The sequence below is a fragment of the Fredinandcohnia onubensis genome (assembly GCF_002734285.1).
Classification (GTDB): Bacteria; Bacillota; Bacilli; order Bacillales; family Bacillaceae_L; genus Ferdinandcohnia; species Ferdinandcohnia onubensis_A.
The window spans coordinates 284,653-332,985 of record NZ_NSEA01000011.1; the positions used below are offsets into that span (position 1 = coordinate 284,653).

A 48,333-nucleotide genomic window follows, 5' to 3' on the forward strand; every position below is an offset into this window, starting at 1 on the left:
ATAATGTGTAAGGTTTCTTTTTCATCTTTTTTCTCAAAATCTACGAACGCTCCACTTAGGTTTTCTATTACATTAGTGATTTTATAGCCTTTTTGAAGGAAATAATCCACTTTGTCTCTCTCTTGCAAAAATACTTGATACTCTGACATGTACTGACACTCCTTTGTTTAATGTTTCAGGTACTATGCAGTCGTTTCTCGGTCGATATCAGCCTCATAAATATTGGCGTCTTCCTCGACAGTGCCTCCAGGTAGAGCCCAATTTAATAACACTCCCAAAATAGCTGAAAGTGCCATACCATGTATTTCAAAGTTTGCTGAAAACTTCATAATGGCTCCACCGATCCCCACAACTAAAATAACGGATGAAATAATGAGGTTACGCTTATCACCCAAATCTACTTTACTATCAACAAGCATCCGTAATCCAGATGCAGCGATAATCCCAAATAAAAGGAGAGATATGCCACCCATTACAGCTGTGGGAATTGAGCTGATGAGAGCTGTAATTTTACCGATGAACCCAAATAGTATCGCAAACACAGCTGCCCCGCCGATAACAAAGACACTAAATACTCTCGTGATGGCCAATACTCCAATATTTTCTCCGTACGTCGTATTCGGAGGACCGCCCATTAATGCTGCTAGCATCGTGGCAAGCCCGTCTCCCATTATCGAACGATGTAAACCTGGCCTTTGAATAAGGTCTTTTTGAACGACTTTACTTAATACCATTTGGTGTCCAATATGTTCAGATAATGTGACAATTGAAACAGGTACCATGAGTGCAATAATACTTAGAGTTACAGTGGGAGAATAATGAACAAATGGAAAAAGAAAATCAGGTACTTCGAAAATTTTTGCAGTCTTAACACCAGATAAATCCACTAAGCCAACAATGGCAGCATAAATATAACCTCCAACTATTCCAATTAAAACGGGAATTAAATTTAAAAAGCCTTTAAGGAAAATGGAGCTTAAAATAACAATCGCTAAGGTCACTAATGCAACTGTAAAATGAAGGAGACTATATTCACCATTTGAGTTATTCATTGCCATACCAACTGCTGTCGGTGCAAGACTAAGTCCAATTACGATAATAACTGGACCAACAACTACTGGTGGAAGTAATTTAACTAGCCATTTATGGCCTGTAGCTTTAATAACTAAAGCAACAATCCCATAGACTAGACCGGCTAGAAAACTTCCAATCATTGCCGCACCAGGACCATCTGCTGCTGTTGCCGCAATTATCGGGGCAATAAATGCAAATGACGAACCAACATATGCTGGAACTTGACCTTTGGTTATAATCAGAAAAGTGAGCGTCCCAATTCCACTTGAAATAAGGGCTACACCTGGACTCAAGCCAACAAGATACGGAACTAAGATGGTTGCACCAAACATAGCAAACAAATGCTGGATGCTTAAAATCAAAAACTTACCTGGTGGCGGTGTCTCGTTTATCCCCAAAACAACCTTCGAATCTTCACTGCTCATACCAAATCCCCCTTTTCATTTGTTTTTGTCAAAGCTTAAATTTTAAATATTCTGAATTATCTTGGCGTATATTCACCTCATTTCCTCATCTCAAATGAAGGAAGGAGTTATACTCCCCCCTCTTTAACCCATAAATTAAATTGTAGCTGTTTTATCTTTTACAACTTCGTAATTTTCTCCGTACTTTGCACGCTTAATAAATTGACCTGCTCCTAATTTTCCAACAAACTTCTTATCACGGACAACAAATTCTCCTCTAGAAAGAACGGATACTGGTTCTCCGGTAAATTTCATTCCCTCAAATGCGCTGTAATCAACTGCCATATGGTGAGTCTCGGCCGAAATCGTCCGCTCAATATTCGGATCAAAAATGACAATATCAGCATCTGCACCGACTGCTATCGTGCCTTTCTTTGGATACAACCCAAACAGTTTTGCCACTCTAGTAGATGTTAGATCTACAAATTGATTAAGTGAAATTCGTCCCTTTTTTACACCTTCTGAGAATAAAACAGTTAATCGGTCCTCAATCATTGGACCTCCATTAGGAATTTTAGAGAAGTCACCTAAACCAAGCTCTTTTTGTCCTTTAAAATCAAATGAACATTGATCTGATCCAAACGTTTGAAGTTGTCCTGTTTTCAATGCAGTCCACAACACCTCTTGGTTCCACTTTTCTCGTAGTGGAGGAGACCAAACGTACTTAGCTCCTTCAAAATCTGGCTTTTCTAAATAGGTTTGATCAAGGACTAAATATTGAGGGCATGTTTCTCCCCATACATCAAATCCTTTTTCTCTTGCTGCTGTGATTGCTTTTACAGCATCTGCACAAGTAACATGAACAACATAAAGTTGAGAATTTGCAAGTCCTGCAAAGGTTGCAGCTCTTTCTGTAGCCTCCCCTTCGATTTCCTGTGGTCTTGTTAATGCATGATAGATTGGATCTGTTTTTCCTTCACTTAATGCCTTTTTCACAAGATAGTCAATGACATCACCATTTTCAGCATGAACCATGACCAGTGCTCCTAAATCTTTTGCCACAACTAATGTTTTAAATAAAGTTTCATCATCTGCCTGAAGCACATTTTTGTATGCCATAAATACTTTAAAGGATGTGATTCCTTCATTTTCGATCACGGATGGAAGCTCATTTAAGACAGCATCCGATACCTCTCCGATAGAGAGATGAAAGCCGTAATCAATAACTGCTTTCCCTTTTGACTTCTGATGCCATGTTTGAATTGCATCTTTCAGAGGTTCTCCTTTATTCGATAAGCAAAAATCTATAACCGTCGTTGTTCCTCCAAAGGCAGCTGCAATTGTTCCGGTTTCAAAATCATCTTTAGAGACTGTTCCTCCGAACGGCATTTCTAGATGAGTATGCGGATCAATTCCGCCTGGAAAAACATAGCATCCATTTGCATCAACTACTTCTGCACCTTCAGTCGGAAGATTTTTCCCAATTTGACTTATGACACCGTTCTCCACAAGAATTTCTGCTTGATAAGTATCTGTTGCTGTTACAATTGTTCCATTCTTGATCACTTTTTTCATCCAAAGTCCCCCTCAAAGAACGAAATCCCTTTTATTTTACAGAGTCAATTTTACAACTAACTGCACCAAGTGCCGCCTGACGCTCATTCCATGTCATTGGAGGTAATCCACTTGGGACTTCAACCATATCAATCGCTCCATCAACAGGACATACAATCGAGCACAAATTACAACCGACACAGTCTTCCTCTCTTACTTTTAAAATGTTGTAGCCATTTCCGTCCTTAAGCATGTCGATACATTGATGTGATGTATCTTCACATGCAATATGACATTTATTACAGTTGATACAAACATCATTATTGATCCTCGCTACAATTTTATAGTTAAGGTCAAGGTCACCCCAGTCAGAATATCTAGGCACTGTTTTTCCAACGATATCCATAACTGAAGCAATCCCTTTTTCATCCAGATAATTATCTAACCCTTCAATCATGTCCTCAACAATCCTAAAGCCGTGATGCATAGCAGCGGTACACACCTGAACCCCTGATGCTCCCATCAACATATATTCAACTGCATCCTGCCATGTTGAAATTCCACCGATTCCTGATATTGGAATGTTGATATGTGGGCTTCTTGCACATTCAGCAACCATATTAAGAGCAATCGGCTTTACAGCTGGACCACAATATCCACCATGCGCACCTTTACCCCCGACATGTGGAATCGTATTCCACGTGTCTAAATCAACTCCTGCTAAACTATTAATTGTATTAATCATACTAATGGCATCGGCTCCCCCTCTAGTAGCAGCCTCTGCGGTAGCTGTGATATCTGTAATATTTGGAGTAAGTTTCACAATAACCGGTGTTTGTGCAACTTCTTTTACCCAATAGGTTTGTTGTTCTACCAGTGAAGGTACCTGACCGGATGCAGAACCCATCCCTCTTTCTGCCATACCATGTGGACATCCAAAATTGAGTTCTAGTCCATCTACACCTACATCTTCCACTCTCTTTACGATTTCATGCCACTTTTCTTGTTTTGGTTCAACCATTAGTGAGGCAATGATTGTATGATTGGGAAAGAGCTTTTTTGTTTCTTTAATTTCTTTTAGATTCACCTCTAATGGACGGTCTGAAATTAATTCAATATTGTTAAACCCTGCTACTCGTTGCCCATTAAAACTAACAGCTCCAAACCTGGAAGTGACATTTAAAATGGGGTCACCTAATGTTTTCCATACTGCTCCACCCCAGCCTGCATCAAATGCCCGTTGCACTTGGTATCCGGAATTTGTTGGAGGAGCAGAAGCCAACCAAAATGGATTAGGCGATTCTATACCTGCTAAATTTATTCGTAAATCTGCCATAGATATGCCTCCTTTTGACCTTTTCGTTTTTTACACGATTTCGGAAACTGCACCAAACATGACCTTGTGAATCGCATATGCCGCATCCTTACCTTGCTGTGCGGCTGAAACAACCATTGCTTCTCCTTGACCCTTTCCAAAAATCACATCGCCACATGCAAAAACCTTATTATTGGATGTTTGGAGGGTTTCTTGATTAATTTTCACAACTCCACCATCATGCTCAAGACCAAATTGTTCAATAAGCTCTATATATCTTGTTTGACCAATGGCTTTAATGACCGCATCAACCTCTAAGATGAACTCAGAGCCCTCAATTGGTACAGGACGTCTCCGCCCATCTTTATCCGGCTCACCCAGCTCCATTTTGATGCATTCGATTGCTTTAACACGTCCTTGTTCGTCACCAATAATTTTTTTAGGCGCTGTTAGCCATCTAAATTCAACACCATCCTGTTTGGCAAATTCATATTCAAAATCATAGGCAGTCATTTCTTCAATCGTTCGTCTATAGAGGATTTTTACATTTTCCGCTCCCAATCGGACTGAACATGTGGCTCCATCAATTGCTGTATTTCCTGCACCAATCACTACAACCTTCTTACCTAAGAAGCGGTCTGAAATTGGCTTTGTTTTTGTTTCTTTTACAAAATCGATTGCGTCATAAACTCCATCCAATTCCTCACCATCAATACCAAGAGAAGGCACCTTTGACATACCAATTGCTAGAATGACAGCATCAAAGTTATTAAGAATTTCATCTACAGAAATATCCTTTCCAACTCTAGTATTGGTTCGGATTTTTACATCTAAGCTTTCTACCTGCTTAACCTCCCAGAATGATATATTCTGTGGAAGTCTAAATGAGACAATTCCGTAAGTGTTTAAGCCTCCAGCTTTTTCCGCTGCCTCAAAAATAGTAACATCATAGCCGAGTAAACCAAGTTCTCTTGCTGCCGAAAGTCCAGCAGGCCCACCCCCAACAATCGCAACTGATTTTCCATTTTTCTTACCTGGTTCGAAAAGTACTTGTTCATTTCGTATGGCCCAGTCTGTTGCATATCTTTGTAAATTACCAATCATGATAGGTTTTGTGGAATGATTTAAAACACAGGCACCCTCACAAAGTTCCTCTGTTGGGCAAACCCGAGCACAGCTAGCTCCGATAGGATTGGATTTCATAATGGTTTTTGCTGATCCTTTTACGTTTCCAGAAGCAATTTTTTTGATAAAGGTAGGGATGTCAATACCGGTAGGGCAGGCAGTAATGCAAGGGGCGTCATAGCAATAAAGGCAACGATTCGATTCTTCAATAGCTTCGCGGTTAGTTAATCCAGGGTTCACTTCATTGAAATTCATTTTTAAATCCTGATATGAAATTCTAGTGTTTGAAAGACTCATAGATTTACCTCCTTTATATAGTGGAAGTTGCAATATCATAAGGCCACAACATTGCAACTATATAAACCTACAAATAGAAAGCGTTTTCAATTAATATTAGTATTAACTACTCTTTTTTATGACTAAGCAGGAGCAGTTGTCCGAAAAATATGAACTTTATGTCTATTTTACTTATTAACTAGTACGATTGCATTATACAGAGTGTTAAAAGATAAAAGCTGTTTTCTACTCATAATGTAAAAGACCAAAAAAAAAGAGCGAGAGATTTAAGCCACAATGAATAGTAGCTTTTTAACCTCCGCTCTGTTTAATCTCTTATACATGAATCTCTTTGATAATCTTCGCTGGATTCCCTCCAACAACAACATTATCAGGGATATCTTTCGTGACAACCGCCCCGGAAGCGATGACAACATTATGACCGATCTTCACTCCAGGATTGATGATGGCTCTTCCACCAATCCAGACATTGTCCCCAATCGTTACAGGCTTACCGAACTCTCCAGCGGTGACTCTTTCAACTGGATGTAACGGGTGAGTTGCAGTATAAATGTGAACACCTGGTGCGATGAAGCAACTATCACCGATCTGAATTTCACATACATCTAAAAACACACAATCAAAATTCGCATAAAAGTTTTCGCCAACATGGATGTTGTACCCATAATCACAGCGAAATGTAGGCTCAACATAAAGATTCTTCCCAGTGCTACCAAAAAGCTCCTTTAGGAGTCTCTCACGTACTTCATCGTCCGTTTCAATCGTTTGATTGTATAGTCTTGTTAGTCGTCTAGCATTAATTCTTTCTTTTACTAACTCAGGGTCTGCGGCATTATACAGCTCACCATCTACCATTTTTTGTTTTTCTGTCTTCATTACAATGTACACCTACTTAAAATCTGAATCCTTGTAGATCAATTTATTTACTTTTAAATTATAATCATTTATAAATTCATTCTGAAACGATTCCCACTCACCTAGGGAATCATAATATTTAGCCATCGTATTCTTCTTGCCTACCTTTTTTCCTCTTACCATAAATTCCTTCGGAGCATAGTAATGAACATCTCCATTTTTTTTCAGCTTGATTGGAATGATAACGGAAAAATCAATACCCATTTTTTTATCACGTACAACCATCTTCTTGGTAACATTGTTATCTGTCCTGTCAATCACTTGTGTCAAACAGTAGGCACGCTCATTTTCGAATGAAATTTTGTTAACTCCGTTACGTTTTACGGTAGTCATTTATCCGTCCTCCTAAGGTAAGTACTTCCTTAATCATAACACATTCATCATATAAAGTTAATTTTTGGAAATGTAGACGAATGTGGCAAAAATAAAAAGGAAGAAATCGATTTGATTTCTTCCCTTGAATAAATTATCCGTTAGATATTAGTTTTGTCCGTTTCCGTTTTTACCTTGGCTGTTACCATTGCCTTGACCTTTACCGTTGTTCTCTTTGTTTTGGCCATTGTTTTTGTTTGCATGATTATTTTGCTTTTGTTCTTTTGCTTGTTGTTGTTTTTCAGTCTTTTTAACTTGTGCTTGTTGTTTCTTCTCTTGTGCCTTTTCTAGAGCTTGATCACGCTTTTCGTTTACTTTTACTTGTTTCTTTTCTACTACAGGAGCAGCAACCACTGGTTGTACTTCTGTTTCAGTTGTTTCTTCCACTACTGGCTCAACCGCTACATCTTCAACTACTACTTCTTCCCCAACAACTGGTTCTTTGGCTTCTTCTGCATGCTTAGCTGCAAACTTTTCTGCCTTTTTCTCAAGTTTTGCAAGCTTCTTGTCTAATTTTGCAAATGATTTTTGAATATTTTTCATTAACGCTTTTTGAGCAGTTGGATTTTTCACATTTGCTAGTGCTGCAGCTAATGCGTCAATGTTATTTGCAAGCTTCACTTCAACTTCTGTTCCTTCTGAATCAACAGCAGCGTCCTCTTCTACAACTGCATCTTCTTTAACAACTTCCTCATCTGTTGCTGCTTCTTCAACAGCATCTTCTTCTGTTGCTTCTGTTTCTTCGTTAGCAACCTCTTCAGAATCTGTTAGAGTTTCAGTTGCAGCTTCTTGAGTTTCAATTGCTTTTTGAAGCAACTCTTCAGCTTCTTCTGTTTTACCTTCAGCTATTAAAGCATTTGCTTCTGCGATACGCTCTGCCGCAAAATCAGCTAAAAGTTTTGCTTCTTTATAATCATCAACAGTTACTGCAAGACGTACTTTTTCAATCATTTGTTTTACAAAATAAAAGAAATCTCCAGGTACTAAAGAAGGTGCTTCTTCCGCTTGAACTTCCTCTTCAGTTGCCTCATCTTCAGCAATTACTTCATTCTCTTCTGATTCAACTTCTTCAGTATTTTCTTCCTCTGTTACTTCTTCACCTTCGCTTACTTCCTCAGTAGCCTCTTCATCTGTCTTTTCTTCGCCTTCGACTACTTCCTCAGTAGCTTCTTCACCAACGTTTTCTTCTACAACTTCTTCTACAGATGTCCCGTAGTTTACAGGAATTTGTTCAACTGTTTCTTCCGTAACAACTGTATCTTGCTCAGTGCCTTCCTCGTTTGCAAAAGCGGCTGGTGTTGCTAATGATAAAATAAGTGCTGATGCTACTGTTCCGCTTACAATAGACTTTTTGAAATTGCGTTTCGACATTTATGAGTTCCCCCTATTTATAAAATACGATAAAAGCATTCGACGAAAGCTGACAGATATATGTCCGTTTATTACTAAAAAAAGAATATATGATTCATAAGTCTAATGAAATGCTAAAAAATTGCCAAAAGACCTAGTGCGATTGGCACTAGGTCTTAGTTACTTGTTAGGACTTTGTTGGTGACTTCAACATTTTTTCTGTAATAAACTCTTCAATCAATTGGGTGGCTTCTTTTACATTTTTCACATGCAGTACTTTGCTTCTGTCCTCTGCAATTTGTTCTGCTGTGTAGTGATACCTTGGATCATAATAATATTCTAATAGTAATTTCACGGCTGAGTGATAGTCTCCCGATTCAAGATCTTTTTCAATTTGGGCTGCAATTGGGGTATGGATTCTCTTTTTAATTCGTTGGAAGGCAGCCATACAATCGTTTGGAAACTCCCACGGACGGTAATCTTCTAAAATGTTTAACACGCGCTCTTCCATCGGCAAGTCTACAAAAATATGGTATCCTTCTTCCTTCAATGTTAGTACAAATTCCGGTACCGTTGCTCGGCCAACACGCTTACTTTCAGCCTCCAATAAGACATAAGGAGAATCTTTTATCTGAAGCACACGTTCCACCAACAGTAAGTCAAATACCTTTTGATTATGTGGCTTTTTCCCAATCATCCCAAAAACCGATCCACGATGATTTGCCATTCCTTCTAAATCAAGAACCGGATATCCTTTATTCTCAAGCTCGTTTAGAATTTTTGTTTTCCCGGAGCCTGTGTATCCATTAATGACCAAGGCCATTGGTTTAAAATCAGTCGCAAGCTCTTCTAATTTCTCAACAACCCATTCTCGATACCCACGGATTCCTCCAATTAGTCGTTTTGCATTAATTCCCATTAAATCAATCAGGGTTGCTGATGTCTTACTACGCATCCCTCCGCGCCAACAATAAACAACCTTTTCATCCTCAGGGAGTTTCGAAAACTCTTTTATAAAATTGGGAAGTTTGGCAGAAACAATTTCAAGTCCTTTTTCCTTTGCCGCATCTGGACTAATTTGTTTATAAACGGTTCCAATTTCTGCACGTTCTTCATCCGTAAAGATGGGGATATTTACACTACCAGGTATATTAGATTCAGCAAATTCAGAAGGGGAACGCACATCAACAATGGCGATCGGTGTCTCCTTCTGTAATTCCCGTAATTCGTCCACAGATATATCTTGAAACATCTATTTTCTTCCCTTCCAAAGTGTCTATCTACACTATTTCCACATTCTCTCTCTCCTATTATAAATCAGAAAAACTACTTTAGCTTAAAAGATGCAATTACATTAATTTTTTGAAATGATAGAATGAATATAATGATTGATGTCGGAGGAGTCTTTATGCTTATACCATCCCTTGCAAAAAAAATTATAAAAGAAGTACGTAGATTAATTGATGAGGATATTATTATCGTAGATGTTTCGGGAACGATTATTGCAAGTACTGATCCAAGTCGAATCGGAAGTTTTCACGAAGGTGCCCTCCATTCAAGTAGGGATCAAAAGAAAATGATCATCACAAACGATATGGAAAATCACTTAAAAGGGGTAAAGGCAGGCATCAATTTACCGGTTTTTTACCAGCACAAAGTTGTTGGGGTTATTGGTATTACTGGAAACCCTGAAAAAGTATCTGCTTACGGAGAACTTTTGAAAAAAATGACGGAGCTTTTAATTCAAGAGAGCTACTATGCTGAGCAAATGGAATTAGAGTCTCGTGCACTTGAAACCTTTGTTTTTGATTGGCTTCAAACGAAGGAAGAATCTGAAGAATTTTTGAAGCGTGCCGAGCATCTAAGTATCGATACTGAAATTAAACGTCAAGTTGTCATCGGTTCTATTAAAAGTAACACAGAAATTCCTCTTCGAAATATATGTAATCGGCTACAGCAAAGCTCATTTTTAAATGAAAAAGAAATTCTAGTCAGATGGGGCAATGAACGATTCCTTCTCCTGTTAAATGAACGCACAAAAGAACAAATACATAAAATACTCCGAAGCATAAAAAGGAAATTAGAAGCTATCTTCTCTGTGCAAGTATCGTTCGGGGTGGGAAGTGAGGATTTTTTTATCAAGAAATCATTTGATGAAGCCAATCGCGCCCTTCAGGTAGCTAAACGGACTAACTCCATCCAATTTGATGATGACTTAAAATTGGAGATGCTCGTTCATGAAACCAGTGGCAAGGTGCAAACGGAATTCGTTACGCGTACAATCTTTAAACTTCTGAATGACCCTGATTTATTGAAAACCTTACTTGAATTTATTAAACAAAATCAATCCGTCAAAGAAACGGCGGATTCGCTTCATATTCATGTTAATACATTATCCTACCGTTTTAACAAAATCGAAGAAGTTACCGGTCTACACCCTCGAAACTTCGCGGATTTAGTGGCACTTTACCTAGGCATTTTATTTTTGGATGATTCTATAAAATTTACCTGATAAATTCAAAAAGATTTGTAGCTTTCTACATAGCGGAACTATCCGCTTTTTTTTATGCTTATAGATAAGAAGATATTTTGGAGGCGTTCTCATGATTGATTCAAATGTTAAGCAGCAATTTTTAAAAATTGTCGGGCCTGAAAATTATGATGATTCAAAAACTGGTCGACTTGTGTATTCGTATGATGCGACACCACAATTCCAGTCGATGCCTGATGCAGTGATTTCTCCTCGAAACAAAGAGGAAATATCCGAAATCGTCAAGGTATGTAATGAATACAAGATTCCGATTGTCCCTCGCGGCTCCGGGACAAATCTCTGTGCAGGTACTTGCCCAACTGAGGGTGGAGTTGTCCTTCTTTTTAAACATTTAAATAAGATTCTAGAAATTGATGAAGAGAATTTAACGATAACAGTCCAACCTGGGGTAATCACTCAGGAGGTGACAACTGCTGTAGAGGCAAAAGGTTTATTTTATCCACCAGATCCTGGTTCGATGAAAATATCGACTATTGGAGGCAATATTAACGAGAATTCCGGTGGTTTACGTGGCCTTAAATATGGGGTAACACGAGATTACGTCATGGGGCTTGAGGCTGTCTTGGCGAATGGTGAAATCATTAAAACGGGAGGAAAGCTAGCGAAGGATGTTGCTGGATATGACCTCACTCGCCTATTTGTTGGCTCAGAAGGCACACTTGGCATCATTACCGAAGCCACACTTAAGCTCATTCCAATGCCTGAAACGAAAGAGACCATTCTTGCCCTTTATCAGGATTTGGAGTCAGCTGCTAAATCGGTTTCAAAGATTATCGCAAGTAAAATCATCCCAATTACGTTAGAATTTCTTGACCAACCTACTCTTGAAGCGGTCGAAGCCTTTGCAAAAATCGGACTACCAACTGATGCAAAAGCAGTTCTTCTTATTGAACAGGATGGTCCTGCTGAAATTGTAAAACGCGATATTGCTAGAATCAAAGAGATTTGCAAGGAAGAACATGCGGTTTCTGTGAAATCTGCGGAATCTGAGGAAGAAGCTGAAGCCTTACGAACAGCTAGACGTGCTGCACTTTCTGCTCTTGCACGCTTAAAACCGACGACCATTTTGGAGGATGCAACTGTACCCCGCTCTGAAATTGCAAACATGGTAAATGCAATTGGAGAAATCGCAAAAAAATACGACTTGAATATTTGTACCTTTGGACACGCCGGAGATGGAAATCTCCACCCTACTTGTTTAACAGATGTCAGAGACCGTGAAGAAATTGAGCGCGTTGAGAAGGCGTTTGAAGAAATTTTTGAAAAGGCGATTGAGCTTGGCGGTACGATTACCGGTGAACACGGGGTTGGCGTAATGAAAGCACCTTATCTTGAAATGAAGCTAGGTGCGGCGGGGATTGCCGCGATGCAAGCAATTAAAACGGGGCTTGATCCTAACAACATTATGAATCCAGGTAAGATGTTTGCAAAGGATTCTAGGAAACGCGTGGTGGTTTCAAAATGACAACGATAAACGAACAACAAAAAATCCAAAAAGAATTCCAATCCCGGATGGATCAAAATGAATTATTAAACTGTATGCGTTGTGGGTTTTGCCTTCCTACCTGCCCTACCTATATCGAGTCCGGTTATCAAGAATCTCACTCACCAAGGGGAAGAATTGCTTTAATGAAAGCAGTGGTGGACGGGCTTATTGAACCTGATGAGGACTTCGAAAAATCACTAAATATGTGCTTAGGCTGTCGAGCTTGTGAACCAGTTTGTCCTTCAGGCGTTAATTATGGGCACCTTTTAGAAGAAGCAAGAGATATCGTACATCAAAATAAAAAGCATTCGCTACCTGTGAAAGCTATAAGAAATACGGTTTTTGAGGGTCTCTTCCCCCATCAAAATCGGATGCGAACTTTAACCGGTTTACTTGGTGTCTACCAGCGCTCTGGCATGCAAAAGGCAGTTCAAAAAAGTGGTCTTTTGAAGTTTTTACCTGATAGCTTTGCTACTATGGAACGCGTACTTCCAGACGTGCCATCCTTAAAGGAACTAAAAAATCGACCATACCATCTTGAACCTATCGGTGTACGAAAGAAAAAGGTTTCCTTTTTCACAGGCTGTTTAATGGATACGATGTTTATGAAAACAAATGATGCCACCATGAAGCTCCTTCAATTGGCAGGTTGTGAGATTGTCATCCCAAAAACACAGGCTTGTTGTGGGGCTTTACATGGGCATAGTGGCGAAAAAAACAAAGCGAAGGAACTAGCAAAACAAAATATAGCGGCCTTTGAAGAGATTGAAGCTGATTATATCATCACGAATGCGGGTGGCTGCGGTGCCTTTTTAATTGATTATGATCACCTTCTAAAAGATGAACCCCAGTGGGCAGAACGAGCGAAATCATTTTCGAGAAAGCTTAAGGATATCTCATCCGTATTGGTAGAATTAGAGTTTCATAAAAAAGAGCTTTCCCTTGATGCACAAATTATCACCTACCAAGATTCATGCCATTTGCGAAATGTAATGAAGACGGCGTCTGAACCTAGAGAGCTACTTCAATCTATTAATGGCGCAACTTATCTGGAAATGAAAAATGCGGACAGCTGCTGCGGCTCTGCTGGCATCTATAATATTGTAGAGTCTGAAATGTCGATGAAAATATTAGATTCAAAAATGAAAAACGTTAAAGATACACAAGCAAAAACAATTGTCACAGCGAATCCCGGTTGTTTGCTGCAGATGAAACTTGGCATCGAACGGGAAGGCTTGTCGGATCAAATGCGAGCCGTTCATATTGTTGATTTATTACTTGAAGCCATTGAGAAATAGGTTAAAAATAAACAAGAATCGTCTTGGTATCAGAGACGATTCTTTGGTTTACATATATATCTAATTACTTTGTTTTATTTGGGTCCGGAACAGCATTTCTGATACAGTAACAAATTCATATCCTTCTTCTTCTAGTTCTGTGAGTATTTGGTCTAATGCTTGAACGGTTTGCGTTCGATTTCCACCTGAATCATGAAAAAGAATAATGTTTCCTGGTTTCACACCTGAAATAACCCTTTTCGTGATTCTGTTAACCCCTGGATTTTTCCAATCCTTCGTGTCTTGATGCCAAGACCATAAAACAACATGATATCCATTTTCTGCTACAGTGTTAATAATAACCTCATTGTAACTCCCACCAACTGGGCGAAAAAGAGTTGGGCTAAATCCGGTTATTTCTTTAAGAGTGTCGGTGGTTATTTCAATTTCATTTTCAAGTTTTTGGGAATCACGTACAATATTTGAATGATTAAAGGTATGGTTTGCAATTTCATGCCCCTCCAATACTTCTCGACGAATGATTTCAGGGTGTTTAATTGCATGTTTTCCAACAACAAAAAAAGTGGCTTTTGCTTTATGCTTTGCTAAAACGTCTAAAATTTGTGGTGTGTAAACTGGACTTGGTCCATCGTCAAATGTGACGGCTACCATCTTCTCATCTGTCTTCACTTCCCAGGTGGCCTTACCCGTTTTTTCAAAGTCAAAGCGTTCTGTTGCCTGTGCAGGGATATGATTTAAAAATAGGAAAAGAACAACCATTACTATACATCTTCCCAAAAAAGTGCCCCCTTCTATCATAAAGCTTTATTGGGTAGTTTATGGATTTTTTTTGATAATTATTAGGCTAGCCAATGGAATTTAATTACGGAATAAAAAAAGACGAGATTGTCTCCTCGCCCTTTGTCATGCATGATTAATTTATTTTAGTAAATACTTTTCTATATAATATTTTGTTACGGACAAATACTCGCGGCCGTATGCTTTTACCAAAGTAATTCTTGGAGTTTTTGCCGGTAGTCCGTTGACCTTCAAATTAGCGTCTTTGGCAATTTGGACTGAACGGTAAAGATGATAATCATTTGTCACTACAATCCCTAGCTTCGCATCCTTAGGTATAAATTCTTTTGAGAATTTAATATTTTCATAAGTACTCGTTGAGCGGTCTTCTAGATAGATTCTTGATTCAGATATCCCTTTTTCCACAAGCACTCTTCTCATCGCTTCCGCTTCTGTAATATCCTCACCCGGCCCCATGCCACCTGAGGCAATTAAAATCGTGTTCTCATTTTCCTTCGCATATTCGGCCGCCGCTTCAATTCGGTATTGTAACGCAAGGGACGGAATTTCTCCATTCACCTTGGCTCCAAGAATGATCAAATAATCGGCATTTTTGGGAGGCGCTGTATCCACATACTGAGATATTTTATAATGAATGCTTCCGAAATAAACAACCCCAATAATGAGTAAAATTCCTAATAAAAGTAACATCATTTTCCTCTTTTTCAAATTAGTAACAACCCCTTCAAGGTTATTCTATTATTATATCAAAAGGAGAATGAAGGACTCTAGTAGTAGAAGTAATTTCTAAAGAGATAAGAAATGTAATAATTAACCACTTGTGTATCGTTTTCGAGTTAAAAGGTGATAAAAGCATACGTAAAAATGATTTGCGTATGCTTTTATGTTGAATCCAGTATAAAACCATTCATAAAATCCAAATAAAGGTAAAAATCCTTAAAAAAATGATGGTAATTGTAAAAATCATCCTTTTGCGTATCGTTTTTATGAAAATAAACAATTAAAGCATACGTAAAAAAGATTTGCGTATGCATTTCTAGGGATTTGCATAATAAAACCATTCGTAAAATCCAAAAAAAGGAAGAAATCATTCAAAAAGTGATAAGAATTGTAAAATCCATCCATTTGTGTATCGTTTTTAAGAAAAAATTCAATAAAAGCATACGTAAGTAAGATTTGCGTATGCTTTATATGAATTCTTGTATATAACCATTCGTAAAACCCTACACTGGGTGTTCCTCAGCTTCATTTTAGTTAAGCCAATTTTGATTTTCCAGATCTTCGTAAAAGGGCAGAAAACTGTCCATTTCGATATCAGCCCTTGCTAAAACATCCTGTGAATTCATCTTTGAGACAAATCCAAGTTCTCGGGTTGCGTTAACCGTTGACCAAGGTTTGTCCTTGTTATCTGACACCCCATAATATGTCCCAAACTTCACCGTTGATTGAATCGCTAAATCAAATAATTGGATGACATCCTCGTGGCTTAGTAATGTTTTATTTATCCGTGGATTTGTTTGTAAATCCTTCACTTCATCAAGTCTGACACTGCCAATTCGCAAATTAATGACAGAAAGATTGTTTTCCTCCTCATAGGCCAAAATATGTCCGATATTTTCAGATGCCAATTTAAGTGTGCCATACAAATTCCTTGAGTAGGGATAATCATCAACAGTAATTTCACGGCCAAATGCCGAAACCCCATCTTTCTCATAAAAATCTGTTACATGATTGCTGCTTGCATAGACCACCTTACCTATACCAAGGTCAATTGCAGCTCTTAAAATATAAAAGGATGCAAGGAAATGAATTTCGGTCTTTTTGCGAAATTGAGTAACATCTTTAAAATCGTTTTTTGTTTTAACATTCAACAGGTTAACGAGTGCATCACAGTCAGCTGGAATTTTACGAATCAGTTCTTCAAAATTTGTCGCATCTACTTCGACGTGATTTGGTAGATCGTCTACCTTTTTATCTAGAATAGTGATGTCGTACTTGTCACTAAGCCCTGCTTCAAGAATCGAACCGATCAAGCCATTCCCACCGATGATGGCAATCTTCTTTTTCATTGTATTGCTCCCCTTTAGACTTGTCTTACTTGTTAAAGTTTGTTTTTATAGGAAAAAACATACATCCGAAAAGATGCTTAAAGGGTCATTATCTTATTTGGTGTGACAAAATAGAGCTGTTTGTCTGCCACTTGTTCTCCTGTGATTCTTTCCCAAATTTGCTGGTACAGGTCAATTTGATTTCGATAGTATTTTGTTAATTCCGGGAGCTGAGTAATATCCTTTGGTCGGTCTGTTTTATAATCAACGATCTTCCATGAACCGTTCAGCTTGTACACAAGATCAATGATTCCATTTACAAAAACAATCTCGGCATCGTCTCCTTTTTTTACAAACTCATACAAAGGATCTTCCGAATCGATTTGTATAGTGAAAGGAACTTCTGTTAGAATTTGATCTGCAATTTGAAGCTCTGCCCAAATCGTCGATTGTTTAAAACGTTCCACAGCTTGTGCGACTTCTTCCATTCGTCCTAAAGAGATTTCATGTTTTTTCAAAGTGGATACAACAACGGTTTCAGTTTCTTGACCTTTGACGACCCCCTCAAAAACCTCATGAACGGCGGTTCCCCATGCCATTCCGCCACCCTCCTCACGTTCAATTCCAAGCGTGAAGATATCTTGCTTTTCTTCGGAAGGGCTAAATGTCGAATAGGAAGGTTGTTTTCGATCTTCGAGCCAATCAAGTAATCCTTGTGTTTCAAGTCTGAATTCATCTCGAATTGTGTTCTTTTCCATTGTTTCTTTTTCATCCGTTATCACTTCTGGAATATCAATATCCTCGAGCCTAGGTAGGCCATCTAAAAGAAGACTCCACGGATTTTTCGTATTTTTAGATTCAAATGTACTAATGATCATGGTTTTCTCAGCCCTAGTAGCAGCAACATACAGAACGCGGATTTCTTCAGCTAGTAAATATGCTTCCTCCTCGTCTAGGTGCTCCTCCCAAAATAGGGGTTGTGCAACAGGTTTCGTCTTTTGACCATGCTTTCTTCCGAACATAAAATACCCTGTTGCGCCTTGGTCTTCACGTTTGATATGGGACCATATTTTATTACGAATTTCAGGCTTTTTACCAGGATGCGCTAGGAAAACAATCGATGCCTCCAAGCCTTTTGCTTTATGAACATTCATGATTCGTACCGCATTTTCGTCTTCCTCAAGACTGATGACATCTGTTTTTTCCTCGATTTGCGTTTTTACAAATTGAACAGCTTGTCTAAAGGTTATCGCCTCGGCTTCCTCTTTAACCCTTAGTGCTTCAAGGATTTGCATGAGATTTGTCATTTCCCTCTTACCATAGGTTTTAGCGGCAAATAATGGGTATAAGCCGATATCCTCCACTATTTTTACAATTGCCACAAGCGGTGAGAAGGTGACTTTCCATTTGGCATATTGCTGTAGCTTTGAGAGTGCATCCTGAAAATGCTGTTTTGTTACTCCATCCAAATTGTCTGGAGTTTCCGCATATAACGAAAATGCTCCTCCCGCCTGCCTCCATTGAAATAATTCCTCATCACTGATACCAAACCAGACACTTCGAAGTGCGGCTACAAAGGCGATTTGATCAGTTGTATCAACAAGAGCATCGAGAAGACGTAGAAGGTCCATGAATTCGGGAATTGTTCCGATTTCCATCTCCCCGCTGACACTCACAGGAATTCCTACACCCTCCAAAACGCGCGCGTAAACATCAATGCCCTCTTTCTGACGAGTTAAAATCATGAATTCACCTGGCTCGTGACCATCATTGATTAATTTTTGGATATATCCCGTTATACACCTTGCATCTTCATCAAGCGTCGTCGTTTTATTTTTTGCAAAATCATCCGATAATACAAGTCTCTTAATCCCTGCTAAATCAGAACTACCTTCTACTTTATAGGAATGCAGTGGACGGTAGGCGGCCTGATGGACTGTTTCTTTTTCGGGTAATTGCTCCTTAAATACGCCATTTAGTAAGCTTGTTACTGTATCAACCGTTCTGAAATTCATGATTAACTGGAGAACTTCACCACCATGGGCTTCAATCAGTTCCTTCACTAGATTGTAAATATCGATATCGGCACGCCGGAAACGATAGATTGCTTGCTTAGGGTCTCCCACAACAAAAAGTGAGCCAGGACGTGGTTTACACTTTGTCCAATTTCTTTCCGAGACATCGTCTCCTGTTAAATAAAACATAATTTCCGCTTGAATCGGATCCGTATCCTGAAACTCGTCCACAAGCAACCTTTTGTATTTCTGCTGAAAATACGTGCGTACTTCTGAATTGTCCTTTAAAAGCGCTGCAGTTTTCATCAATAAATCCTGAAAATTCATCAATGAGCGTTCTTGTTTTATTTTTTCATATTCTTTTAGAGCTTCTTTAAATAAGTCAATGACAAATGGATGACAATATTCACTCCACCTAATCAGCAATGGCTTGATTTGCGTCCTGAAAAAATCGGTAATTCGAGCTTCATACTCCTTAGCATCTTCTTTTGAAGTCCATCGGTTCTGCGTAACCTTAAAGTTTTTATCAAACATTCGAAAAATAGTAATCATTAGAGAGTCCGTTTTGCTATTGAATCTTACTTGTCGTAGTGATTCTTCAATAGCTTCCTGGAGTTTGTCAGGTCCCTTAGGAATATCTTTTGGTATGCAACGACTTGCTTCTTTTAAAAGTGAAACGAAACGACGAAACACATCATCAAGATTTGGCTTCTCCACTTCATCACTTGCCCACAGAACATCTGGATAGTTTTTCATATGTCGAAAGCGGTCTGACAGATCCTGTTCCTCAATCGCAAGCGCCTTCATCATTTTCGATTTCTGTGGGTTATCCTGTTCCAGTTTATGCATGTAAACAAGCCATGCAGCCTCAGCCATTTTTTCATCTTCTGAATCTTCAAGTTCCTTAAAATTAACATCAAGACCCGCTTCAACTGGCCTTTCTCGTAGTAATCGAGCACAAAAGGAATGAACCGTACCGATAAACGATTGTTCAATATTTTGCAAGGCTTCCTCTAGCAGAAATTTTACGTCCGGGTCTGATTCTTCTTTACACTTTTTTTCGAGGACGGTTAAGAATCGTGTTTTAAGCTCGTCTGCTGCCTTTTTTGTAAATGTGATTGCGACAATCTCATTTATTTTCGCCGTGCCTGTATATATAAGATTGACCATTCGATCAACTAAGCTTGTCGTTTTCCCCGAACCCGCTCCAGCTTCTACGAGAAAGTTTTGATTCAATTTAGTCGTAATTTTATCTCTAGCCTCTTGATCGACAATTACCTTAGTCATAGGCGCGCACTCCCTTAAAGCTCTTTAGTCCTTTAGCTGTTTCGTCCTGTTGTTTTTGTTTCAATGTTTCTTTATCATATGTGGAACGTCTGCATATTTGTTTAAACTCACAGAATTTGCATTCATTCTCATCATCAGTCATCGTGAAATGCCCATGTTCCACAATCGAAAGAAGCTTGTCTAAAATGTCCTTTCCATTCGTACGGGTGGTTTCTTCCTGTTCTCGTTCAAATCGTTTCCCCGCTCCCTTTCGCGTTGGAAATAAATAAGAGCTCTTTTTCACCGATCCATCATCAATTCCTAAATGTGCTTCAATTGCAAGTGTGTAGAGGAGATGCTGGAGCTGTCTTCCACCTTTAAAGAACTCTTTTGTCTTATAGCCCCAACTACTTCCCGTTTTATAATCAATAATATGGTAAGAACCATCTGATAACTGATCCACTCGATCAATGATTCCCCTAACATGAACCTTTCCTGATGGAAGTTCAATCACTGCTGGTGCGTCTTCACCAAAGGAATATTCAAAATACAAAGGTTCTCCTAACTCATTATTTTCTTCTTCGATTCGTAAAAAGGTTGCACATGACTCGATTATATCTTCTGTTTCTAGTCTTTCCGTTCGTACATTTGGTGGTGGAATGAGAGTTTTTACATATTCCAACCCATCTTCTGCTATTTTGGTTAGCAGGTGTATATGTTTGTCGAAGGAAGGTCTTTCTTTTCGAGCCTTGATTTCTTTATAAAAATTCTCAAAAATTTCATGTAGCAAGCTTCCCCTCGTTTTTGCATCTAACCATCGGGTCGGGTCATAGGAAATATCCTCATTTACTTTTAGCCGCAATACATTTTCTAAAAAATAGGCATATGGGCATTTCGCAATTTTTTCGAGTTTCCCAGCAGAAATCGTAATCTCTTGGTTTTTACGAGGATCAAACCCTGTCGTATCACTTTCAATTTTCCCTTCATACACGGTAAAAGCAGGATCTTGCCTCATTCTTTCAGCATGAAGTCCTCTTGCAATATGTGAATGCCCAGCTAAAACGGATTCCGCATTAAGATTATTTTGAGAGTCTATGATATGGTGGGTCCACCAATCTTCCCTATCTACAATGTGCTTTGTATCCACACCTGGAACATTCTTTTGTAGAGTTGTGAAATCTGCCGAAAAATCACCTGATTGAATTCGGTAGCATTGTAAAAACAAATAGGCAGGTGATACAACACGGTTTTCATTTATGTTAAACCTGCAGTAGCTTACGGTAATGTCATGGTACGCAGCTGAGGCTAATAGCTGTGACATGAAATAAAGATTGCGTTTCGACTTTTCCTTTTCTAACGGAAGAAATCTGCCCAATTTCTCACGTTCCATGTCAAGCAATAATGGGTCCTCCCCTGAATTACCTGGAAACCGCTGATTGTCCATCCCAACAATAAATACATGCTCACGATTTACATAGATCCCTTTTTTATAGGACGAAATATGTAAATGTCCAGGCTTTGGTCGGGACTGGCCAATTTGAATTGATAGAAAATCATCCTCAAATTTTTGATAAACATCAAATAAGGCTTCATTTGCATATGGCAACAGGTTTTCGATTCGTTCTAGTAATGTCTCTTTTGCTAGTTGGTCAAATACGGAGGACACTTTACAATAGTTTTGAAGAAAATACTTAATCGTTTTTAGCAGATCACGATAGACGATGGTTCCGTCAGGTTGGTTTGTAGGTGTTTGTCTGAACAAAGACGAAAACCATTTTAAAAGCCATTGATAATGCTGGATTCGATCTTCTGAAGCGTTTTGTTGATTAATTTTTGCATGGATTTGTGAAAGATAACGCTCCTTCCCCCAACCAATGTGAGCATCCCGCAGCAAGTTTGCGATTCTAGCTTTTGATGGTGCTGCTTCCCATAAATCCATTAAATTTTCCTGTAGAAGTTCCAAGAAGACTCGCACACTATAAAATTCTTTCATCCAACCCAGGATGCCTGCCGCGAACTTACCAGGACGCGTAAAACCAATCGGGATCCCCTCACCGTACGTCACAGGCAGTTGCATTCGTTCTGCTAAATGATACATAGCGGTTATATATTGCGAACTGGATGTGTAAAAAAGAGCAGCCTCATCAAACCGGATCCCTTTTTCCTTCATGCGAAATAGTACTTCCTTAAGCTCCATATCCTCCGTTTTCGCTGAAAAAAGGGAAAGTGTCGGAACCGTTGTTTGGCAATGTTCCACATCAAAAAGGTAGCTTAATGGTGTTTCGCCACCGAAAACAACCTTTGAAAAAGGAGAGTTTTCAGGTATCTCCATACCTCGAACTGCTTCCATCGGTAAATGGAAGTAGTTTGTTGGAAGTATACTTTTTAAAAATTCTACCTGTAGGTAAGCTAACCTTAAGTTGCTTTGAAATATGAAGACTTGGTTTCTAGAGTGATATTTTCCTAGAGCACTCCTGAAAAGCTCTGCTTCATCAATCATTTTATTTTTTTGAAGAAGCTCCTCATAAGATGCTAAAATAGTTATCATATCATCGCCTTTTGAAGTCGAAACAAAGTCTTCCCTAGAAAGAGAGCTACTTGTGTAGCCAGCCTGACGCAATAGCTTTACTGTTTGGTACATCCTTTGGCTTAAGGTCGGTGTGATTTCAACCTCATGAAAATAGCGAAGCTCCGGCTTAAGCTCCAACATTAGCGAATACATAAAATGCGTTCCAAGTACATCATCAATTAGTTGTTTTTCTTCGGCAGAGTTGGATTCAAGTGCAAGATCCTTAACAGTTTTGATTTTGATATTCACGGCAAAATTATTATTTTGGGTAAATTGCCTAAGTATCTGTTCGCCAATCATATATGAATCCACAAGTAAGATTTTTTCCGTTAAAAAATGCTCTTTGCATATCGTTTCGAGGTGTTTAATGAGAACTTCCAAGGTTTTCACTCTCCATTTTAGTAACTAGCCGTATTTTTTTGTTTCTATCGGCGTTATTTTTTTCGATCGATTTGATTTTAGACAAAATAAAAGGACGTCCAAATCTACATTCAGACATCCTTGTTGTATTAGCTCAGTAATTCTTTTATCGTTTTAATAGTATTCCCATTTATTGGTTCGCTAAACTTCCCATTTATTCGAACCGCAGATCCGAAATGGTATTCGGTTGCATGAACTTTTTCATGAAGTTCTACAATATTGTTATGTGATAAGCCTGAGCCTGGCATAATGACCGGTGATGGTTTTTTAGCTAATGCAAGCATTGTCTTAAGATTTTCTACACCTTCTAACGCCTTTGGCGCGCCTCCGGAGGTTAATACCGTTTGGATAGAATCGCTGTATTTTTGAAGGGTTTTATATGCTTCGATGATATCCTTTGCTTCATCAATTGCACGGTGGAAAGTAATCTTCATTCCATCCGCTGCCTCAATCACTTTTTCAAGAAAGGCTTCATCAATCTCCCCGCTTTCCGTTAAAGAACCAAATACAATTCCTGTTGCCCCAAGTTCCTTACAAACGTTTATATCTTCCAAGATCACTCGTTTGTCGTCCTCGGAATATGTAAATGAGTACCCATGGGGACGAATCATAACATGTACCGGAATGGAGACCGCTTGGACAACATCCTTTATAATTCCATAGGAAGGTGTTAATCCCCCTTCCGTCATTGCCGTTACTAATTCTAAACGATTTGCACCATGCTCTTCGGCCATTCTTGCATCTACTGCATCTTGTACAATAATTTCAACTAACATGTTTATTTCCTACCTTTTATGTAATTTGGTACCGCGTGTAACCATGGGGACGGTTCTCCTGGTCCCTTTTAAGGAACCAAGAGAACCGTCCCTCTGGTCACTTTATTTTAAACATCTTGTACATATAATACCCCATTGTCCCAAAAAGAGACACAAAAAAACCAATCATGTACCACATGCCTAGCCCTTCACTTCCTTGGGCGACACTAATCATTTCCAATGCACCAATCGCTAGGAAAAACGTCAGAAGGAAATTCATCACAATCAGCATTTTTCGAGAGGCTCTATATATTCCTTCTGCGTTTTCGGGTGTCACCTCAACAGGGTAATTATGAATATGCGGAAACTTACTCAAGATAAACATGGTCTTGAATAAAAAGGTTGCGACAATTGGGAGGATGAGAACACTCCCTTTTCCGCCCCAGCTATCGGGCTCGCCGGCGATATTAAAGTGAGTAGGTACTCGATCCGGAATCTCACCCCAACTTACGATGATATATACATAAATACCCACTAAAAATAAAATAGATAGCGTTTCTAAAATTCTTTCAGATAGTGTTTTTTTGAGTTTTAGCACTGGTTTGTTAGACATAAAAAAAACCACTCCTTCCTCATACTTTTTTATACGATGATGGAGTGGTAAGGGTTTCATTTTATGACAATAATTTCAACAATTTATCCAAGGTTGTTTCTTCATAGTCCTTAACCGCTGTTAAGTATGGTAAAGTTATTTCTTCGGTTTGGTTTTCCCAGCTTAGGACAAGTGGAATTGACCCTATTATTGTGCCATCCTCTTTAATAATTGACTCAAGATATTCCAACAACTGTGGGCGATCAATTACAGCTTCACCTATCCCGTCATCGTTAAGCTCGATGACCCCTGTCATTTTTGTACCGCGAATTTGAAAAGTAACCTCTTCAGGAATCGGTGAGTCGTTTGTATTATAAGTGATTTTAAGAATATCTGGTGGTGTTTCCTTAATTTCACTAAAATTGACGTATTGTAGTTGAGCTGTCCATGTATTAATAGTTTCTGGTGTTTCAACTGGTTTAAATACAACCATTCCATACCATTTCAATTCTTCCTTATTACACCCTGTAAGTAATATCATGATGAGAACGAACGGTATTAATTTTGACAGTTTCATATCCCATCCCCCTGTTTGAAGCGTGGTGCGGTCTTTGCAGAGAACCGCCCCTTTTTCTATTAATCTTTTATTTTTTCCCGAGTTGCATTCTTATTCCTGCCATTTTTGTGAGAATGAAGTAGGCAATGATACTGAATCCAAGTCCTCCTAAATGATATGACAGAAGGTTTGGGGGTTCATCGTATCTTTGTGAACCAAATACAATTCCGCCAAATAAGTAGAAACAAATGAACACTCCCACTTTTAGATAAGGTAACAACCTCTCATATGCCAAGATTCTACCGTTATTTTCGCTTTTAATACTTGTAGCTAGTCGCCTAATCAAGAGTAACGAGAAACCCGTTACAATAATTGGGATAAGAATGACATCAATCGATTCTAAAAAGGTAGCCTGTTTCCATACATAAATTTCATTAATATCTCGTTCAAAATCCAACAATAATAATGGAAATGAAAGATTCTGAGCATATGAATCAAAATGTTGGATTCCATAGTTTTCTTTTATAAAGTAATGGCCAGTGATTGCATGATAATGATTCATAAAGCCTTCCATAATCAAGTTATATAACCCGTATGGTAAATATAGAAAAATCACACTAAATGCAAATTGCGAGATAAAACTTGCTCCAATTAAGCCCATAAGAAGACTAAATGTAAATACGCCAATTAATGTAAAGAGAGCAAGTACATAATAGTACCCGAGTGCAGATAGTGGAAGATATTCATTCAATAACGAATTTCCAAGAAGAATCATTGATATTAGTACACTAATGGTTAATGCTCCGATTAAATGTACAACTCCATATATCCATTTTGAGAAAAAGATTTCAGTTCTTTTATAGGGTAATGCTAATGTAAAATCCAAGCTCTGATTTGTTCTCTCTAACCCAATTAATGCTGTTGCTAATAGAATAAGGGCTACTGTTTGAAATAACCCCACTTCTAAAAAGTTGCCAAAATAAAAGGTATAAGGCTCTGTATTGCCCCACTCTTCCCAGTGTAAAATCGAATTCTCTTCAATTTTTAAAAAGTTATTTAATTTGTATGGTAAGTAAAGACACACCAGCCAAAGTCCCCAAACAAAAAACTTTGTCTGCTTATAATTCCTGAGCCAAAGTGCCTTATTAAACAATATCATCGCCTCCTAATGCCGACACAAATATATCCTCAAGTGACATTGGCAATTCCTCTAAAAGCAACGGATTTTTCTCTTTTAATCGGGATACTGTTTCTTCTGTATTATCTCTAATTAAAAATGTGCACACACGTCCAATTTGACTTAGAATTTCGATGTTTGGAAGTTGCTCAATATCCTCAGGGAGGCCATTTTCCTTAAAGACGACCTGTACTTTTTTGTACTGTAGCTTAGCATCCTCCATCTTGATGATTGATTCGACTTCCCCGTCCTTTAACATAATAATTGTGTCCGCGATTTTCTCTAACTCCTCTAAATGATGGCTTGAGATAAAAAGTGAAATCCTTGATTCCGAGACTTCCTCTAGTAGGAACTGAAGAATCTTTCTTTTTACTATCGCGTCTAGTCCATTCGTTGGCTCATCCAGTATGATTAGCTTTGCTCTTGTTGAAATGGATAAAATGATAAATAATAAGGCTTTCATCCCTCGTGAGAAGGTTCTAATTTTTCGTTTTTCTGGAAGGTCGAAACGCTGCAGTAGCTGATAGAAATACTCTTTATCAAAATTCACGTATATCGCTTCATATAAAGTTACTAACTCTTTGATACTATATCCATTAAAAATCGAATTCGAATCAGGAACAAATACCATTTCCCCTTTTACTTCCGGGTGAGTAACAATGTTTTTCCCTTGAAATACAACCTCACCTTGTTCTGCATCTAATATGCCAACAAGGCTTCGGAGTAATGTTGTTTTTCCAACTCCATTTCGACCAACTAATCCGACAATCGATCCTTCACTTATTGAAAAAGAGATATTTTTTATCACTTTTTTTCCTTCAATGCTTTTTGAAAGATTATTAACTTTGAGCATTGCTGTCCTTCCCCCCTAACTCATCGACATACTTCTCAATCCACTCAACAAATGTGTCTTTATTTATCCCAAGATAAGAAGCTTCTACGAGTAAAAGCTTTAATGATTGTTTAATTTCCTCCACTTTTTCATCATCCACCTTCATAGGAAGCTGTTCTGAAACAAATGTACCCTTTCCCCTTCTCGTTTCAATGATTCCCTGGCGCTCAAGCTCCTGGTAAGCTTTGCTAACGGTGTTTGGGTTTACAAGGAGATTTGAGGAAAGCTCGCGAACACTAAATAATTTATCATTCGGTTGCAAGACTCCTTTTAAAATGAGTTCCTTGACTTGGTGTACAATTTGTTCCCAAATTGGTGTATTACTTCGTTCATCCAAATGAAAATACAAGCAAAACACCCCTTTCAGTTGATCTATGCCACTCGTGTTTTAGGTGTATTACATCATGTAGTACACTTAATACATTAAATAACATCTACTATTCTGTCAATATACATTCACCTAATTTTGTAAAAAATGTATTTCGTGGTTGATATTGTATCTGTTACACTAAAAAAGCAATACCTACATTCGTGTTAGGTTACTAGCACGTTACAAAGGAGAATACACATGAGTACGTTCGAACAAATGCTAGAAAAATATGCTGACTTAGCCGTAAGCGTTGGGGTTAATGTACAGCAAGGACAAAACCTACTTATTAATGCACCTATTTCAGCTGTAGAATATGTTAGAAAAGTTGTAAAAAAAGCTTATGAGGCTGGAGCAAGAAATGTATATGTGGAGTGGAATGATGATGAAATTACACGTACCCGCTTCGATCTTGCACCAGATGAAGCATTTTTGGATTACCCTATGTGGAAGGCAAAAGGAATGGAAGAACTCGCAGAAAACGGAGCTGCCTTTTTGTCCATCATTTCATCCAATCCGGATTTACTAAAAGGGGTCAATCCCGAGCGTATTGCCAATGCAAATAAAACGGCTGGTAAAGCGCTGGAAAAATACCGAAATTATTCACAAGCAGATAAAGTAAGCTGGTCCGTTATTGCTGTGCCATCAGAAAGCTGGGCGGAAAAAGTATTCCCAAACCTCTCATCTGAAGAACAAGTTGAAAAGTTATGGGAAGCGATTTTCCAAGCAACTCGTGTGGATACTGAAAATCCTGTACAAGCATGGAAGGATCACAATGCAACTTTGCATGCAAAGGTTGAATACTTAAACAAGAAAAAATATAAAAAATTGCATTATACAGCACCTGGAACTGACTTAATGGTGGAACTGCCTGAGGGTCACGTTTGGATTGGCGGTGGTGGTGAAAACGAACAAAATATTCAATTCGTGGCCAATATGCCAACTGAAGAGGTCTTCACCGTTCCTGCAAAAGAAGGTGTGAATGGTTATATTAGCAGTACGAAGCCCCTTAATTACGGAGGAAGCTTAATTGATGACTTTACGTTAACCTTTGAAAATGGGCGAATCGTGGATATAAAGGCTGAAACAGGTGAAGATACACTCAAACGCCTTGTGGAAACTGACGAAGGCAGTCACTATTTAGGTGAAGTTGCATTAGTTCCACATAGTTCACCTATTTCACAATCAAAAATTCTTTTTTACAATACTCTTTTTGATGAAAATGCATCCAATCACTTTGCAATCGGTAACGCATATGCCTTCTGTATTGAAGGTGGTAAAACGATGTCACGTGAAGAGCTAGTGAAAAAAGGGGCAAACTCAAGTATCACACATGTTGACTTTATGGTCGGCTCAGGTGAAATGGACATAGATGGCATCACGGCTGATGGCACCATCGAACCCGTCTTCCGTAAAGGGAACTGGGCATTCTAATATAGTACCAGACTACTGGAACAAGATAAAAAAGGCACCATTGGGGAGTATGTTTCTCTCTCAATGGAGCCTTTTTCCCTCTTAAACTCCCCCATTTTGCATATCCTTAGCTCAAAAAATTATTTTATTGAGACTATTGAAATTCAGCTGTTAATGTGTAAATATAGATGACAAGACACTTGTATTTTCAGTCGCGTCACTTAAACTTCTTTATATCCAAAAACTACTCTACCTAAGTTTGTGAAATTATTATCAAACTTATTTATCCTAGGAGGCAAACTATGAATCTATTAAAATTGCGAAAAATGTTACAGGAGTTTTTACTCGAAGATATTGGAGAACTGGACGTAACTAGTCACTCGATATTCCCAATTGAACAAACAAGTCAAGGCGTGTTTATTGCAAAAGAAGACGGAATTATTTCTGGATTGGCCATTATTAAAGAAGCCTATCAACTGTTAGATTCAACCATTGTAGTCGAGCTTCGTTTTTCTGATGGAGACCGTGTATCTGCAGGCGATACCATCGCGACTGTAAGTGGTCCGACATCCCACCTACTCACTGGTGAGAGAGTGATACTGAATCTCATCCAACGAATGAGTGGAATTGCAACTGTTACAAACAAATGTGTAGAAGCTTTAAACGATCCTTCCATTCGGATTTGTGATACTAGAAAAACCATCCCAGGACTAAGGATGCTTGATAAATATGCTGTTGTATCTGGTGGTGGCAAGAATCACCGTTTTGGGCTCTATGATGGAGTCATGATTAAGGATAACCATATCGCTTATAGCGGTTCAATTACAAAAGCTGTTGAAGCTGTACGCGAAAAAATTGGCCATATGGTAAAGATTGAAGTGGAAACGGAAAGCAAAGAAGAAGTTTTGGAAGCTGTAGAAGCTGGAGCAGATGTAATTATGTTTGATAATCGTAGCCCTGAAGAAGTGAATGAATTCTCAAAGTTAGTACCAAAGGGAATCATCACTGAAGCATCTGGCGGAATAACCTTAAATAATTTAGCCACCTATTCTGGTACAGGTGTCCATTATATATCATTAGGATTTTTAACTCATTCTGTAAAAGCCCTTGATATTAGCTTGCAGGTAAAAGAAGGAAACAAGAAAACTTCTTTCAATGAATGATGGTATGCAACCTGAGTACACTTGGCTTGTTAAAAATAGGTGCAACTCGGGTAGCATAACCTTTGGGGGTAAATGTGGATGTCTAAAAAAAATTGGACTTATTTTTTCTTACTTTTAATTAGCAGTATTCTTCTAGCAGGTTGCATGAATAAAGTTGGAGCGGTGTCTGTCGCAGATACGGACGATATTCGAACGACCATTATTGGCGGACGGACAGGAGGCGCATGGTCTGTTTTTACAGAAGGTATCGCCGAGTCGATTCGTCGTGAAAATAAAGGTTCACTTATTACGGTTGAGCCTGGCGGGATTGTTGAGAATCCTGCTAGTGTTGGAACAAACACGGTCCCTTATGGAATCTCTTACGCCATGACAGCTTATGCAGCATTCAGTGGGACAGAACCTTATAAAGAAGCCTATCCAGATATACGGGCGATTAGTGTGGTAATTCCTGCTAACTATTATCAATTAATCGCACGAGCTGACGTAGAATTCGATTCATTAGCCGAGGTGATTGAAAAAAAAGCACCGATGCGGCTAGCTGTTGACCAAAGAGGTTCAGCAGGTGAAATCATTACACGGACGATTTTACAAGAATACGATGTAACCTATAAAGACATTGCCTCTTGGGGTGGTTCTGTTGATCATTTAAGTGGTTCAAAGACGTTTGAATTAATGGGAGATAATCGAATTGATACTACCGGAGATGCAGTATCCGTTCCATCCAGTGACATTTTAGAAGCGGCCATCACAAATGAAATGAAATTTATTTCGATGGACCAAGAAATACTTCAAGATGTGGCAGATAAGCTAGGAATGGAGATAGGTACAATTGAGGCAGGGAGTTATGATTTTTTAAACAAAGATATACACACCCTATATACTCCTGCTATTTTAATTGTTCACAAGGATGTTCCTGAGGAAGAAGTGTATCGCGTTACAAAGGCTATCTATGAAAATATTGAATATTTAGGCACGGTCCATAAAGAATTTAAGAAGCTATCAGACGAAAACTTTAGCAAAGTTGGGAAGGTCCCTCTTCATCCTGGTGCAAAGAAATTTTTCAAAGAAAAAGGACTAATTCATTAAATTTAGAAGGGAGTTCCCAAGATAATGGGCTTTACAAATTATATAACTAGAGCCTTTTCTGAAGGTAAAAAGCGTGACTTGACAGGTCCCTCTTTTAAATTGTTTATAAGTTTCGCATTGATCTTATCATTATTCCAAATTGTGTCTGTTGTTTGGGGAAAATTAGATCCGATCCAACTGTTGGCAACTCATCTATCTCTCATTCTAATCTTGACCTTTTTGTATTATAGTTTTTCAAAACAAAGCGGAACAAGCGCTACGCCAACAGTCCCTGACTATATTTGTTCATGCTTAGCTTTAGGTGCAGGATTCTATTTTAACATCCACGCAGTACGGATTTCGGAACGGATACCCATTGTCGACCCATTGTCCTCTTTGGATATTTTTGTAGGCTTCATATTTATCATATTAAGTATCGAAGCAGCTCGCCGCACAATTGGAATGCCAATCGTCATCATCGTATTAATTGGAATCAGTTATGCACTGTGGGGCCATCATTTAGGCGGACTCATTTGGCATCGGGAATTTTCATTTTCTGAAGTAGTTGAAGATTTAGCTTATAGTTTTAACGGCCTTTGGGGTTCACCAATTGCGGTCGCAGCATCATTCGTCTATATGTTTTTACTGTTTGGGGCGTTTTTACAAAAGGCAGGTGCGGGTGAGTTCTTCTTCCAATTGTCAACCGCTTTAGCTGGAAGAACACGTGGTGGAGCAGCCAAGGTGGCCGTCATTGCGAGTGCGTTTTTTGGCATGATTTCTGGAAGCCCAACAGCGAATGTTGTAACAACAGGCTCATTTACGATTCCTGTGAGTAGGCGCTCTGGATACAAACCAACATTTGCTGCAGCAGTTGAGGCAGCTGCATCGACTGGTGGTAGTATCTTACCACCGATTATGGGGTCCTCTGCCTTTTTAATGGCAGCAATTACTCAGATTCCGTATATATCGATTGTTATTGCTGCGATTATTCCTGGAATACTCTACTACATTTCATTGCTTGCGATGGTTCATTTTGAGGCAATAAGATTAGATTTACCAAAGGCAAATAAAGAGGACATTCCTAACGTTTCAAACGTGTTAAAAGAAGGCTGGTACTATTTTATACCATTGGTTATCTTACTCTTCTTTCTTTTAAATGGCTATAGTGCATCTAGGACTGGTTTTTACGGTGTATTAGCCATCATCGTAGTAAGCTGGTTTCGTAAAAAAACTCGAATGGGTGTTAAGCAAATTTTTGAAGCGATGGTTGATGGTGCAAGATCATCAATCCCCGTAACAACAGCCTGTGCAGCTGCTGGGTTAGTCATTTCAGGTATCATGTCAACGGGACTTGGTGGTAAATTAACGAGTGTTGTCCTCGGGCTAACTGAAGGTATGCTCCTTCCTACCTTGATTCTAGTCATGCTCATTTGCATTATTTTAGGAATGGGGATGCCGGTAGCTGCTGCCTATATTTTGACGGCGATGTTAGCTGCTCCAGCTCTAATGGAATTAGGTGTTTCATTAATGGCCGCCCACTTGTTTATTGTTTATTTCTCTATTTTTTCAGCAATTACACCACCTGTTGCAGTCGCAGCTTATGCCGCTGCTGGTATTGCCGATAGCAACCCAAACCAAGTTGGGCTAGAAGCGGTTCGACTTGGTTTAGTGGGCTTCATCGTTCCATTTATGTTTGTTTTAGAACCTGCACTTCTGCTCGATGGTTCACCTATTGAAATTCTTGTTTCATTCTCTACCGCGGTTATAGGTGTTCTTGCACTAAGCGCAGGTGTCATTGGCTGGCTTAAACAGGGTACGACAATAGTTGATCGAATGCTATTAATCACAAGCGGACTATTGCTCATTTATCCTCATGTTATATTCAGCGGTATAGGCATTATTTTATTTATAGTAGTGTTTACACTTCAAAAAAAGCGCCAAATCCAATACATGCCACTCGAAAAAGGGGCTTAAAATAAGAAAAGTTCAGTGTTGAGGACACTGAACTTTTTTTCTCCTCATAGCTCTCTTTTCTTTTTCATTAATGCTAAAAGTCTTTTGTCTAGCTCCTCGTATTTAGGGTCATCCTTTGACAGTGTAGACAGTTGGCCGATTGTTGCACTTATCTCATTTTCAATTAGTAACTTTTCTTCTTCCTTGTTTTGTATTGCCTTAGGTTCTTGATGTTTTTTTTGCTGATACTCTTCTAGTCTCATTTCCACTCTTTTAATGACATGATTGTCAAAAACAAGTAGTTGATCACACATTTTTTTAAGAAAATAGTGATCATGGGAAACCGTTAAAATTGTACCTTCAAAGGACTGTAACATTTTTTCTAGTGATTCCCGACTTGTGAGGTCAAGATGATTGGTTGGTTCATCTAATATCAGGACATCAACTTCATCTAACAAAAGTTTAACAAGCTTAATTCTCGTCCGTTCCCCAAAGCTTAAAGTGGAGATGGGCTGTTTGATTTTATCTGCATTAAACCCGATGTTTGCAAATATCGTTCTTGTTTCACTTATCTCATCTCTAGCGGTAACATCAAGATATTCTAGAATTGTCTTTGCTTCATCTAAGTCTGTCACATCTTGTGACAGATAACCGATTTTCAAGGAATTACTTTTCCATAATTCCCCTCTTGAAAGCCGTTCCTCCCCCATTATTATGCGAAGCAAGGTGGTCTTCCCACAGCCATTTTCACCAAGAATTCCAATTCTTTCCCCAAACTTTACATAAAAATGGCTATTTTGAAACAAGACCCTTTCTCCAAATTTCATTTCTCCATTTTTCACTTCAACGATTCGTTTTCCTCTCTTTTTACTTTGTTTGAAGTGAAATTGCAACTCATCCTTTTCCTTCGGCTTTTCAACTTTATTCTTCTCAAGCTCTTTTTCAAGCCGTTTCATTTTGGACTTCATTTGTTTATCCATTTTCTTTGCTTTAACTCGATAGAATTCCTTAAAACCTTCCTGTTTCGTCGATTGGCGATGTGCTTTATCTGACCAATTTTGCAAATTGCTCATTTGGTTTTCAATTTTTTCTTTATGCTTTTGCTGAATATCGTAGCGATGGAGCTGGCTTTGATACAACCTTTCCTTCTCCTCATAGTAATTCGTATAATTCCCTTGGTAAATAAAGGAATTGCCGCTTTCAATCTCCAAAATTTGACTAACCGTTTTATCAAGAAAATACCGGTCATGTGAAATAACAAGAATAGCTCCCTGATAAGCCTTCATTTCCTCAATCAGCCATTCCACACCTTTAAAATCAAGATGGTTTGTCGGTTCATCAAGTATTAGAAGGTCAGACGAAGATGACCACACTTTTGCTAAGGATAGCTTTGTTTTCTCACCACCACTTAAATGTGCTGCTCTTTCTTGGTCGCAAGTTTGTACCCTCAATAACCCAAGTTGACTCGTTTGTTCCAATATCTCCCCGGAAATAGCCACATTCTCGAGTTCGTCATATGCTGCTTCAGCAGCCTGTTTTACATATCCAATTGAAATGGGTCCTGAAGGCATGTCAATTGATCCTTTATCAATTTCAATTTTACCTGTTATGATGTTAGCTAACGTTGTTTTTCCAGCGCCATTATCTCCAACAATCCCAATTCGGTCTCCTCTTTGAACCGTACATTCAATATGATTTAGGATCATCTTGTCTCCGTAACTTTTTTGGATCCCGCTCATTTTTAAAATCGTCATAAAAAAACCTCCCTAGAATGTATCTAAAGAGGACGTATTTTTCCCATCACAAATAAACGTACAATTTTATTGTACAAAAGGACATGGAAATGGGCATACGAATCCTATTCTCTAGATACACGTTTTTCCTAAATGAAAAATCGGTACGAAAATAAGATTAGTTATCCATTGCCCCTTACCATTCCTTTCGAATTTTGTTAGGTTTAGTATATTATTGATACCTAATTTCTGTCAAATCCAACTAACAAGGTTCCTACTTTTCCTTAAAAGCAATTTTTCGCTATAATAGAGGTTATTCACCTTTAATAAGAAAATGGACTATTAAGAATGAGGAGTTTTTATGGAAAAAGTTGAGGTTTTTATTTTATCTGGATTTTTAGGAAGTGGGAAAACCACCCTATTACAAAATATTCTTAAGCAAGAAAAGCAATTAGATCGAAAAGTTGCTGTTGTTATGAACGAATTAGGTCAAGTATCGATTGATTCAAACGCAGTTTCAGATAACACCCCACTTAAAGAACTGTTAAATGGCTGTGTTTGCTGTACGATTCAAGGACAGCTTGAGGTCCATTTGCAAGGACTATTACAGGATTATGACTTAGATGCCATCTATATTGAAACAACAGGTGTTGCTCATCCAATTGAAGTATTAGATGCATGTATGTCACCGCTTTTTGCTGATCAATTATTTGTTCAGTCGATTGTAACACTAATTGATGTGTATCGTTGGAAAGAAAGGGATTCCTTAAGTCCTCAATTACAAATGCTTTTACGTGAACAGATTCATCATGCGGATGTCCTGCTACTCAATAAAATCGACCAGCTGTCTGAAATGGAACAAGGTCAGATGTTATTTGAAATTCAATCCATTAATAGCGAGGCACGAAGTTTGCTAACGAAGCATGCATCGGTGAAGCTTGATGATCTCCGTACAATTAAAAAAACCGAACAAAAACCACATGAGCGAGCACATGTACATCTCGATTTGAAGCTAAAAACATATGTGCATTCATTTTCAAATGCACTTGATCTCGATTTATTTGAAGAATGGCTCAGAAAGATGCCTGAAACAATTTACCGGATTAAGGGCTATTTAAAGTTTACCCATTCGAACAACACTTATTTATTCCAATACTCCTATGGAACACCCATTTACTTAAAAGAGCTTATGAATTATAAGCCAACTTTGGTATTTATCGGTGAAAAATTGGACCCAACATGGATGAAGGCAGAAATGGAGAAACTAGAGGAAGAAAGTTTGAAGGTTGAATAGTTGGGCCACATTTCCAAGCATGATTATCACAGATCGTGGGAAGTTAAGAATGAGTAATCGTTTGGTTACTCAAAAAAACTTCTGTCGGGAGTGATGTATCATGGCAAGAAACAAACTATTGGTTCCTGGTAGCGAAAATGCTCTAGATCAAATGAAAGAAGAAATCGCCAATGAGTTTGGAGTTCAGCTTGGTGCAGATACGACCGCACGTGCGAACGGCTCCGTTGGAGGCGAGATGACGAAACGCCTCGTTGCAATGGCGCAGCAGCAACTTACAAATGGTTCACAACAGTAACAATTCACGTAAAAGGGGGTCCATATACTGGGCCTCCTTTTTTAAAACCAAAAAAACCGTCATTCACCTAGAAATGAACGGTTTTTTCAACATATATTTCATCTGTTGTCTTCATCACTGTTGGATTTCCCTTTGCCTCAATTGTCCTTACCCCAAGTAGAATCATTCCCACCACTAACAACGCAAACAGTACGACAATAATACAATTTTTAACTAATGCCATCTTTCCCACCCTATCGTTTTCTAACCTTCAATTTTATCCGCTTTTTTCCGACATGACCATTGTATTCACGAAAAGAGTTTTTATTCCTGATTATGAAAAAATGAGTAAAACATCTTTGTTTTCCTCACTTTCTCCGTAATGGGACATATGATGAAGTAAAGGAGGGAAAATCATATGGAAAGATTGTCTATTTTATTTTTGGCATGTATTTTAGCAGGTTTTGCCCTTATTAAGGTAACAGAATATGATAGCGTATTAACGAGCCTACATTCCGTATTTACTCTAGTGGGTGCCATTACGATTATTGTCTTTTCTTTTGTGCTAATTTTTAAAGGAATTTTAGCATTATTAGGGAAGTGATAGCCACAACGGCTTATCCTTTTTGAATTTTTAGGGGTTTGTACCTTTCACATTTCTAAAGTTGCCATATGCTAGTACTACCGAGATAATCGAAGGTGGGTGCAAAGCATATGGCTTCTATCTTTTTAGGACCAATACGAATTAACAGCAATGAAGGTATTATCACTACAGGTAATTCCTTTTATGTCTCTCCTACTTCAACCAGTAAAACAATCGCAGGTTCGGGATCATTTAACACGGGTATCAATATTACAAATAATAATGGTACGAGTACTTCCAACACCATTGACCCGGATGGTGTCGACTCAAATATTTCTGACACATAAAAACCGTCTACCTATAAGGTAAGACGGTTTTTCATATTATGCATACATGGCTTCTACTTGTTTTTGAAGCTCAGTATTTTCAAGATATTCATCATATGTCATTTGCTTATCAACAAGACCATTTGGTGTAATTTCGATAATACGGTTCGCAATTGTTTGAACGAACTGATGGTCATGTGATGTAAATAAAACGGATCCTTTGAATGCAATTAATCCATTATTTAAAGCTGTAATAGACTCTAGGTCTAAGTGGTTTGTTGGGTCATCTAGCACAAGCACGTTTGCACCACTTAGCATCATTTTTGAAAGCATGCAACGTACTTTTTCTCCTCCAGATAAAACGCTTGGCTTTTTCAATACTTCTTCACCTGAGAATAGCATTCTACCTAAGAATCCTCGCAGGAAACTCTCACTTTGATCATTTGGAGAGAACTGACGAAGCCAGTCAACTAACGTTGGCTCATTACCATCAAAATACTTCGTGTTGTCCTTAGGGAAATAGGCTTGTGATGTCGTAACGCCCCATTTGAACGTACCGCTATCTGCTTCCATTTCACCCATTAAAATCTTGAATAATGTTGTGATCGCAATTTCACTTTTACCTACAAACGCAAGCTTGTCGCCTTTATTTATAATAAAACTCACATTATCAAGCACCTTAACACCATCAATTGTCTTTGTAAGACCTTCAACACGTAGTAAGTCATTACCGATTTCACGTTCTGGCGTAAACCCAACAAATGGATAACGACGAGAAGACGGCCTGATATCATCAAGTGAAATTTTATCTAAAAGCTTTTTACGAGAAGTTGCTTGTTTTGATTTTGATGCATTAGCACTAAAGCGCGCAATAAAAGCTTGAAGTTCTTTAATTTTCTCTTCTTTTTTACGGTTTGCATCTTGTGCCATTCTTGAAGCAAGCTGGCTTGATTCATACCAGAAGTCATAGTTACCAACATAGATTTGGATTTTTCCATAATCGAGGTCAGCCATGTGCGTACATACCTTATTTAAGAAATGACGGTCATGGGATACAACTATTACAGTATTTTCAAAGTTAATTAAAAATTCCTCTAGCCACTGGATTGCTTTTAAATCCAGGTTGTTGGTAGGCTCGTCAAGTAAAAGCACATCTGGCTTACCAAATAAGGCTTGCGCTAATAATACTTTTACTTTCTCAGAACCTGTTAATTCTGCCATTTTCTTCGTATGAAGCTCTTCTGGGATTCCTAAACCTTTTAAAAGAATGGCTGCTTCTGATTCAGCTTCCCAACCATTTAACTCAGCAAATTCCCCTTCAAGCTCAGCAGCTCTCATTCCGTCCTCATCTGAGAAATCAGGCTTCATATAGATTGCGTCTTTTTCTTGCATCACTTCATATAGACGGGCATGTCCCATAATCACAACTTTTAGTACTTCATGTTCTTCATATTCAAAATGGTTTTGTTTTAGGAATGCAAGGCGCTCACCTGGTGTCATATGCACGTCACCGGTTTGTGGCTCAATCTCACCTGAAAGGATTTTTAAAAAGGTAGATTTTCCGGCACCATTCGCTCCAATTAATCCATAACAATTTCCCGGTGTAAATTTTATGTTAACATCTTCAAAAAGCTTGCGGTCACCGTAACGCAAACCTACATTTGTAACTGTAATCATGTAATATAAATCCTCCATTTCATGTCATTGCTACTGATTATACCATTTTCATAGAAACAACACTAGTTTTGGGTCCACGTTTTGTGGTCACAAGCCGTTGCCACATTGTGACATATTTATTAATCCGAAAATAAAAATGACCCCTTCCACAAGTTTCCCTGCCAAAAGAGTCATTAAAAAACACCACGTTTTTCTTTTTTAAATTTTCTACATTCAAATAGCATCATTCTTCTTATTGCTCTCCTGTTCTAGATTTTTTGGCGGCAATTCGTTTGGCGGACCTGGTTGTCTTACGGCCCCGAATCCCTGAATAATTTTTTCACCACCGTAACCTGCTAAAATCGAAAGGAATATGACACGAAAAATCGATTCGGTGTCACTCGAAGCTACGATTAATACTGCCGCAATGGTTCCAATAAGCATTTCTTCTAAGAATCCAAGGTAGATGAAGCGTTTTGTTACACGAGGTTTCTCAATTTTCCCTTGTTTTTTAGCATGTCCCAATAACCCCATAGAGCCACCAATAAAGATTGCTAGCACAAGATGCAACAACATGTCATCACCCCCTAAAGTCCAGATTTAGTAATGCTTGACCTTAGGCAACAAATGGAAGCTTCCTTATTAACATTATATACCAAATGTGAATAAGAAAGCTTGGGTATATTTTCGGAAAATTAAAAATACTTTTGTGATACTAATGTCCCATTTTCATTCTAAAAACTTTTTCGAGCCCCTAAAGGACTGCATAAAACTACCTACCCACTCTATCGTTTGTCATTACTTGAATAAAATCAGTTATGAACTTTTCATAATCGAAACGCAATGCAATCCGATCTAATGTTTCAACAGGCTCCTTGTCTGGATTAGCACGAAAATCTGCGACGCTCACCCCTTTTAATATCCCGGACATTTCAATCTGTACTCTGCGCCTAGCATATTGCATAATGGAAGGATTTACTATTGCGCTTAGGGCAACTACATCATGTAGTGGTGTCCCTTGAATTCCAGGCATGCTCTTCTTGTAAAATTCATAATAATAATCAAAAATCGGACGAATTAAATTTCGATATGGATTATTTGTTCCCTGTCTTACAATTTGGTCAACTACTTCAGAAGTTAAGATAGCTTGGATTGTTACATTTAGAGGATGAATAGCCAGGTTATGTGCACGTTCACAGATAAGGTTTGAGGCAATTGGGTCACCATAAAAATTAGCCTCTGCTTCAGCAGTGACATTTCCAGGAACAAAAAATGCCCCACCCATAATATAAAATCCTTTTACTTTATTCATTACCTCATCACCAAGGATGAAGGCGATCGCGAGTGATGTAGAACGCCCAACATCGACGATATAAAGTTCATTTTCATATTTCTCAATTATTTTAAAAATCTCATCAAAATTTAACAACTCAGCTGAAGGCAGTGTATCGGGTGGTTGAATGGGGCCAAGACCCTCTTCTCCATGAATTTCAGGGTAATAAGCTGTCGCTTCTCCAGATAACGGTCCCTTTGCACCCGCTATGATTGGAATATCCGTTTTGCCTGCTAATGATAATAAATAGGCAACATTTTGAATCGCTTGTTCTTGTGTCACATTCCCGTAACTCGGAACAATCCCGACTATTTCAATAGCAGGATTGAGTAATCCATACATAATTGCGATCGAATCATCAATTCCCGGATCTCCAAAAAACAATACCTTAGCTGCCATTAACACCGCTCCCTTTTTTTAAACTCACATAATATTCACTATATGTTGAGAAGTAAAAAAAAACACCCACTTCGCTATGAGACGAAATGAGTGTTTTGGGAAAAGTATTATTTTGCAAATCGATGATTTCCAATGACAGTTGTTACTTCTCTAGCCATCATAAATGGATTTGAACTTTTATCTGGATTAAAGAAAAATAATGACCCTTTTCCTTGTCCGCGGAACGTAATGGCCTCGTCTACTGCACGTTTTGATTCTTCATCAGCCTGTTGATTGATTGAACCGTCAGCCACTGGGCTAAATGCATAAGAACCACCTTCTACTTTTTCGTAAATTACTTCTTTAATCGTATCGGGGAACTCAGATGAATCGACACGGTTTAACACAACAGTAGCCACGGCAACCTTCCCTGCATATGGCTCGCCTTTCGCTTCAGCATGTACAAGTTTCGCAAGTAATTCCTTATCTTGACTCGTCACTACTTCTGGTATTTCAAGCTCTTCACCTGGATAGATCATATCACTTGTTCGGTTATTGGTTTCCTTAAGGTCTAATACTGATACACCATACTTCATGCCAAGATTCCAAAATGTATCACCTGATTTTACAGTATGAGTTGCTGCCGATGCACTCACACCTGAAGCTAATAGTGTAAAAGTTAATGCTGTTGCGAATCCAATTCTTTTAAGGTTTTTCATGTTTTTTCCTCCTAGTAATCGTCGTTTTTGGCTCTACTAGAAGGTTAACAGCTGTAATATTTCGATTCATTGCCCAAAAAGTGGTAGGATACTAGAGACTTAGAGACACTTTGTCTCAAGATATTATTGGAAAAAATATCCTTACTATATTTACCACCTAAATCTTGGACAAGATGGAAAAATGCAGATTGAATTTTACAAACATCTCAGTCAAGTTATCAACATTTTTATCATATTTCCGTTATTTCATAATCATTTTAATTAGCTTCAACCCATACTTGGTAGTTGGGTAGCGCAACGGAAGGTCAAACTTTGTTGTTTGCTTCATGATCCCTTTTTCATGAGAAAATACATCAAAGCTTCCTTTTCCATGGTAGGCACCAATCCCACTATCACCTACGCCGCCAAATGGTAGATGGGGTGAAGTAAAATGATAAACCGTATCATTCACACAACCACCACCGAAAGAGATTGATTCTAGCACTTTATTTTGCACTCGTTCCACTTCTGAAAAAATATACAATGCAAGTGGTTTTGGGCGCTTATTGATCTCATCGATGGTTTGTAAAATATCGTCGTACCCCATCACAGGCAAAATTGGACCAAAAATTTCATCCTCCATGATCGGGTGCTCCCATGTAACATCAGTCAAAACTGTAGGCGCAATCAGATGCTTATCGTCATCCGACTCACCACCATAGTATATAACGCCACTATTATCGATAAAGGAAGTAAGTCGATTGAAATGCCGCTCACTTACAATTTTCGTAAATTTGCTATCTTTACTTAAGGCATTCCCATACAATTCCTGGATCGCTTCTGTTAACAGATTCAAAAATTCTTCTTTAACTTCATTATGAACATACAGATAGTCCGGTGCGACACAGGTTTGTCCAGCATTCGTATACTTCCCCCACGCAATTCGCTTTGCCGCATACCGAAGATTCGCATCCTTGTGGACAATACAAGGACTTTTCCCTCCAAGTTCAAGGGTAACAGGTGTTAATTGTTTAGCTGCAGCCTCCATAATCACTTTTCCAACGGCTACACTTCCTGTAAAAAAGATATAATCTGTCTTTTCCTCTAAAAGGGCCGTGCTTGTTTCAACACCCCCTTCAACAATTGCAATGTAGTCCTCTTGAAAATGTTCACGAATCAGTTTTGTTAGTAATTCAGACGTTTTTGGGGTTAGCTCAGAAGGCTTTAAGATTGCACAGTTTCCTGCTGCGATTGCCCCAATTAATGGTGCAAATGCGAGCTGAAACGGATAATTCCAAGGTGATATGACTAAGACCACCCCGTATGGTTCAGGATAAATATAATTTTTACTTCCAAAACCAGTCAGGCTCGTTTTTACTTTTCTTGGTTTTGCCCATTTTTCAAGATGCTTCATCGTAAACTTAAGCTCTTCTAATACAAAGCCAATTTCAGTCGTATATGATTCAAACTCAGATTTGTTTAAATCTTTATGTAATGCTTCCATAATTTCCTTTTGATGTGATTTAATTAGATTTCGAATTTTTTTAAGAGCTTCAATCCGATAGGCAACTTCCTTTGTTTTCCCTGTAGAAAAAAATTCACGTTGCTTATTTAATAATGCACCATAGCTTTCCACTACGTTTCCCCCATTTCAACAGGATTTCCTACTATTTATAAATAGTACATACTATTTTTCAACAAAAAACAAGTTAATACTACATAGAGAGCAGAAAAAAGGTAAGCCCACATTTTTAATGGCTTACCTTTGATTTCGTATTAGAGTGTTGCAATTTTTTCTTTTACTCGAATATGACCTGATTTTTCAACCTTTGTGGCTAAATATTTTTGATTGTATTCAGAAACATCTCCCCAAAGTGGGACATGAGTATCTGATAATAGTCCGTATTCTTGTAATGCAGCTAGTTTTTTCGGATTGTTCGTAATTAAGGTAACCGGCTTCGAACGTAGCTCTGAAAGCACGCGAATCGCATCTTCATAGTTGCGGCTATCATCGTTAAAGCCTAATGCAAGGTTTGCTTCGACTGTGTCTAGCCCTTCTTGCTGAAGGATATACGCTAATGATTTTGAGAATAAGCCAATCCCTCTTCCCTCGTGATCTGCAAGATAAAAGAGAGCCCCAGAGCCATTTGAGACAATCATTCTCATGGACTCCCGCAACTGGAAACCACAATCACAACGCTTGCTTCCGAATATATCACCGGTATGGCAAATACTATGCATTCTGATTAGCGCATCATGTTCTGTGTCAAAATCACCATATACTAGTACAGATGATTGCTGCATTTCTGCTAAATTAGCTGTAGGAAGAAAGTTTAGAACTTCCTCTTTACTCATTCCATTCTCCATCTTTAGCCATGTATACCATTTAAAAGTCACAACTTGATCATCTAATTGTACGGGTAATGTTACAGGTCCAACTAAGCAAATATCCTGTTCCCCTTGTTTATGAATCATGTTCATTTTATTTAAAAGAAGGTCTTTCACCTTTTCTGAAACCATAAGAATTCTCCCTTTCTAATGTTACCACTTGTAAATTTATTTCTACTCTATGTTTTGAAAGTATAGAATTATTAAAAAGGGAGGTCAAGAAATATACACTTCATATCCTTTATCTAATAGCCCCTCATTTAGTAAAATTTACAGTTTATCAGCGTGATATCCAAGCTTTTTCAATAACACCATCATTTCTTCTTTTTCAGAATCAGACAGAACCCCGACAATTTCTTCAATAGCCTGTTCATGCTTTGGAAATATCGTATCCATAAATTGTTTACCTTCATCCGTAATGGATGCCCATGTAACACGTCGGTCCTTCGGACATGGTTTTCTTGAAATATAATTCTTTTTTTCTAATTTATCCACAACATATGTTATACTTCCGCTCGATAATAAGACCTTCTTACCAATATGTTGAATTGGCTGATCCCCTTTATGATAGAGAAGTTCTAACACGGCAAATTCAGTTAGATTTAATCCGTATCCTTTTACATCCTCTTCTACCCGCTCATTTACAGATCGAAATGCTCTAGATAGTATGACAAAAAATTTCAAGGAGAGGTTAGGAACATTTACTGCTTCATTTGCTTCCATACGATCCACCCTTTTTCATTATCTCGAATTCAAGATAATTTTACTAAATTTTCATGTTCTCTGTCAAGTTTGTTTCTGTGACTTAGTGCCCATTAGCTCCTTGCGACTTCCGTATATCGGTACAGAACATCCCCACCATGATGGGCAATTCCTCTAAAATGCTTAAAATCTTCCCGTTTAACCAATGTATTTCGGAACTCAAGGAATTGATCTTTTTTCACAAGGTATTCATTTAACTCTCCATCCCTGAGCTTATTTAAAATTTCATTTACAAATTCTTCATTCATATGTATACACCTCTTTTTAAATTATAGTGGTTCGAATTATTAGAAACAAGGCTAATACCCATTTATACCTCTATCCTACACACTATACGTCATTAGGCATAAGATATGGGGAAATGTCTAGTAGGCATTATGACGAAGTAGAAAATTAAAAAGCCCTCAAAAAATTTAATAATGTGTTTGCTGACTTTTTAACTGTATGAATTCAATAAAGAGGTGGATTTTTATGAAAAATTATCAAAACCCGTATGGTTTTAATCCGAATATGAGTAATCAACAAGGCTTAGGCTATGGACCCGGCGCTGGCGCTGGCTACGGACCGCAAGGAATGCTTATGGAAATGAATATTCCACAAATGGGATACCCAGGAACTGGCTTTCCACAAGAGGTTCAAGGCAGCTTCTCTTTACCTACCCAACAACACATGATGGATGATGATTGTGGATGTGGTGCTGGTCCCGGCGACGAGCAAGCTGTAATGCCAGCAGCATTTAATCCATATGGTCCTGGAATGGCACCAAATATGATGGCTCCACATGGACCACATGGCCCTGGCTGCACCTGTGGACAGCAGCATGGCCAAATGGGCGGACCTGGAATGATGGGCGGCTTTGGCCCTCAGGGACCTGGAGTTGGACCAATGAGCGGTTTTGGCCCTCAAGGACCTGGTGTTGGACCAATGAGCGGTTTTGGCCCTCAAGGACCCGGTGTTGGACCAATGAGCGGTTTTGGCCCTCAGGGAGCTGGTGCTGGACAGATGAGCGGTTTTGGCCCTCAAGGACCTGGAATGGCTCCTGGTGAGATGGGGGGATTCGGACCTGGGGGACCAGGTAATCCTGGTATGATGTCTCCTCAAGGCCCTGGAATGGCACCAAATATGATGATGCCTCATGGACCACATGGCCCTGGCTGCACCTGTGGACAGCAGCATGGCCCAATGGGTGGCCCTGGGATGATGGGCGGTTTTGGTAGATAGATTTACATTATAGGTGTCTCCTTTGAGGCACCTTTTTCTGTTCAGCCTTTTATGCCAAAACCCATTCCTGAAACTTTTCAAACTGAGCAGCCGCATCCTTAAGCCCAAGCTCGTAAAGGTTCGTTAATTTAACAGGATCCCTCTCAACCCTTCCCACCTCAAGTGGCTCTGACGGGCTAAATACAAAGACCCTACCGGCTTTTTCTTCTTTCTCTAAGTAAGCAATTGTCTCATTATAACGCTGATATCGTGTTTCAATTGCTTTAACCAAATTAGGATATTGTTTATAAGAACGCCTCAAAACCCATGTCATATTTGATTTCTTTTTCAAATAACCGCGATTGCGAGTCAATATGACAACATTTCTCTGATTTCCATCTTGCTGAGCTTTTATCACTGGAATGGGATCCGTGATGCCTCCATCCAATAATTTTTTTCCATTAAATTCAATGATTGGCGCAACAAACGGTAATGAACTGGATGCTCGAATGACCTTTAACATGTCATTCCCATAATCCTCTCTATGAAAATAAATAGGTTCCCCTGTTTCACAATCTGTTGTACCCACCACAAATTCTTCTTTTGCTTGATAAAAAGATTCATAGTCATAAGGCACATGTTTATTAGGAATTTCATCAAATATAAAATCCATTCCAAACAGCTGCTTGTGCTTCACAAAATTCCTGAATGACAAGTAGTTTGGGTGATTAACGTAGTCAATATTAACCGTACGATTTCTTCCCATTTGTCTAGATAAATATGATGCTGCCATACACGCCCCAGCAGATACGCCAACTACATATGGGAAATAGATATTTTGTTCCATAAAATATTCAAGGATGCCAGCGGTGTAAACACCACGCATGCCTCCACCTTCTAAGACCAATCCTGTATCTTTCATTATTCTCTCTCCCTTTAGACAGGCATATTAAATAATATAAAAAAAAATTTATAGATTGTCACATTTTTTACAAAAATTTTAAATAAAATATCATTGAAAACGCTTTACTATTTTACAAAAGTAAGGCAAAATATAAAAAAATGGATTTTTTGTAAATAAAAGCACGATTCGCTTTTATTTGAAGATTCATAGAATTCCATGGAGGTGACATTATGAAAATTGCAGAAATTGGGGATGTCATTGAGTTCAAAGAAGGACTAAAAGGCGTCGTTGAAAAAGTAAATGAAAACTCAGTTATCGTGGACTTAACATATATGGACAATTATAGAGATCTAGATTTAGAGAGTCGTACTGTTGTAAATCATAAAAACTATAAGATTGTCACAGCAATATAATAGAAAGGGAGCTGACCATTTAGTTCGGCTCCCTTTTTGTTATGCACCTAACGATTTATCTTTCGTAAATTTCGGTTGAATAGATGTTAAGAATTTTGATTTAGAGAAAGAGTATATCAGTAATGCTGACCAAATACATAAAAATGTAACGAAATGTGCCTTTGTAAAATGCTCTTTGAATAAAAATACTCCTAATACAAGGCTTATGGTTGGCGCGATATATTGCAAGATTCCTAGCACAGATAATGGAATTCGATTTGCTCCCGCCGCAAACCATAACAATGGCAATGCTGTTGCGACCCCAGCTCCCATTAATAATAGTTGCACGTTAAAATTTGCGCCAGTGAAAGAATCAACTCCACTGTTGTAAAGAACTCCTATATAAATAAGGGCAATCGGTGCAACTACCATTGTTTCCATCGCGAGTCCAATTAAGGAATCAAGTTTTGCAAGTTTCTTTGTTAATCCATAAAATCCAAAGCTTAATGCGAGCGTAATCGCAACCCAGGGGAAACTTCCGTACTGTAAAGTTAAAATGAGAACCCCAAGACCGGCTAACACAAATGAAACGCCTTGCCAAAACAATAAACGTTCCTTAAGAACAATAATCCCCAATAGAACACTAACCAATGGGTTGATGTAATACCCTAGACTTGCATCAATAATATGATCGGTATTAACAGCCCAAATGTAAGTCGCCCAGTTGACTGTAATAAGGATTGATGAAGCGATAATCCCAATTAGTTTGGTTTTATTTTTGACAATCTCTTTGATGGTTGTTACCAGCTGGTTGGCTTTTTTGGAAATGAGGATGATTATCAGCACGAAGACGAGCGACCAAACAATCCGATGTGCTAAAATCTCGACTGCTGGGACATAGTCAATTAATTTCCAATAAAGAGGCAGAACTCCCCACGCAATATACGCAATCGCCGTATACAAGATTCCAATTTTATACTCCCTTATGTCATCTTGACCCATTATGATCCTTCTTTCCAATTCATTTTTTATCATTTGTTAATTATATTTCGGTTTCCGATATTTCACAATGAAAATGAATTGGAATTTTGAGGATATCTGACTTTAAGTAGTCCACAAATCTTCTGAAGTACACTGTTGGTGGTGTTCCAATGTCACTGGACTTATATAACTTTCCACTTTTTAGGACGTTGGTGGTATTCCAATGCTTCTGGACTTATGTCACTTTCCACTATTTAGGAGATTGATGGTATTCCAAAGGCTCTGGACTTATATCAAATTCCACTATTTAGGAAACTGATGGTAATCCAATGCTTCTAGACTCACACCACTTTCCATCTTTTAGGTGATTGGTACTACTCCAATGCCTCTGGACACACATTATTTTCCATTTTTTAGGAAGTCGATGATACTCCAAAGCTTTTCAACTTTCACTTTTGGTTACTTCAGGAAAAACTCTACTGTTATTTCACGTATATGACACCACTTTTGTAAGACTATGGAAAAACACAACCCAAATACCACTTATATGCACCTTTTAGGATTTTCCCGTAATTTCAAATCACCTCTAGAAACCCCACACCAAAAAAACACACACCGATAGTAAATCAAGACTAAAAAAA

At 38.4% G+C, this 48,333-nt stretch carries 45 protein-coding genes (1 of these 45 only partly in view); 13 read left to right on the plus strand and 32 right to left on the minus strand.

Translation table 11 applies throughout. The features are described 5' to 3' along the window. The 9 genes from CKJ95_RS12800 to mnmH all read right to left on the minus strand — a co-directional run. On the minus strand, nt 1-149 hold the 5' portion of the coding sequence (locus tag CKJ95_RS12800) for a hypothetical protein (protein ID WP_099353813.1). Its footprint begins 64 nt before the window's first position; 149 of the gene's 213 nt are visible here — the first part of the coding sequence; it begins with the start codon at nt 147-149; its stop codon lies off the left edge, out of view. Nucleotides 150-182: 33 nt separating this feature from the next. Continuing rightward, nucleotides 183-1,499: a solute carrier family 23 protein gene (locus CKJ95_RS12805; protein WP_099353814.1), complete on the minus strand. Its 1,317-nt coding sequence runs from the start codon at nt 1,497-1,499 to the stop codon at nt 183-185. Between the two features lie 135 nt (nt 1,500-1,634). Then, nucleotides 1,635-3,053, minus strand: coding sequence for a dihydropyrimidinase (gene hydA / locus CKJ95_RS12810; RefSeq protein WP_099353815.1), 1,419 nt, complete (start codon nt 3,051-3,053; stop codon nt 1,635-1,637). 31 nt (nt 3,054-3,084) lie between these two features. After that, a complete protein-coding gene (gene preA, locus CKJ95_RS12815) occupies nt 3,085-4,368 on the minus strand; it encodes an NAD-dependent dihydropyrimidine dehydrogenase subunit PreA (RefSeq protein ID WP_099353816.1) in 1,284 nt (427 codons plus the stop codon). A gap of 30 nt (nt 4,369-4,398) precedes the next feature. Next, nucleotides 4,399-5,769 carry an NAD(P)-dependent oxidoreductase gene (locus CKJ95_RS12820; RefSeq protein WP_099353817.1) on the minus strand — a complete coding sequence of 457 codons (1,371 nt, stop codon included), beginning with the start codon at nt 5,767-5,769 and terminating at the stop codon, nt 4,399-4,401. Nucleotides 5,770-6,084: 315 nt separating this feature from the next. Continuing rightward, complete coding sequence (locus tag CKJ95_RS12825; RefSeq protein WP_099353818.1) at nt 6,085-6,645, minus strand: sugar O-acetyltransferase; 561 nt, start codon at nt 6,643-6,645, stop codon at nt 6,085-6,087. A gap of 12 nt (nt 6,646-6,657) precedes the next feature. After that, nucleotides 6,658-7,017: a hypothetical protein gene (locus CKJ95_RS12830; protein WP_099353819.1), complete on the minus strand. Its 360-nt coding sequence runs from the start codon at nt 7,015-7,017 to the stop codon at nt 6,658-6,660. A 147-nt stretch (nt 7,018-7,164) separates the two neighbouring features. Next, nucleotides 7,165-8,427, minus strand: coding sequence for a DUF5667 domain-containing protein (locus tag CKJ95_RS12835; protein ID WP_099353820.1), 1,263 nt, complete (start codon nt 8,425-8,427; stop codon nt 7,165-7,167). Nucleotides 8,428-8,593: 166 nt separating this feature from the next. Continuing rightward, entirely contained in the window at nt 8,594-9,658 is a 1,065-nt protein-coding gene (gene mnmH / locus CKJ95_RS12840) for a tRNA 2-selenouridine(34) synthase MnmH (protein WP_099353821.1), read from the minus strand. A gap of 156 nt (nt 9,659-9,814) precedes the next feature. On the opposite strand from mnmH, the gene CKJ95_RS12845 reads away from it, so the two are divergent. From CKJ95_RS12845 to CKJ95_RS12855, 3 genes are all read left to right on the plus strand, one after another. Continuing rightward, complete coding sequence (locus tag CKJ95_RS12845) at nt 9,815-10,918, plus strand: CdaR family transcriptional regulator (protein WP_099353822.1); 1,104 nt, start codon at nt 9,815-9,817, stop codon at nt 10,916-10,918. A 91-nt stretch (nt 10,919-11,009) separates the two neighbouring features. Beyond that, the gene (glcD, locus tag CKJ95_RS12850; RefSeq protein WP_099353823.1) at nt 11,010-12,422 is read left to right on the plus strand and encodes a glycolate oxidase subunit GlcD; all 1,413 of its coding nucleotides are present in this window, start codon (nt 11,010-11,012) and stop codon (nt 12,420-12,422) included. Next, complete coding sequence (locus CKJ95_RS12855; RefSeq protein WP_099353824.1) at nt 12,419-13,741, plus strand: (Fe-S)-binding protein; 1,323 nt, start codon at nt 12,419-12,421, stop codon at nt 13,739-13,741. The genes glcD and CKJ95_RS12855 overlap by 4 nt, the downstream gene beginning before the upstream one ends. Nucleotides 13,742-13,801: 60 nt before the next feature. On the opposite strand, the gene CKJ95_RS12860 is transcribed toward CKJ95_RS12855, so the two are convergent. The 11 genes from CKJ95_RS12860 to CKJ95_RS12910 form a co-directional block, all read right to left on the minus strand. After that, complete coding sequence (locus tag CKJ95_RS12860) at nt 13,802-14,518, minus strand: polysaccharide deacetylase family protein (RefSeq protein ID WP_099353825.1); 717 nt, start codon at nt 14,516-14,518, stop codon at nt 13,802-13,804. Nucleotides 14,519-14,659: 141 nt separating this feature from the next. Next, a complete protein-coding gene (locus CKJ95_RS12865; RefSeq protein WP_257215791.1) occupies nt 14,660-15,229 on the minus strand; it encodes a YdcF family protein in 570 nt (189 codons plus the stop codon). 560 nt (nt 15,230-15,789) lie between these two features. Then, nucleotides 15,790-16,608, minus strand: a complete 819-nt coding sequence (locus CKJ95_RS12870) for an NAD-dependent epimerase/dehydratase family protein (RefSeq protein WP_099353827.1) — start codon at nt 16,606-16,608, stop codon at nt 15,790-15,792. Nucleotides 16,609-16,685: 77 nt separating this feature from the next. Then, the gene (locus tag CKJ95_RS12875) at nt 16,686-19,889 is read right to left on the minus strand and encodes a UvrD-helicase domain-containing protein (protein WP_099353828.1); all 3,204 of its coding nucleotides are present in this window, start codon (nt 19,887-19,889) and stop codon (nt 16,686-16,688) included. Further along, nucleotides 19,882-22,818: a PD-(D/E)XK nuclease family protein gene (locus CKJ95_RS12880; RefSeq protein ID WP_099353829.1), complete on the minus strand. Its 2,937-nt coding sequence runs from the start codon at nt 22,816-22,818 to the stop codon at nt 19,882-19,884. The genes CKJ95_RS12875 and CKJ95_RS12880 overlap by 8 nt, the downstream gene beginning before the upstream one ends. A gap of 128 nt (nt 22,819-22,946) precedes the next feature. Further along, on the minus strand, nt 22,947-23,633 hold the full coding sequence (locus CKJ95_RS12885) for a copper homeostasis protein CutC (protein ID WP_099353830.1): 687 nt from the start codon (nt 23,631-23,633) through the stop codon (nt 22,947-22,949). A gap of 97 nt (nt 23,634-23,730) precedes the next feature. Continuing rightward, nucleotides 23,731-24,225, minus strand: a complete 495-nt coding sequence (locus tag CKJ95_RS12890; RefSeq protein ID WP_180271499.1) for a DUF1648 domain-containing protein — start codon at nt 24,223-24,225, stop codon at nt 23,731-23,733. Nucleotides 24,226-24,286: 61 nt separating this feature from the next. After that, nucleotides 24,287-24,781: a hypothetical protein gene (locus tag CKJ95_RS12895; RefSeq protein ID WP_099353832.1), complete on the minus strand. Its 495-nt coding sequence runs from the start codon at nt 24,779-24,781 to the stop codon at nt 24,287-24,289. 67 nt (nt 24,782-24,848) lie between these two features. Then, entirely contained in the window at nt 24,849-25,913 is a 1,065-nt protein-coding gene (locus CKJ95_RS12900) for an ABC transporter permease (protein WP_180271500.1), read from the minus strand. Beyond that, nucleotides 25,906-26,790, minus strand: coding sequence for an ABC transporter ATP-binding protein (locus CKJ95_RS12905; RefSeq protein ID WP_099353834.1), 885 nt, complete (start codon nt 26,788-26,790; stop codon nt 25,906-25,908). Before CKJ95_RS12905 ends, CKJ95_RS12900 begins: the two co-directional genes overlap by 8 nt. Next, nucleotides 26,777-27,178, minus strand: a complete 402-nt coding sequence (locus CKJ95_RS12910) for a GntR family transcriptional regulator (RefSeq protein WP_099353835.1) — start codon at nt 27,176-27,178, stop codon at nt 26,777-26,779. Before CKJ95_RS12910 ends, CKJ95_RS12905 begins: the two co-directional genes overlap by 14 nt. Before the next feature lie 219 nt (nt 27,179-27,397). On the opposite strand from CKJ95_RS12910, the gene CKJ95_RS12915 reads away from it, so the two are divergent. The 4 genes from CKJ95_RS12915 (at nt 27,398) to CKJ95_RS12930 (ending at nt 32,811) form a co-directional block, all read left to right on the plus strand. Next, the gene (locus tag CKJ95_RS12915; protein WP_099353836.1) at nt 27,398-28,630 is read left to right on the plus strand and encodes an aminopeptidase; all 1,233 of its coding nucleotides are present in this window, start codon (nt 27,398-27,400) and stop codon (nt 28,628-28,630) included. 281 nt (nt 28,631-28,911) lie between these two features. Further along, the gene (nadC, locus tag CKJ95_RS12920) at nt 28,912-29,772 is read left to right on the plus strand and encodes a carboxylating nicotinate-nucleotide diphosphorylase (protein WP_099353837.1); all 861 of its coding nucleotides are present in this window, start codon (nt 28,912-28,914) and stop codon (nt 29,770-29,772) included. Between the two features lie 78 nt (nt 29,773-29,850). Next, the gene (locus CKJ95_RS12925) at nt 29,851-30,858 is read left to right on the plus strand and encodes a TAXI family TRAP transporter solute-binding subunit (protein WP_180271501.1); all 1,008 of its coding nucleotides are present in this window, start codon (nt 29,851-29,853) and stop codon (nt 30,856-30,858) included. A 24-nt stretch (nt 30,859-30,882) separates the two neighbouring features. Further along, nucleotides 30,883-32,811 (plus strand): TRAP transporter permease, encoded by a 1,929-nt coding sequence (locus CKJ95_RS12930; protein WP_099353839.1) that lies wholly within the window; start codon nt 30,883-30,885, stop codon nt 32,809-32,811. 44 nt (nt 32,812-32,855) lie between these two features. On the opposite strand, the gene abc-f is transcribed toward CKJ95_RS12930, so the two are convergent. Continuing rightward, nucleotides 32,856-34,544 carry a ribosomal protection-like ABC-F family protein gene (gene abc-f, locus CKJ95_RS12935; protein WP_099353840.1) on the minus strand — a complete coding sequence of 563 codons (1,689 nt, stop codon included), beginning with the start codon at nt 34,542-34,544 and terminating at the stop codon, nt 32,856-32,858. A 340-nt stretch (nt 34,545-34,884) separates the two neighbouring features. Here abc-f and CKJ95_RS12940 point away from each other — a divergent pair, with 340 nt between their 5' ends. Then, nucleotides 34,885-35,817 (plus strand): CobW family GTP-binding protein, encoded by a 933-nt coding sequence (locus CKJ95_RS12940; RefSeq protein ID WP_099353841.1) that lies wholly within the window; start codon nt 34,885-34,887, stop codon nt 35,815-35,817. A gap of 100 nt (nt 35,818-35,917) precedes the next feature. Next, complete coding sequence (locus CKJ95_RS12945; protein WP_099353842.1) at nt 35,918-36,112, plus strand: alpha/beta-type small acid-soluble spore protein; 195 nt, start codon at nt 35,918-35,920, stop codon at nt 36,110-36,112. Nucleotides 36,113-36,179: 67 nt separating this feature from the next. Here the strand turns inward: CKJ95_RS12945 and CKJ95_RS23385 are convergent, their stop codons facing one another. After that, on the minus strand, nt 36,180-36,335 hold the full coding sequence (locus CKJ95_RS23385) for a hypothetical protein (protein WP_180271354.1): 156 nt from the start codon (nt 36,333-36,335) through the stop codon (nt 36,180-36,182). Between the two features lie 174 nt (nt 36,336-36,509). On the opposite strand from CKJ95_RS23385, the gene CKJ95_RS12950 reads away from it, so the two are divergent. Then, complete coding sequence (locus CKJ95_RS12950; RefSeq protein ID WP_099353843.1) at nt 36,510-36,695, plus strand: hypothetical protein; 186 nt, start codon at nt 36,510-36,512, stop codon at nt 36,693-36,695. Nucleotides 36,696-36,805: 110 nt separating this feature from the next. Continuing rightward, nucleotides 36,806-37,021, plus strand: coding sequence for a spore germination protein (locus CKJ95_RS12955; protein ID WP_099353844.1), 216 nt, complete (start codon nt 36,806-36,808; stop codon nt 37,019-37,021). 36 nt (nt 37,022-37,057) lie between these two features. Here CKJ95_RS12955 and CKJ95_RS12960 read toward each other — a convergent pair whose 3' ends face one another. The 8 genes from CKJ95_RS12960 to CKJ95_RS13000 form a co-directional block, all read right to left on the minus strand. Further along, nucleotides 37,058-38,677 carry an ABC-F family ATP-binding cassette domain-containing protein gene (locus CKJ95_RS12960; protein ID WP_099353845.1) on the minus strand — a complete coding sequence of 540 codons (1,620 nt, stop codon included), beginning with the start codon at nt 38,675-38,677 and terminating at the stop codon, nt 37,058-37,060. Nucleotides 38,678-38,890: 213 nt separating this feature from the next. Beyond that, entirely contained in the window at nt 38,891-39,232 is a 342-nt protein-coding gene (locus tag CKJ95_RS12970; protein ID WP_099353847.1) for a DUF4257 domain-containing protein, read from the minus strand. A 196-nt stretch (nt 39,233-39,428) separates the two neighbouring features. Next, a complete protein-coding gene (locus CKJ95_RS12975) occupies nt 39,429-40,388 on the minus strand; it encodes a nucleoside hydrolase (protein ID WP_099353848.1) in 960 nt (319 codons plus the stop codon). 107 nt (nt 40,389-40,495) lie between these two features. Then, nucleotides 40,496-41,086: a cell wall hydrolase gene (locus CKJ95_RS12980; protein ID WP_099353849.1), complete on the minus strand. Its 591-nt coding sequence runs from the start codon at nt 41,084-41,086 to the stop codon at nt 40,496-40,498. Between the two features lie 241 nt (nt 41,087-41,327). Then, nucleotides 41,328-42,701 carry an aldehyde dehydrogenase gene (locus CKJ95_RS12985; protein ID WP_099353850.1) on the minus strand — a complete coding sequence of 458 codons (1,374 nt, stop codon included), beginning with the start codon at nt 42,699-42,701 and terminating at the stop codon, nt 41,328-41,330. 140 nt (nt 42,702-42,841) lie between these two features. Continuing rightward, complete coding sequence (locus CKJ95_RS12990; RefSeq protein WP_099353851.1) at nt 42,842-43,585, minus strand: GTP cyclohydrolase II; 744 nt, start codon at nt 43,583-43,585, stop codon at nt 42,842-42,844. A 138-nt stretch (nt 43,586-43,723) separates the two neighbouring features. Beyond that, on the minus strand, nt 43,724-44,176 hold the full coding sequence (locus CKJ95_RS12995) for a MarR family winged helix-turn-helix transcriptional regulator (protein ID WP_099353852.1): 453 nt from the start codon (nt 44,174-44,176) through the stop codon (nt 43,724-43,726). A 92-nt stretch (nt 44,177-44,268) separates the two neighbouring features. Beyond that, nucleotides 44,269-44,463 (minus strand): hypothetical protein, encoded by a 195-nt coding sequence (locus CKJ95_RS13000; protein ID WP_099353853.1) that lies wholly within the window; start codon nt 44,461-44,463, stop codon nt 44,269-44,271. A gap of 223 nt (nt 44,464-44,686) precedes the next feature. Here CKJ95_RS13000 and CKJ95_RS13005 point away from each other — a divergent pair, with 223 nt between their 5' ends. Then, nucleotides 44,687-45,436, plus strand: a complete 750-nt coding sequence (locus tag CKJ95_RS13005; RefSeq protein ID WP_099353854.1) for a hypothetical protein — start codon at nt 44,687-44,689, stop codon at nt 45,434-45,436. Between the two features lie 49 nt (nt 45,437-45,485). Here the strand turns inward: CKJ95_RS13005 and CKJ95_RS13010 are convergent, their stop codons facing one another. After that, nucleotides 45,486-46,340: a patatin-like phospholipase family protein gene (locus tag CKJ95_RS13010; RefSeq protein WP_099353855.1), complete on the minus strand. Its 855-nt coding sequence runs from the start codon at nt 46,338-46,340 to the stop codon at nt 45,486-45,488. A gap of 209 nt (nt 46,341-46,549) precedes the next feature. Between CKJ95_RS13010 and CKJ95_RS13015 the strand changes: the two genes are divergently transcribed. Further along, a complete protein-coding gene (locus CKJ95_RS13015; protein ID WP_099353856.1) occupies nt 46,550-46,732 on the plus strand; it encodes a YkvS family protein in 183 nt (60 codons plus the stop codon). A gap of 39 nt (nt 46,733-46,771) precedes the next feature. Here CKJ95_RS13015 and rarD read toward each other — a convergent pair whose 3' ends face one another. Further along, entirely contained in the window at nt 46,772-47,713 is a 942-nt protein-coding gene (gene rarD / locus CKJ95_RS13020; RefSeq protein WP_099353857.1) for an EamA family transporter RarD, read from the minus strand. Nucleotides 47,714-48,333: the final 620 nt, after the last annotated feature.

Excerpts from the sequence above, each read along its gene's own strand:
- CKJ95_RS12955 (WP_099353844.1), top strand. The coding sequence starts at position 36,806 with ATGGCTTCTATCTTTTTAGGACCAATACGAATTAACAGCAATGAAGGT.
- CKJ95_RS12885 (WP_099353830.1), bottom strand. The coding sequence starts at position 23,633 with ATGTTAGTTGAAATTATTGTACAAGATGCAGTAGATGCAAGAATGGCC.
- CKJ95_RS12855 (WP_099353824.1), top strand. The coding sequence starts at position 12,419 with ATGACAACGATAAACGAACAACAAAAAATCCAAAAAGAATTCCAATCC.
- preA (WP_099353816.1), bottom strand. The coding sequence starts at position 4,368 with ATGGCAGATTTACGAATAAATTTAGCAGGTATAGAATCGCCTAATCCA.
- nadC (WP_099353837.1), top strand. The coding sequence starts at position 28,912 with ATGAATCTATTAAAATTGCGAAAAATGTTACAGGAGTTTTTACTCGAA.
- CKJ95_RS12960 (WP_099353845.1), bottom strand. The coding sequence starts at position 38,677 with ATGATTACAGTTACAAATGTAGGTTTGCGTTACGGTGACCGCAAGCTT.
- CKJ95_RS23385 (WP_180271354.1), bottom strand. The coding sequence starts at position 36,335 with ATGGCATTAGTTAAAAATTGTATTATTGTCGTACTGTTTGCGTTGTTA.
- CKJ95_RS13000 (WP_099353853.1), bottom strand. The coding sequence starts at position 44,463 with ATGAATGAAGAATTTGTAAATGAAATTTTAAATAAGCTCAGGGATGGA.
- CKJ95_RS12970 (WP_099353847.1), bottom strand. The coding sequence starts at position 39,232 with ATGTTGTTGCATCTTGTGCTAGCAATCTTTATTGGTGGCTCTATGGGG.
- CKJ95_RS12845 (WP_099353822.1), top strand. The coding sequence starts at position 9,815 with ATGCTTATACCATCCCTTGCAAAAAAAATTATAAAAGAAGTACGTAGA.
- CKJ95_RS12930 (WP_099353839.1), top strand. The coding sequence starts at position 30,883 with ATGGGCTTTACAAATTATATAACTAGAGCCTTTTCTGAAGGTAAAAAG.
- CKJ95_RS12825 (WP_099353818.1), bottom strand. The coding sequence starts at position 6,645 with ATGAAGACAGAAAAACAAAAAATGGTAGATGGTGAGCTGTATAATGCC.
- CKJ95_RS12945 (WP_099353842.1), top strand. The coding sequence starts at position 35,918 with ATGGCAAGAAACAAACTATTGGTTCCTGGTAGCGAAAATGCTCTAGAT.
- CKJ95_RS13015 (WP_099353856.1), top strand. The coding sequence starts at position 46,550 with ATGAAAATTGCAGAAATTGGGGATGTCATTGAGTTCAAAGAAGGACTA.
- CKJ95_RS12995 (WP_099353852.1), bottom strand. The coding sequence starts at position 44,176 with ATGGAAGCAAATGAAGCAGTAAATGTTCCTAACCTCTCCTTGAAATTT.
- rarD (WP_099353857.1), bottom strand. The coding sequence starts at position 47,713 with ATGGGTCAAGATGACATAAGGGAGTATAAAATTGGAATCTTGTATACG.
- CKJ95_RS12975 (WP_099353848.1), bottom strand. The coding sequence starts at position 40,388 with ATGGCAGCTAAGGTATTGTTTTTTGGAGATCCGGGAATTGATGATTCG.
- CKJ95_RS12835 (WP_099353820.1), bottom strand. The coding sequence starts at position 8,427 with ATGTCGAAACGCAATTTCAAAAAGTCTATTGTAAGCGGAACAGTAGCA.
- CKJ95_RS12940 (WP_099353841.1), top strand. The coding sequence starts at position 34,885 with ATGGAAAAAGTTGAGGTTTTTATTTTATCTGGATTTTTAGGAAGTGGG.
- CKJ95_RS12980 (WP_099353849.1), bottom strand. The coding sequence starts at position 41,086 with ATGAAAAACCTTAAAAGAATTGGATTCGCAACAGCATTAACTTTTACA.
- CKJ95_RS12895 (WP_099353832.1), bottom strand. The coding sequence starts at position 24,781 with ATGAAACTGTCAAAATTAATACCGTTCGTTCTCATCATGATATTACTT.
- CKJ95_RS12875 (WP_099353828.1), bottom strand. The coding sequence starts at position 19,889 with ATGACTAAGGTAATTGTCGATCAAGAGGCTAGAGATAAAATTACGACT.
- CKJ95_RS12805 (WP_099353814.1), bottom strand. The coding sequence starts at position 1,499 with ATGAGCAGTGAAGATTCGAAGGTTGTTTTGGGGATAAACGAGACACCG.
- CKJ95_RS12925 (WP_180271501.1), top strand. The coding sequence starts at position 29,851 with ATGTCTAAAAAAAATTGGACTTATTTTTTCTTACTTTTAATTAGCAGT.
- CKJ95_RS13005 (WP_099353854.1), top strand. The coding sequence starts at position 44,687 with ATGAAAAATTATCAAAACCCGTATGGTTTTAATCCGAATATGAGTAAT.
- CKJ95_RS12830 (WP_099353819.1), bottom strand. The coding sequence starts at position 7,017 with ATGACTACCGTAAAACGTAACGGAGTTAACAAAATTTCATTCGAAAAT.
- hydA (WP_099353815.1), bottom strand. The coding sequence starts at position 3,053 with ATGAAAAAAGTGATCAAGAATGGAACAATTGTAACAGCAACAGATACT.
- CKJ95_RS12865 (WP_257215791.1), bottom strand. The coding sequence starts at position 15,229 with ATGTTACTTTTATTAGGAATTTTACTCATTATTGGGGTTGTTTATTTC.
- CKJ95_RS12950 (WP_099353843.1), top strand. The coding sequence starts at position 36,510 with ATGGAAAGATTGTCTATTTTATTTTTGGCATGTATTTTAGCAGGTTTT.
- CKJ95_RS12915 (WP_099353836.1), top strand. The coding sequence starts at position 27,398 with ATGAGTACGTTCGAACAAATGCTAGAAAAATATGCTGACTTAGCCGTA.
- glcD (WP_099353823.1), top strand. The coding sequence starts at position 11,010 with ATGATTGATTCAAATGTTAAGCAGCAATTTTTAAAAATTGTCGGGCCT.
- mnmH (WP_099353821.1), bottom strand. The coding sequence starts at position 9,658 with ATGTTTCAAGATATATCTGTGGACGAATTACGGGAATTACAGAAGGAG.
- CKJ95_RS12890 (WP_180271499.1), bottom strand. The coding sequence starts at position 24,225 with ATGTCTAACAAACCAGTGCTAAAACTCAAAAAAACACTATCTGAAAGA.
- CKJ95_RS12820 (WP_099353817.1), bottom strand. The coding sequence starts at position 5,769 with ATGAGTCTTTCAAACACTAGAATTTCATATCAGGATTTAAAAATGAAT.
- CKJ95_RS12990 (WP_099353851.1), bottom strand. The coding sequence starts at position 43,585 with ATGGTTTCAGAAAAGGTGAAAGACCTTCTTTTAAATAAAATGAACATG.
- abc-f (WP_099353840.1), bottom strand. The coding sequence starts at position 34,544 with ATGACGATTTTAAAAATGAGCGGGATCCAAAAAAGTTACGGAGACAAG.
- CKJ95_RS12870 (WP_099353827.1), bottom strand. The coding sequence starts at position 16,608 with ATGAAAAAGAAGATTGCCATCATCGGTGGGAATGGCTTGATCGGTTCG.
- CKJ95_RS12905 (WP_099353834.1), bottom strand. The coding sequence starts at position 26,790 with ATGCTCAAAGTTAATAATCTTTCAAAAAGCATTGAAGGAAAAAAAGTG.